This window comes from Rhizobium sp. YTUHZ044 (assembly GCF_051123975.1).
In the GTDB taxonomy this organism is placed as follows: Bacteria; Pseudomonadota; Alphaproteobacteria; order Rhizobiales; family Rhizobiaceae; genus Rhizobium.
Genome location: NZ_CP101426.1, coordinates 3,108,777 through 3,164,675 on the forward strand (window position 1 = coordinate 3,108,777; position 55,899 = coordinate 3,164,675).

56 protein-coding genes and 2 pseudogenes (1 of these 58 cut by a window edge) are annotated in these 55,899 nt (G+C 59.5%); 29 read left to right on the forward strand and 29 right to left on the reverse strand.

Annotated features, from left to right (window positions below):
- On the forward strand, positions 1-27 hold the end of the coding sequence (locus NL154_RS15495; RefSeq protein WP_210630236.1) for a glucuronosyltransferase. The gene continues 435 nt to the left of window position 1, outside the view; the window shows 27 of its 462 coding nt (coding positions 436-462); its start codon lies beyond the left edge, outside the window; the stop codon is at positions 25-27.
- The gene (locus NL154_RS15500; RefSeq protein ID WP_210630234.1) at positions 24-500 is read left to right on the forward strand and encodes a glycosyltransferase; all 477 of its coding nucleotides are present in this window, start codon (positions 24-26) and stop codon (positions 498-500) included. Before NL154_RS15495 ends, NL154_RS15500 begins: the two co-directional genes overlap by 4 nt.
- Before the next feature lie 40 nt (positions 501-540).
- Here the strand turns inward: NL154_RS15500 and NL154_RS15505 are convergent, their stop codons facing one another.
- From NL154_RS15505 to NL154_RS15520, 4 genes are all read right to left on the reverse strand, one after another.
- Positions 541-1,236, reverse strand: a complete 696-nt coding sequence (locus NL154_RS15505) for an SGNH/GDSL hydrolase family protein (RefSeq protein ID WP_210630232.1) — start codon at positions 1,234-1,236, stop codon at positions 541-543.
- A 211-nt stretch (positions 1,237-1,447) separates the two neighbouring features.
- Complete coding sequence (locus NL154_RS15510; protein WP_210630230.1) at positions 1,448-2,755, reverse strand: HlyD family type I secretion periplasmic adaptor subunit; 1,308 nt, start codon at positions 2,753-2,755, stop codon at positions 1,448-1,450.
- A 15-nt stretch (positions 2,756-2,770) separates the two neighbouring features.
- Positions 2,771-4,534: a type I secretion system permease/ATPase gene (locus NL154_RS15515; RefSeq protein WP_210630229.1), complete on the reverse strand. Its 1,764-nt coding sequence runs from the start codon at positions 4,532-4,534 to the stop codon at positions 2,771-2,773.
- A 478-nt stretch (positions 4,535-5,012) separates the two neighbouring features.
- On the reverse strand, positions 5,013-6,632 hold the full coding sequence (locus NL154_RS15520; protein ID WP_210630227.1) for a right-handed parallel beta-helix repeat-containing protein: 1,620 nt from the start codon (positions 6,630-6,632) through the stop codon (positions 5,013-5,015).
- 687 nt (positions 6,633-7,319) lie between these two features.
- Here NL154_RS15520 and NL154_RS15525 point away from each other — a divergent pair.
- Positions 7,320-8,027 carry an Ig-like domain-containing protein gene (locus NL154_RS15525; protein WP_210630225.1) on the forward strand — a complete coding sequence of 236 codons (708 nt, stop codon included), beginning with the start codon at positions 7,320-7,322 and terminating at the stop codon, positions 8,025-8,027.
- Positions 8,028-8,187: 160 nt separating this feature from the next.
- Here NL154_RS15525 and NL154_RS15530 read toward each other — a convergent pair whose 3' ends face one another.
- The 5 genes from NL154_RS15530 to NL154_RS15550 form a co-directional block, all read right to left on the reverse strand.
- A complete protein-coding gene (locus NL154_RS15530; RefSeq protein ID WP_210630223.1) occupies positions 8,188-8,892 on the reverse strand; it encodes a hypothetical protein in 705 nt (234 codons plus the stop codon).
- Positions 8,892-11,168 carry a polysaccharide biosynthesis tyrosine autokinase gene (locus NL154_RS15535; RefSeq protein ID WP_210630221.1) on the reverse strand — a complete coding sequence of 759 codons (2,277 nt, stop codon included), beginning with the start codon at positions 11,166-11,168 and terminating at the stop codon, positions 8,892-8,894. Before NL154_RS15535 ends, NL154_RS15530 begins: the two co-directional genes overlap by 1 nt.
- Positions 11,169-11,219: 51 nt before the next feature.
- Positions 11,220-11,933 carry a sugar transporter gene (locus NL154_RS15540; protein ID WP_434734101.1) on the reverse strand — a complete coding sequence of 238 codons (714 nt, stop codon included), beginning with the start codon at positions 11,931-11,933 and terminating at the stop codon, positions 11,220-11,222.
- 83 nt (positions 11,934-12,016) lie between these two features.
- Positions 12,017-13,228 carry a polysaccharide biosynthesis/export family protein gene (locus NL154_RS15545; protein ID WP_210630219.1) on the reverse strand — a complete coding sequence of 404 codons (1,212 nt, stop codon included), beginning with the start codon at positions 13,226-13,228 and terminating at the stop codon, positions 12,017-12,019.
- 303 nt (positions 13,229-13,531) lie between these two features.
- A complete protein-coding gene (locus tag NL154_RS15550; protein WP_434732931.1) occupies positions 13,532-14,941 on the reverse strand; it encodes an O-antigen ligase family protein in 1,410 nt (469 codons plus the stop codon).
- Between the two features lie 303 nt (positions 14,942-15,244).
- Between NL154_RS15550 and NL154_RS15555 the strand changes: the two genes are divergently transcribed.
- The gene (locus tag NL154_RS15555; RefSeq protein WP_210630215.1) at positions 15,245-15,844 is read left to right on the forward strand and encodes a transglutaminase-like cysteine peptidase; all 600 of its coding nucleotides are present in this window, start codon (positions 15,245-15,247) and stop codon (positions 15,842-15,844) included.
- A gap of 266 nt (positions 15,845-16,110) precedes the next feature.
- The gene (locus NL154_RS15560; RefSeq protein WP_210630213.1) at positions 16,111-17,430 is read left to right on the forward strand and encodes a UDP-glucose dehydrogenase family protein; all 1,320 of its coding nucleotides are present in this window, start codon (positions 16,111-16,113) and stop codon (positions 17,428-17,430) included.
- Between the two features lie 190 nt (positions 17,431-17,620).
- Here NL154_RS15560 and NL154_RS15565 read toward each other — a convergent pair whose 3' ends face one another.
- A complete protein-coding gene (locus NL154_RS15565; protein ID WP_210630211.1) occupies positions 17,621-18,412 on the reverse strand; it encodes a metallophosphoesterase in 792 nt (263 codons plus the stop codon).
- A 656-nt stretch (positions 18,413-19,068) separates the two neighbouring features.
- Between NL154_RS15565 and NL154_RS15570 the strand changes: the two genes are divergently transcribed.
- A complete protein-coding gene (locus tag NL154_RS15570) occupies positions 19,069-19,311 on the forward strand; it encodes a KTSC domain-containing protein (protein ID WP_064804427.1) in 243 nt (80 codons plus the stop codon).
- 177 nt (positions 19,312-19,488) lie between these two features.
- Here NL154_RS15570 and NL154_RS15575 read toward each other — a convergent pair whose 3' ends face one another.
- The 3 genes from NL154_RS15575 to ung all read right to left on the reverse strand — a co-directional run bounded on the left by NL154_RS15575 (position 19,489) and on the right by ung (position 21,874).
- Positions 19,489-20,094, reverse strand: a complete 606-nt coding sequence (locus NL154_RS15575; RefSeq protein ID WP_210630209.1) for an alpha/beta hydrolase — start codon at positions 20,092-20,094, stop codon at positions 19,489-19,491.
- Positions 20,095-20,104: 10 nt separating this feature from the next.
- Positions 20,105-21,037 (reverse strand): VOC family protein, encoded by a 933-nt coding sequence (locus NL154_RS15580; protein ID WP_221123065.1) that lies wholly within the window; start codon positions 21,035-21,037, stop codon positions 20,105-20,107.
- A gap of 135 nt (positions 21,038-21,172) precedes the next feature.
- Entirely contained in the window at positions 21,173-21,874 is a 702-nt protein-coding gene (ung, locus tag NL154_RS15585) for a uracil-DNA glycosylase (RefSeq protein WP_434732932.1), read from the reverse strand.
- A gap of 230 nt (positions 21,875-22,104) precedes the next feature.
- On the opposite strand from ung, the gene NL154_RS15590 reads away from it, so the two are divergent.
- The 3 genes from NL154_RS15590 (at position 22,105) to NL154_RS15600 (ending at position 25,432) form a co-directional block, all read left to right on the forward strand.
- On the forward strand, positions 22,105-23,568 hold the full coding sequence (locus NL154_RS15590) for a phosphomannomutase (protein WP_221156478.1): 1,464 nt from the start codon (positions 22,105-22,107) through the stop codon (positions 23,566-23,568).
- Entirely contained in the window at positions 23,565-24,992 is a 1,428-nt protein-coding gene (locus NL154_RS15595) for a mannose-1-phosphate guanylyltransferase/mannose-6-phosphate isomerase (RefSeq protein WP_020922051.1), read from the forward strand. Before NL154_RS15590 ends, NL154_RS15595 begins: the two co-directional genes overlap by 4 nt.
- 134 nt (positions 24,993-25,126) lie before the next feature.
- Positions 25,127-25,432 (forward strand): hypothetical protein, encoded by a 306-nt coding sequence (locus NL154_RS15600; protein ID WP_434732933.1) that lies wholly within the window; start codon positions 25,127-25,129, stop codon positions 25,430-25,432.
- A 25-nt stretch (positions 25,433-25,457) separates the two neighbouring features.
- On the opposite strand, the gene NL154_RS15605 is transcribed toward NL154_RS15600, so the two are convergent.
- On the reverse strand, positions 25,458-26,414 hold the full coding sequence (locus NL154_RS15605; protein WP_221123068.1) for an endonuclease/exonuclease/phosphatase family protein: 957 nt from the start codon (positions 26,412-26,414) through the stop codon (positions 25,458-25,460).
- A gap of 255 nt (positions 26,415-26,669) precedes the next feature.
- Here NL154_RS15605 and NL154_RS15610 point away from each other — a divergent pair, with 255 nt between their 5' ends.
- Positions 26,670-27,686 (forward strand): NAD-dependent epimerase/dehydratase family protein, encoded by a 1,017-nt coding sequence (locus tag NL154_RS15610; protein WP_434732934.1) that lies wholly within the window; start codon positions 26,670-26,672, stop codon positions 27,684-27,686.
- Between the two features lie 11 nt (positions 27,687-27,697).
- Here NL154_RS15610 and NL154_RS15615 read toward each other — a convergent pair whose 3' ends face one another.
- Together NL154_RS15615 and NL154_RS15620 are read right to left on the reverse strand one after the other, a co-directional pair.
- Positions 27,698-28,084 carry a hypothetical protein gene (locus tag NL154_RS15615; protein WP_221146891.1) on the reverse strand — a complete coding sequence of 129 codons (387 nt, stop codon included), beginning with the start codon at positions 28,082-28,084 and terminating at the stop codon, positions 27,698-27,700.
- A 184-nt stretch (positions 28,085-28,268) separates the two neighbouring features.
- Positions 28,269-28,421, reverse strand: a complete 153-nt coding sequence (locus NL154_RS15620) for a hypothetical protein (RefSeq protein WP_009988813.1) — start codon at positions 28,419-28,421, stop codon at positions 28,269-28,271.
- A gap of 234 nt (positions 28,422-28,655) precedes the next feature.
- Between NL154_RS15620 and NL154_RS15625 the strand changes: the two genes are divergently transcribed.
- From NL154_RS15625 to NL154_RS15650, 6 genes are all read left to right on the forward strand, one after another.
- Positions 28,656-29,360, forward strand: coding sequence for a CerR family C-terminal domain-containing protein (locus tag NL154_RS15625; protein ID WP_434732935.1), 705 nt, complete (start codon positions 28,656-28,658; stop codon positions 29,358-29,360).
- Positions 29,357-30,370: a secretion protein HlyD gene (gene hlyD / locus NL154_RS15630; protein ID WP_221164978.1), complete on the forward strand. Its 1,014-nt coding sequence runs from the start codon at positions 29,357-29,359 to the stop codon at positions 30,368-30,370. Before NL154_RS15625 ends, hlyD begins: the two co-directional genes overlap by 4 nt.
- Complete coding sequence (locus tag NL154_RS15635) at positions 30,367-32,112, forward strand: ATP-binding cassette domain-containing protein (protein ID WP_434732936.1); 1,746 nt, start codon at positions 30,367-30,369, stop codon at positions 32,110-32,112. The genes hlyD and NL154_RS15635 overlap by 4 nt, the downstream gene beginning before the upstream one ends.
- Positions 32,109-33,236, forward strand: coding sequence for an ABC transporter permease (locus NL154_RS15640; RefSeq protein ID WP_210630189.1), 1,128 nt, complete (start codon positions 32,109-32,111; stop codon positions 33,234-33,236). The genes NL154_RS15635 and NL154_RS15640 overlap by 4 nt, the downstream gene beginning before the upstream one ends.
- Position 33,237: 1 nt before the next feature.
- Positions 33,238-34,350: an ABC transporter permease gene (locus tag NL154_RS15645; RefSeq protein WP_221123074.1), complete on the forward strand. Its 1,113-nt coding sequence runs from the start codon at positions 33,238-33,240 to the stop codon at positions 34,348-34,350.
- A gap of 130 nt (positions 34,351-34,480) precedes the next feature.
- Complete coding sequence (locus NL154_RS15650) at positions 34,481-34,876, forward strand: DUF1236 domain-containing protein (RefSeq protein WP_210630185.1); 396 nt, start codon at positions 34,481-34,483, stop codon at positions 34,874-34,876.
- Between the two features lie 134 nt (positions 34,877-35,010).
- Here NL154_RS15650 and NL154_RS15655 read toward each other — a convergent pair whose 3' ends face one another.
- The 4 genes from NL154_RS15655 to NL154_RS15670 form a co-directional block, all read right to left on the reverse strand.
- Entirely contained in the window at positions 35,011-36,054 is a 1,044-nt protein-coding gene (locus tag NL154_RS15655) for a Gfo/Idh/MocA family protein (RefSeq protein ID WP_210630184.1), read from the reverse strand.
- Positions 36,055-36,063: 9 nt separating this feature from the next.
- The gene (locus NL154_RS15660; protein WP_434732937.1) at positions 36,064-36,849 is read right to left on the reverse strand and encodes a ThuA domain-containing protein; all 786 of its coding nucleotides are present in this window, start codon (positions 36,847-36,849) and stop codon (positions 36,064-36,066) included.
- 187 nt (positions 36,850-37,036) lie between these two features.
- On the reverse strand, positions 37,037-37,378 hold the full coding sequence (locus tag NL154_RS15665; protein WP_064804454.1) for a DMT family transporter: 342 nt from the start codon (positions 37,376-37,378) through the stop codon (positions 37,037-37,039).
- 18 nt (positions 37,379-37,396) lie between these two features.
- Entirely contained in the window at positions 37,397-37,960 is a 564-nt protein-coding gene (locus NL154_RS15670) for a TetR/AcrR family transcriptional regulator (RefSeq protein ID WP_210630181.1), read from the reverse strand.
- A gap of 165 nt (positions 37,961-38,125) precedes the next feature.
- Here NL154_RS15670 and NL154_RS15675 point away from each other — a divergent pair, with 165 nt between their 5' ends.
- On the forward strand, positions 38,126-38,521 hold the full coding sequence (locus NL154_RS15675; RefSeq protein ID WP_434732938.1) for a group II truncated hemoglobin: 396 nt from the start codon (positions 38,126-38,128) through the stop codon (positions 38,519-38,521).
- Positions 38,518-38,889: a DUF423 domain-containing protein gene (locus NL154_RS15680; RefSeq protein WP_221123482.1), complete on the forward strand. Its 372-nt coding sequence runs from the start codon at positions 38,518-38,520 to the stop codon at positions 38,887-38,889. Before NL154_RS15675 ends, NL154_RS15680 begins: the two co-directional genes overlap by 4 nt.
- Before the next feature lie 68 nt (positions 38,890-38,957).
- Here the strand turns inward: NL154_RS15680 and NL154_RS15685 are convergent, their stop codons facing one another.
- The 5 genes from NL154_RS15685 to NL154_RS15705 all read right to left on the reverse strand — a co-directional run bounded on the left by NL154_RS15685 (position 38,958) and on the right by NL154_RS15705 (position 41,863).
- Positions 38,958-39,272 carry an antibiotic biosynthesis monooxygenase family protein gene (locus NL154_RS15685; protein ID WP_210630176.1) on the reverse strand — a complete coding sequence of 105 codons (315 nt, stop codon included), beginning with the start codon at positions 39,270-39,272 and terminating at the stop codon, positions 38,958-38,960.
- Between the two features lie 9 nt (positions 39,273-39,281).
- Entirely contained in the window at positions 39,282-39,551 is a 270-nt protein-coding gene (locus tag NL154_RS15690) for a hypothetical protein (protein WP_221123484.1), read from the reverse strand.
- The gene (locus NL154_RS15695) at positions 39,548-39,955 is read right to left on the reverse strand and encodes a DUF2325 domain-containing protein (RefSeq protein WP_210630173.1); all 408 of its coding nucleotides are present in this window, start codon (positions 39,953-39,955) and stop codon (positions 39,548-39,550) included. The genes NL154_RS15690 and NL154_RS15695 overlap by 4 nt, the downstream gene beginning before the upstream one ends.
- A gap of 108 nt (positions 39,956-40,063) precedes the next feature.
- Positions 40,064-41,386 (reverse strand): TonB family protein, encoded by a 1,323-nt coding sequence (locus tag NL154_RS15700; RefSeq protein WP_434732939.1) that lies wholly within the window; start codon positions 41,384-41,386, stop codon positions 40,064-40,066.
- A 57-nt stretch (positions 41,387-41,443) separates the two neighbouring features.
- Positions 41,444-41,863, reverse strand: coding sequence for a hypothetical protein (locus tag NL154_RS15705; RefSeq protein WP_221144723.1), 420 nt, complete (start codon positions 41,861-41,863; stop codon positions 41,444-41,446).
- Positions 41,864-42,039: 176 nt separating this feature from the next.
- Between NL154_RS15705 and NL154_RS15710 the strand changes: the two are divergent.
- The 4 genes and pseudogenes from NL154_RS15710 to NL154_RS15725 all read left to right on the forward strand — a co-directional run.
- A pseudogene (locus NL154_RS15710) lies at positions 42,040-42,138 on the forward strand (hemin uptake protein HemP); the annotation flags it as partial.
- Positions 42,138-42,592 (forward strand): annotated as a pseudogene (locus tag NL154_RS15715) (ATP-binding cassette domain-containing protein); the annotation flags it as partial. The pseudogenes NL154_RS15710 and NL154_RS15715, both read left to right, overlap by 1 nt.
- Positions 42,593-42,788: 196 nt before the next feature.
- On the forward strand, positions 42,789-43,133 hold the full coding sequence (locus NL154_RS15720; protein WP_210630167.1) for a DUF883 family protein: 345 nt from the start codon (positions 42,789-42,791) through the stop codon (positions 43,131-43,133).
- A gap of 9 nt (positions 43,134-43,142) precedes the next feature.
- Complete coding sequence (locus NL154_RS15725; RefSeq protein ID WP_221123487.1) at positions 43,143-43,541, forward strand: hypothetical protein; 399 nt, start codon at positions 43,143-43,145, stop codon at positions 43,539-43,541.
- A 213-nt stretch (positions 43,542-43,754) separates the two neighbouring features.
- On the opposite strand, the gene NL154_RS15730 is transcribed toward NL154_RS15725, so the two are convergent.
- Positions 43,755-44,312, reverse strand: coding sequence for an RNA polymerase sigma factor (locus tag NL154_RS15730; protein WP_011426507.1), 558 nt, complete (start codon positions 44,310-44,312; stop codon positions 43,755-43,757).
- Between the two features lie 9 nt (positions 44,313-44,321).
- Positions 44,322-44,528 (reverse strand): NepR family anti-sigma factor, encoded by a 207-nt coding sequence (locus NL154_RS15735; RefSeq protein ID WP_011426508.1) that lies wholly within the window; start codon positions 44,526-44,528, stop codon positions 44,322-44,324.
- Positions 44,529-44,774: 246 nt separating this feature from the next.
- On the opposite strand from NL154_RS15735, the gene NL154_RS15740 reads away from it, so the two are divergent.
- The 6 genes from NL154_RS15740 to NL154_RS15765 all read left to right on the forward strand — a co-directional run bounded on the left by NL154_RS15740 (position 44,775) and on the right by NL154_RS15765 (position 53,205).
- On the forward strand, positions 44,775-45,569 hold the full coding sequence (locus NL154_RS15740) for a response regulator (RefSeq protein ID WP_210630163.1): 795 nt from the start codon (positions 44,775-44,777) through the stop codon (positions 45,567-45,569).
- Positions 45,570-45,762: 193 nt separating this feature from the next.
- Positions 45,763-46,758, forward strand: coding sequence for a sensor histidine kinase (locus NL154_RS15745; RefSeq protein WP_434734102.1), 996 nt, complete (start codon positions 45,763-45,765; stop codon positions 46,756-46,758).
- A gap of 413 nt (positions 46,759-47,171) precedes the next feature.
- On the forward strand, positions 47,172-48,533 hold the full coding sequence (locus NL154_RS15750; RefSeq protein ID WP_210630162.1) for an NAD(P)-dependent oxidoreductase: 1,362 nt from the start codon (positions 47,172-47,174) through the stop codon (positions 48,531-48,533).
- A gap of 15 nt (positions 48,534-48,548) precedes the next feature.
- The gene (gene preA, locus NL154_RS15755; RefSeq protein ID WP_210630160.1) at positions 48,549-49,862 is read left to right on the forward strand and encodes an NAD-dependent dihydropyrimidine dehydrogenase subunit PreA; all 1,314 of its coding nucleotides are present in this window, start codon (positions 48,549-48,551) and stop codon (positions 49,860-49,862) included.
- 160 nt (positions 49,863-50,022) lie between these two features.
- Positions 50,023-52,011 (forward strand): malto-oligosyltrehalose trehalohydrolase, encoded by a 1,989-nt coding sequence (treZ, locus tag NL154_RS15760; RefSeq protein WP_434732940.1) that lies wholly within the window; start codon positions 50,023-50,025, stop codon positions 52,009-52,011.
- A gap of 45 nt (positions 52,012-52,056) precedes the next feature.
- On the forward strand, positions 52,057-53,205 hold the full coding sequence (locus tag NL154_RS15765) for an alpha-amylase family glycosyl hydrolase (protein ID WP_434732941.1): 1,149 nt from the start codon (positions 52,057-52,059) through the stop codon (positions 53,203-53,205).
- A gap of 96 nt (positions 53,206-53,301) precedes the next feature.
- Here the strand turns inward: NL154_RS15765 and ftrA are convergent, their stop codons facing one another.
- Positions 53,302-54,300 (reverse strand): transcriptional regulator FtrA, encoded by a 999-nt coding sequence (ftrA, locus tag NL154_RS15770; RefSeq protein WP_210630155.1) that lies wholly within the window; start codon positions 54,298-54,300, stop codon positions 53,302-53,304.
- Between the two features lie 69 nt (positions 54,301-54,369).
- Here ftrA and NL154_RS15775 point away from each other — a divergent pair, with 69 nt between their 5' ends.
- On the forward strand, positions 54,370-54,780 hold the full coding sequence (locus tag NL154_RS15775; protein WP_434732942.1) for a rhodanese-like domain-containing protein: 411 nt from the start codon (positions 54,370-54,372) through the stop codon (positions 54,778-54,780).
- Between the two features lie 39 nt (positions 54,781-54,819).
- Here the strand turns inward: NL154_RS15775 and NL154_RS15780 are convergent, their stop codons facing one another.
- Entirely contained in the window at positions 54,820-55,842 is a 1,023-nt protein-coding gene (locus NL154_RS15780) for a zinc-dependent alcohol dehydrogenase family protein (RefSeq protein WP_221156049.1), read from the reverse strand.
- Positions 55,843-55,899 lie beyond the last annotated feature (57 nt).

A 55,899-nucleotide genomic window follows, 5' to 3' on the forward strand; every position in this document is an offset into this window, starting at 1 on the left:
CCCCATTACGCAGGAGCTGTCCTTTGATCCTTGTCACCGTCGGAACGCAGCTGCCGTTTGATCGCCTCGTCAAGGCCGTCGATACCTTCGCCAAGGATCTGACCAGACCGGTGCTGGCTCAGATTGGCAAGGGCACCTATACTCCACAGAACATGAAATGGATCAAGAATATCGAGCCTGCGGACTTCGATAAGGTCTTTCGCGATGCGACTGTCATCGTCTCTCACGCGGGAATCGGCACGGTCCTCACGGCGAAGCGTTTCGGCAAACCGATCATTCTTGTTCCACGGAAGGCGGCTCTTGGTGAGCATCGAAACGATCACCAGCTTGCCACGGTCAGTCAGCTTGTCGGCCGGCCGGGCATCTATGTCGCCCAAAGCGATGACGAACTCAAGGACTATCTCCTGCAGGACCTGGACAGCCCCTCTCATGAAGATGTTTCCGATGCCGGCCGGACGTCGCTGGTCAAGTATTTAAAGGGTTATCTCGCGGCAGGTTGAAACCGCCAACGGGCGCAGACGCCCTCGAGACAGAGGAAATTCATTCTCTGCAATCGCGGCCGGCTATGTGCCGGGCGAGTTGGGGAACGATGATCTTAGATGCGACTTCGGGCCTCGGATGGGCGCCGTCAGGAATTGCAGCGGCCAGATCGTCAGGGGTCAGACGCTCCCAATCGGGCCGATAGTCGATAAACTCCAGGCCGCGTTTCCGTGCTTCCGCCTGATGAGCCGAGATATAGCTACCGGCAAAAGGACGGATTAGCCCCCGCAGTCCCGAAAATGGATTCATCGCCATGAGGATGATCCGCGCCCGCGGCAGGCGTTGACGAAGCTGATCGAGAATGTCGGCAATATTCCTTCGGCTTTGTGCCAGGGACACGAACCGATGCAATGTCGCGTCATTGGCGTAGAGCTCGATCAGAATAATATCCGGCTGCTCGGCAACGACCCGATCGAGCTGGGTCAAAGCCCATGTCGACGTCTCGCCGCTCTTTGCGACGCTCTCCACTCTCACGGATCTCTGCAGGCAGGCAGAAAGCCTTGTCTGGAGGCCGGGCTGCCATCCCCCGCGCGCTGTCAGCGATGTTCCGAAAGCCACAATTTTCAGCGGCGGAAGGTTCTCGGCATCACTCTTTCCAGTCATCAAAACCATTACGAGGCACGCTAAAAGCAGAACCAGAACCGATGCCAGTCGCCTCTCGGTCGGCGCCGCTCGCCAAAGCCGCAAACATATCATGACAGAACCATATCTCGGCGAGAGCTATACGTCGCCCGGCAGGAGAACCTTGTGGAACGGCTGGCAGGCCCTTGGAGCCGACCTTGCAGCAGGCTTGAGACAATATCATGAAGGACAGATTGTCACGTCCGCTTCAGTGCGCAAATCAGCCTCGCATCCAACCGGGATAGCAGCTGCCTCGACATGCCGCAACGACGCCGAGGAGCGCCAATCACTCCTCACGAAATACGTGCTGCATCTGATCGGTCAGAGGTTTTGTGAGATAAGAGATGACGGTCCGGTCGCCGATCTTGATAAAGACTTCGGCCGGCATGCCGGGATAGAGCTTTATCGATTTCAGCTTCGCGATACTTTGAGCCTCCGGCTTGACGCGCAGTGGATAGTAGCTGATCCCCGTCCGCTCATCCTTGACGATATCAGGCGCAATTGAGGTGATCACCGCCTGCACATCGGGCGTCGTGCGCTGATCAAAAGCGCTGAAACGCACATCGACGGATTGGCCGACATGGACCTGGTCGATATCGCGGGTAGCGACCTTCGCCTGGACGGTAAGATCGTCATTTTCGGGAACGACGAGCCCCAGCGTCTGACCGGCTTCGATAACGCCATTGACGGTGTGCACCGACAATTCGTGAACGCGGCCGCTGAGCGGCGCGGTGATGTCGAGACGGCGGAGTTGATCGAGCGCAGTGCCGCGGCGCTCCTCATTTTCGGCGATCTGAGCTTCGACATCGGTCAGGTCCTTTGCGATCTCCGAACGGCGATCCTCATCCAGCTGAATCGACTGTCGGTCGATTTCGATCGCCTTGCCCTCGGCCTCTGCCTTTGCAGCGATTTCCTGACCGCTGTTACCCTGGAGATCGGCGCGGGCGCGCTTGAGCGTATTCAAACGCTGAAGCGTGACCAGACCCTTCTTGTAGAGAACATCGACGGCTTCGAGCTCCTGTTCGATTAAGCCGAGGGAATCGCTTGTGGCGTTAATCTGAACGACCAAGCCCTTGATCTGCTCGCCCAGTTGATCCTTGCGCGACGCCAGCTGGCTCTTCATTCCGGTCAGCGCCGATCTGCGGCTGTCGAACAACTTTCGCTCGCCGTCGAGCAGCTGCTGCGCCGCGGTGCTGGATGTCAGATCGCTGAGGTTTTCTTCGACTTCGAACGACTCGGCGCCGATCCGCTCCGCCTTCAGGCGGGCGCGGCGCGCATAAAGCTGAGCAAGCGTGCTCTCGACAATCGACAGCTGTGCTCTTGTCGCCGTTCCATCAAGCCGTATCAAAACCTGTCCGGCCGACACATGCTCGTTTTCGGAGACCAGAAGTTCCGAGACGATGCCGCCCGTCAGATGCTGGATCTTCTTGACGTCGCCGTCGACGACAACGACGCCTTCTCCGATGACGGCGCTGGAAAGTTCCGTCGTCGCCGCCCAACCGCCAATGCCGCAAACCAACGCAATGGAGAGCGCGCCGACAACCGCCACATGGCGATTGAGGGAGCGTTTGGATTCACTAATAACTTTGCTCACGATCTTCCTTCCGGCCTATTCCGCCGCATTGCCGTCGACCACGACCTTAAGCTGAGCCACGCGCTCGGCAATCGGGGTTCGTGCTGCCTCGGTCCGGCTGACCCGCGCCAGAACTTCTTCCTTAGGACCGAATGCGATCATCCTGCCCTCCTGCATCATCAGCACGAAGTCGCACACTGCCAGAACGCCGGAGCGATGCGCGATGACAACGACGATGCCGCCACGTGCACGCACGCTCATGATCGCAGCACTCAGCGCCCGCTCGCCTTCCTCATCCAGATTGGAATTCGGTTCATCGAGCACGACGAGGAATGGTTCGCCGTAGAGCGCTCTCGCAAGCGCGATACGCTGTCTCTGGCCCGCAGAAAGCGCAGCACCGCCTTCGCCGATTTCGGTCTCGTAACCGTTCGGCAGACGCAGAATGAGGTCGTGAACGCGCGCCGCCCTCGCCGCGGTAACCACCGCTTCCGGCGACATCTCTTTAGCGAAGCGGCAGATATTCTGCGCGACGGTGCCGGAGAAGAGCTCGACATCCTGCGGAAGATAACCGATATGCCGGCCGAGTGCGTCGCCGTCCCACTGGTCAAGCGCCGCGCCATCCAGACGAATGGATCCTCTGACCGTCGGCCAGATGCCCATCATCGCCCGCGCCAGCGACGATTTGCCAGAGGCGCTGTAGCCGATGACCCCGAGAGCGCTCCCGGCTTTCAGGCCGAAGCTGATATCGGAAATAACCAGCCGCTGGCCGGCCGGCGGTCCGCTGGCGACACCTTCAACCGTGACCTGCTTGGAAGGTGCAGCCAGCGCGAGAGGGGCTTGGATCTCCGGAATTGTCTTCAGCAGGTTCGCAAGCCGCGCCCAGCTCTGCTGGGCGGAAACGAAACCGCGCCAATTTCCGATCGCCGCCTCCACAGGCGCCAGAGCGCGGGACGTCAGGATGGAACCGGCGATGATAATACCCGAAGAGGCTTGACCCTGAATGACCAGGATCGCGCCTGTTGCCAGCGTTCCCGATTGCAGGGCGATGCGGAAAATCTTCGACAGCGTCGCATATCCGTTGCCGACATCCGATGCCTGCCGGGTGATGTTCCGGTATTCGCCGTTCTTGCGGTCCCAGATCTCGGCCATGGTGCCTGCCATGCCCATGGCATGAATGACCTCGGAATTGCGGATCGAGCTCTGCGCAAATCCGTTGCGCATGTTGGCGGCTTCCGATTGCCGCTTGGAGAGCGTGCGCGTGCCCTGGTTGGTCAGGAACGTCAGAATGGCGAGAACGAGCGATCCGCCGATCGCGATATATCCAATTGCTGGATGAAAAAGGAAACAGATAACGAGATAGAAAGGAAGCCAGGGCAGATCGAACATTGCCGTCGGGCCCATGCCGGACAAGAACGTTCTTATCTGATCGAAATCCCGCAGCGGCTGAAGCCCGTCTCCGCCGATCTTGACCTTCAGCGGCGCTTTGATCAACGCCCGGAACACCCGCCCATTCACCATCTCGTCAAGCGCACCGGCAACGCGAACGAGCATTCTGCTCCTGAGAACTTCGAACGCGCCCTGGAAAACATAAAGAGTCAACGCAAGTATTGCCAAGGCGGCCAGCGTCGGTATGCTTTTGCTGGGAATGACCCGATCATACACCTCAAGCATGAAAAATGAACTTGTCAGATAAAGTATGTTGATAAGCGCGCTAGCTATACCAATGAAGATCAGTCCTCCTTTGCATTTCCGCAAGGCTTTGGACGGTTCATTGACATCAGCTGCTGAACTTTGAAACACGAAGCAATCCTCTTCTACCGCATCGCGCACCAACGAAATGCTGGTCCACAGTGCAGTTACCGGCCATCAATCCGATCATTGACATGGCTGCCTTCGGATCCCCGGCACCGTTGCCGATCCCGCTTGCGAGCCATGACGTAGAACATAAATCCCACTGAAAATGACCGAAAATACAAACTTAACACGAGCAATTTCAGCGGTCTAACTTCAACACTACGATAAGTAAACGAGCCGAAGCAAGTGAATATCGCAAGACCGCCAATAAGGGTTAAAAGCGGCGAGCATGTGGCAACTAAAATCCGGCTTTTACTGACGAACTAAACTATAAATGCAATCTGTAGTTTGATTTGGCTTTTACAGACGCGAACTTTTCCGATCAAGAGGGTGCCGTTCGCATCGCCCACCAGCGAAAACTTGGCCGCCTCGCAAATTGAATCCGCCCGCGGCTCGCGGGAATGCGCCAGACTCCGGTACAGCCTCACGCCAGGACGTGCGAGGCGTGACTGCTATGGAATGCGTCGACGTTGATCGACACGCTCAAGCTGTCGGTATCGATATGGGAAGCGCCATCGGAGATTTTGTATTGGAAGAACTCACTGACTTTGCCGCTGAGGCCTGCGAGTTTGGTGGCATCGACCGTATAACTATAATCGCCGTCGCTTTCGACGTGGATGACGCCGTATTTTCCGGTCAGCGTCAGGCCGTGCTTGTCCACCGCGCTGTCACCGAAGCGGCGAAGCAGTATTGTGCCGTTAATCGCATTGTCGTTATCAAGCAGATTTCCGTGATAGGCACTGCCGGTATCTTCCGCGATCTTCAAGCTATCGTGGACCGCAACAATTTTCGGAACGACCGCTGCAGGCGCGGTCGTGGCCGGCGTTTCCATGCTGGGCGCCGGAGAACCTACCTGAGGCGCCGGTACCTCCACATGCTCGGAAACCGGTGCGACAGGAGTCTGCTCATTGCTCGACGACGTGTCGCCGCTCGCGCTGCCCGCTGCGCTGTCAAGCTCGGCCTGCGCTTGTTCGAGCGTCTTGTTTTCACCGATGGAGAACGTGTTCTGCGCAGCGATTGCAGCGGGCATCGTCAGCGTCGACACCGAACTATCGATGACATTGTCATAGAAGGAGCCTGATGCAGACCTGTCGACCTTCAGTGCCGACGCGGTCAGGTCGTCGAAGACATTGTCGTGGACAATGATGTTCTCGCGGACATAGGCGGGATTGCCGACAGCGCTGACCAGGACGCCGTAGACGCCGTCGTGCAGGTAATTTCCGCTAATATCGTAATTTTTCGCATCGCCGGAGTCGCCAAGACCGATGCCGTACGACCAACTGTAGCCGCCATATCCAGAGATGTCGTTGTCATGGATGGCGATGTTCGTGCCCGCCTGAGCGCTCAGCCCGAAACCGCCGCCGACAAGGGTATTGCCCTCAACCACGGCATCTTGAGCCCGGATCAGCACCAGGACGCCCTTGGCGCTATTGGTTTCCGTCTGCTCGAGATGATTGTCCTTGATCAGGATATTGCTGCTGTTGTTGAGCTGAATGGCGTCAGCCACGCTCCCCTGACTGTTGGTAACGGTATTGTTGACGAGGGTGACGCCCTTGACCTTATCCATCCAAATGCCATCGGCATGCACACCGGTCAGGGTGCTATTCTCGATCGTGATGTTCTGGCTGCTTTGGAAGCTGAGCGAGCCGGCCTTTCCGGCCTGACCGGTATTCGAGACCTCGACGTTGCGGACGATCCAGTTCGATACACTCCCTGCATAGATCGCGTTGGCGCCAGTATCGGCGATCTTGATGTTCTCGACAATGATGTTCGAAGCCTTGGAACCGTGTATCCCGTTATTGCTGCTGTGAATGACCGGCGCATCACCGATGCCATAGCTGCCGATGGTGATCGGAGCGCTGACAGTGCCGGAATATTTCAGGTCGAACTGTTCGTTGAAGACGCTTCCGGCAGCAAGCAGCACGCTGTCGCCAGGATTTAGTTTTAAGGCTTCCACAGCGGACAACGTCGCAAAGGCTGAACTCTCACCGGTTCCGCTGTTATGGTCGGATCCCGTTACTGAATTCACGTAATAGACGGTCATGCTGCGATCTCCCGAGGTTATGGAAGACCTTCTAACTGCGGACATCTCTCCGGCTGCTAAAATGAAACACTAAAATGCGCGATATCTCGGAATATTCTTACATTCGGAGCATGATTATTCTAGTGTACTCAAAATATTGTACCGCGATAGGGTTGCAGAGCCACCAACGCCCATTCTACCTCGATTCGGCACACTACCGCACTGTGATCCGCAGCAAGCTGAAGCCGGCATATACCCGCTCCAGCGCAGCACAACGTTCCCAAACTGAACCTATATGCGGTAAACGGAAGGGTTATTTTCGGCGATAGACTACCAACCGATGGGAGAGGGCCCTGCGACTTTGCAAATCCGCTTAATAATCCGTCGCGATTACACAATAGCCCTACGGGGTGATACACTGTCGGACAAGATTACTACATTTGTCATGGAACAACGATTTTCTAATCGCGAAAGAACCATACAGCGAGATTACAACGGCACGGGCGATCACTAATTGTTAAAACTATAATATTTAGGACTTTCATCGACTTATGCACATTGCGCGCGTATACTTGCAGATCAATACACTCTGAAGTGCTTGTCTGTCGTTAACTACACGCTTGACTCCATGTATTAAGATACTCTTAATCATCCGGCTTGCCGAAGTCAAAAGTGACCGGCGAAGAGCAATTTCAAGGAGAGACACAGATGGCTATTCACGCAACCGACGATACTGCAACATTTCTGGAAACCGACGTCATTTCCGGGAACCTGCTCAGCAACGACACATCCGATGGCAACCTTTTCCTTCGCGCCTTCGACCACCAGAGCGTTGGTGCCAAGCAGGGCAACAATCAGATTACCGCAATCGCAGGCGACTACGGAACGTTCTACGTCAAGCCGGACGGAAGCTATACTTACGTATTGAGTGACGCTGCAAAGGTCGGCTTCACCGCCGGTGAGACGCTCCACGAACGGGTTTCCTACAAGATCTCCGATGGCGCCGGCCATACCGATTTCGGCCTATTCACGCTGAATATCCAGGGTGTCACCCAGGTAAAGCCGATTGCTGTTGACGACCATCTCAGCTTCAACGAGGGTGACGCCATCGCCGGCAATCTGCTGACCAACGACATTCCTGGCGACAATGGCCATCTTTTCCTGCGTCAGTTCGCCAACACCAGCGTAAACGGCGACCCGACCGCAACAACGAACATTGCCGGCACCTATGGGACCTTCCATGTCAAGGCGGACGGCTCGTTTACCTATGACCTAGCTTCGGATATCGCTCCAGGCGACCATATCACCGAAACAATCCAGTACTACAAGATCTCCGACGGTGAAGGCCATACGGATGTCGGCATTCTAACGCTCAACATCACGGGCACGGACGTCGTCTCCGGCGCAACCGTCTGATCATCGATAAACCATCGATGATGCAGCGCCCGCCGCTTACGCGGCGGACGTTGTTGATGTTGTATCAAGACCTGCTTTGTCCGCTCTGACAATGTTTCATCTCAGATGCGGGTTTAGGCAGCTTAAGCTTGCTACGCTCTTCAGGAATGGCGGAGAACGATTATCTGCCGCAGCGCTGTCGAAACCGCGCTGTAGCCCCCTCTCCTACGCTCGCCCAAGTTCGATCGAAGATCGGGCGGAGCTGCGGGTTGACCTTCCTTATCGCGGCATTGACCATACAGCGATCGCCAAGTTTCAGCATTGTGGTGAGATCGCTATCAAGCGCAATCTTTGCAGCGGAAAGGGTTACGCTGGTAAAATCGTTCCAGAAATAAAACCGCGATAAAATCATTCCTTGATCGTGGGGCGCGAGCACGACCGAACGCTTCATCATTTCCGCAATCGAGACTGGATCTTCTGCGATTTTCGACTGCACGGCCGCAAGTCGAAGCCAAAAGTTGCTATTTGTCGGCATGCACGAGAGGGCATGCCGCAAATATTGACGCGCATTTGACGCCGCAGCGGCCCAAGCGTCGTAGTTGACATTGACGTTCTGTCGATCGAGCTGCGTCAGAATGAGCGTGACGCCGGCGGCGACGATGTCAGATCGGCAATAGTGTCCGTCGACCACCTCGACAGCGCGCGCCGCATATCTGGCCGCGACATCGTTCGCGACAGTTTCGCCGCGTTCTATCCTCTCGGCGACAAGCGAAATGCTGGCCGTCCTTATCGAAGCATAGAGTTCTCGGCCGGCCAGCGCCGTAAAGACCACAGCGACGAGGAGGAAAACGATTCTCGTGGGCGAAACATACCGAATGCCGAGCATCAGCTTTCGGTATAGTACCGCGAATAGCGCTTATAATAATACTCGCTGGAACCGAATGTCCGGTAGAGCTTCATCTGCGCCGGATCGACCTTGGTCAATATGGCACCGACGCACTTCGTATAGAGATCCGGTTCGGACAACAGTGTCGACTGAACCACCTTCCGCGAAGTCTTGCCCCACTCGATCACGAAAACGACCGCGTCGAGCTTCGGGTTAATGGCGCGTGCATCCACCACCGGAGCCAGAGGAGGCAAGTCGACGATAATGTAATCGAAACTTTGACGCGCAAGCTCGAGAAGCTGATCCATACCGCGCGACGCGAGCAGCTCCGACGAATGCGGAACGCGATAGCGTGCCACGGTCGGCAGGAATGCGAGCTTTGTTTTGGGGTCAAGGAGAATGAGATCCTTCAGCGGGCGATTGTCGACGATTGCTTCAAGCAAGCCGGCCTCCGCGTGGCGGCCGATGGCCCGCGTCGCTCCCGGATTGCGCATATCGGCGTCGATCAGCAGGCACCGTGCCCCTTGCATGGCCAAAAGCTTGGCAAAATTGATGGCGGTCGTCGACTTGCCTTCACCGGGCAAGCTCGACACCACACCGATGACTTTGCAGCGCTGGTCGGAGGCACTGATATCGATCGCGATCTTCGCGCTTCGAAGCGTCTCGGCGAATGCCGACAGCGGATGCTCCTCGACATAAGTCGTGGTCTTGCCGCCCCTGGCGATGCTTCGCGGGTTCCCGGGATCGACGAGCGTCGGATCCTCGACGTTGTTCTCGATCAACGGCATGACGCCAAGTGATTCGACGTCGAGCATATCCTTGACATCGTCACCGGTGCGGAAGAAGCGATCGCGGAATTCACGGAAAGCGCCAATGCCGCTACCGAACGCGCATCCCAGGAACATGGCGAAAGCGATGACGAGGCTTCTTTTCGGCGCGCTCGGCTTCGTCGGCGTCTCCGCAGTCGTGATGATGCGTGCGGCGGTAATTGGGAAGCTCTGCTGCTGGATCGCTTCCTGATAGCGCGCCAGGAAGCTCTGATAGAGGTTCTTATAAGTATCCCGCGTCCGCTCGAGTTCGCGGAGCTGCACCTGCGTCTCGCCCGCCGTTGCCGCCACACCCGTTGCCTTATCAACGCTGTCGCGCAGCGATTTTTCGCGGGATTGCGCAACGGTGAGCTCGCTCTGATAGCTTTCGGCGATGCGATTCAGCTCGTCGAACATGAGCCGTTCATATTCGGCCATCTCAGCACGGAGCCGGACTGCCTGCACGTGGTCGGGACCAAGCCGCGCCTCGATCTCGGCCTCGAGCTTCGAAGCTTCCAGATATTTCTTGCGAAGGTCGTTTGAAATCGAACTGTCAAGCACATCGGTCACGATCGCATCGGTCTGCTTGGCTTCGATGATCGACTTGATGCGAGTATATTTCGCCTCGGCCTGCGCCGTTTCGGCCTGAGCCTTGATCAACTGGCTGTTCAGTTCGGAAAGCTGCTGCTCGCTGAGCAAAGTGCCCGATCCTGCCTCGACAAGTCCATGCTCGCTGCGGAACTTCTGCACTGCGAGGTCGGTGTCCAGCGCCTGCTGCCGGAGTTCTTCAATACGCTCCTGCAGCCACTCGCCGGCCCGGCGTGTCGCCTCATATTTCGAATTGAGCTTATCAACCAGATAAACATCGGCGATGGCAGCGGCGATTTCTCGCGCCAGATCCGGCGACTGCGAGGTGTAGCTGACGTCGAGGACGTAGGATTTGCCGACACGCTCGACATCGATATTTCCCGCGACGGTTTCCGCAGCCCATCGCCGTTTCATTTCCGCATCAGGAGCAACGGCCCCGTCGTCGGCAAACCAGGAGCGGAAATTGACCAGGGATTTCAGCGTTGCGACAGAAAAAAGCGAGTTCTTCTGCGCCGTGAATACAGGATCATCGACAAGTTTCAGCTTGTCGACGACCGCATAGGCGATCGTGTCGGACTTCAACAGCTCGACCTGGCTGAGGACCGTGCCCTCGTCATCGTCCAGCTGGCCGAAAGCCGCCAGTTGGTTAATCATCTGATTGTCGCTGCGGTCGATCAGCACTTTGGTCTCGGCCGTGTAGACCGGCACCGCAGTCAGCACATAGACGACACCAAGAATGGCGAAGGCGAAAGCGCACACCGCTACGATCCGCCATTGCCGGCGAACAATTGCGATCAGCTTGTCGAAATCGATGAAATCAGCTTCGTTTCCTGTATCGCGGGAGGCGTCGATACGCGGCGTAAGTTTATCTGGCGACAGCAATTTCGATCTCCAACAAAGGCGTCAAGCGCCAAGATCTACAGGCAATTCCAGCTATTGTGTGACCGGGACGCTCTGACTCGTCGACTCCGTCGTGTCAGCGGACGACTGTCCTCCTCCATTCGTGCTGACAAACGTAGTAGTAGTGTTAGTAGTGCTCGAAGACGAGTCGGAATCTGCGTTCGAAACTATCAGCGTACCGGCAGTCGTCGCAGCGCCGTCGAAAGGCGTGCCATCGTCCGACCCCGGGCCGGTTTGTCCAACCTGCCCATCATTGCCGATGCCGGGTGCTGCGGCGGCAGCACTTGCGCCAGGGCCGAGAGCCGCGGTCCCGCCTTCGGCCAGGACCTTTGCAAAGGCAGCAAGCAGCGGCGCGAGGTTCGGATCGGCGCTCGCCGCCTCGGCGACAGCCTTTTCGATAACAAGCTTGAATTGCGGATCTGTCACCTGGCAGCTGTTTGCCGCCCGCGCGAGACCGGAGCCGATGGCCGCCATCTGTGCGGCATTCGCCTTCTTGGCCTGCTCGATCACCGGGGACAGCGCGTCGTTGCTGCTTCCGACCAGCGCACGAACACGCGACGACAGAACCAACGGATCGGACATATCGAGCAGAACGGCGGGATTGGCCGTAAATCCGCCGACATCAATGGAAGTCAGGTTTGCAGGACCCAGGCAAGCAGCCGCAAAGGCGCCCGACGTCATGCCGACAAAAATTGCCGCGGCAATTCCGCTATATGCAAGTTTACCATGAACACTAAACCTTGCCATAAAAGTGGCTTCCTTCATCAAATCCGCTGTCGAAAACAGGCCGCGGCGCCGATCGTACGCGTTCGGCGCCGGCTCTTTCCCACTTAATTTCCGAGTTCTTGCACCGCATTACGGGTATCGCGTGCGTCGTCCGACACGCCGGCGACAGTGGACGATACCGAGTTTACGATGTCAAGGAACTTGACCAATTCGACAGAGTCCGAATTGGAAATATAGATAATATCCTTGTCTTCCATCTTGAATTGCTGAGCGGCAAACAGGGTTGCCGGATCACGAAGATTGGCGCGGATAATCACGGGAACCGTATCGCCCGCAAACCGCGTCGTATCTACATGCATCGCCGCAAGCGTCTTCCTCGGGAGAAGGCGATAGAGCAGAACCTGGGCCGGGTCCGCTCGGTCGTCGCGCAGGCCGCCCGCCTTCGCGATGGCCTCCCCGAGAGTCAGATCCGACTCTTCGAAATCGAACCGGCCGCTGACGCCGGCGGCGCCGAGCGCGAGATAGGTACGGCGCTCATGATCGACCGAGATCGTGTCATCCGGCGCGACATAGATATTCTCCGCCGGATTTTTCAACAGCGTATTGTAGGCGACGGTCGCCGTTCTGCCGCGGCGCTGCAGCGTCACATTCGTTTCAATGTTATTGGTCGTCAAACCACCCGCGGCGGAAATGACGTCGAGGATGCGCTCACCGGCCGGGCTGATCTGAACGCGTTGCGGATTGTTGACGTCACCAAGCACGGCCACCTGACTGGAGCGGTTGGTTGTCGTGGTGATAACCACCTGCGGCTCGATTGCGCGGCTGGCCAGACGATCTTCGACATCCTGCTCGACGGTCTCCTTCAGGCGACCCGCAGCCGGAACGCGACCCGCATAGGGGATCGTGATCGTTCCGTTTCTATCGATGGTCTGCGCCGGCAGAGAGATATAATTGCCGGGCCGGCTACCGGCGTCGGAGGGAATGAAGAGACCGCCGGACTGAGCTTCGAAGATCGCAACCTCGACGACATCGCCATAACCGAGCGGAATTTCAGGCGCTCCACCGCGCCCACCGCCAAAACCCTTGAAGGAGGTCGGTTGCGGAGAGGTGAAATAGGACAGGACGTTCTTGCTGAGGTCAACCAGGGCGTAGTCGATACCGACGCGACGCTCCTTCGTTGTTACCTTTACCGCGGCCCCTCGATCGACATCTTTGTGATCTGGACCGGATCTTGGCAAGGACGTGCAGCTTGCCAAAATACTCGTTAGCGCTACAACAATGGCGACGCGTGTACTACCGACAGGAAAACAACCCATAGAATAACCCGTGTTGACGCCCTTGAAGCTACTGCTCCGCAATCGGACAAATTACAAGACAATCCCTGATCAATAATTACCGAATGCCGTTTATCATTCTCTAACTGTGGCAGCCCGGCAACGCCGAGCCCTTCAGTAAACGAACGGCTCAGCCCGGCTCTCTGACGCCGGCAATAATCTAAAGGCTGCGTCCGCTATAAAATTTCTTGCGTTTAAGAGTCAACCCGCAGCCCCCAATCAAATCGGTATTTTCGAAAAACCTTCATAAATTCCATTCATTTAAAGCCGTTTGGCGCGGATCGATCACCCATATTGCCGATCGATTTCGCCGCGACTGCGGCCGAGGCTGATCGCAACGACGGCGCTCAGGAATGCGGAAAAAAATACCGCGAAACCAGGGATTTGCAGCGAAAAATCGACCGCGGCATGAAGGGCGACCAGAACGGTCCCCGCTATGCCGAGCAGAACATAATGTCGCAGGCGCCGCCTGTCGGAGAGCCCGCGCCGGAAGACTTTCGCAAGCACTGCAAAAACAAGAAACGTCGCAACCGGAAACATTATCCCCAGACCCAGAATGCCTTCGAGGTAGAAATTGTGCGCACGGTCAAAAATCCCGAAGATGCCGCAGGCGGGATCGCGGTAGGCTGAAAACACGGTGCGGAAGGTTCCAAGGCCGGTTCCCGTTAGCCAGTGATCCGAAATGGCACGCCATATGCCCGGCAGAATACAGAAACGATCATCATCCTCGAGCCGCCGTTCCTGCGCGCGCAAAATCGCCTGCCCTGCAAACATGCTCAGCAACAGGACGACGAAAATGACCGCCGAGAGAAACTTCAATACCGAACGCCATTTCGACACCGGTGTCAAATGTTGTCTTGAACCGTTCCAATTGAGGGCAAGCCAGGGAAAATAAATGAGCGCGGCGACAAAGGTCGCGAATATTCCGGCGCGTGATCGGCTCAGCATCAACGCGGTGAAACATGCGCATAGGAGCAGAATATAGATCCACGTTCTCAAGAGCAGAAGGTTTCGGCCTGGTTCGCCGGGCGGATGGACTGAGTAAGACCGGGCATTGTCCCTGACCAGCGTCAGCATGAGCAACGTTCCTAGCCCGAGGAAAGTCGCGGCCGTATTGCGGTTGACGAAGACGGCCGTCAGGCTGTCGAGGTAGGCGTGTTTCTCTATGACGATCAGGATGGTGGGAAACATCGAAAATTGCAGCAGGCCGAAAACAGCGATGCCCCCCGCCGCGAGCCCCAGGCTGGTCAGCACTTTCCGCGCTCGTTGATCGGTATCGCACAAGATAAGTCCGGTCAGAAAAGTCATGAAAGGCAGGGCCACCCTGAGTATCGACGCAAGCGTGTCGGCCGGCTCGACGGAGATCGCCGCATATTGGACGCCCGCCAGATCGCGCGCAGCGCCCCAGGCGGGGTTTGCCAGCCAGTTTGCCGGCAGTTCAATCGTTTGGATGAATGCCCAGCTCGCCAGCACGACGAGCAAAAGCAAGGCGATCTTGAACACCCACCTGCTTTGTATTGGCTCGGCAAACAGCAATATCGAAACGATCGCGAGAGCAAACATTCCGATTGCGGCGAAGGCGAAGGGCAAAGGTGTGACACTCCCAAAAGGAATGAGCGTCAATATCACCAGGCCGATGAAGGCAACGAGAATCGTCTCCCGCAAGACCTGCCTGTTGATGAGGTTGGATAACATTTGGGACTTCACTCACCGGCAGGGAAAACGAGGCAATCACAACCATTACGGTTAATATACTCGTACTAACATAAGTTGCATATCAAGCGCTTGCGTGTTAAAGTGCAACAGAATTCCACATCGTTAAAATTGTCGCGAACGGCTTAAGCCAATCGAGACAGGACCCGCGTATGCTCCTTCAAGCAGCAGAAACGGGACAGGCGTTCTGTGCCCAATACTTGGCAGATCACTAAATCGCCATGCCATTGACTGAGCCAAAAGGCAAGCCTGATCTCAATCGCTTGCCCTGACGGGGATTAAGAGATGAAGAAAACCTTCGTTACACTTCTGGCACTGGCTTTTACAGTAGGAAATGCCTGCTCTGCACTTGCGGCCGGCCCCGCAGGTTTCGCCCGCGGCCTGACCAGCAGTTCCGAGGTCAGCTATATCTCCGAAAAAGAAAAGATCGTTCCGCCTTTCGCCCAGGTGCTGTTCTGCGCCCAGAACCCCGCCGAATGCCGCGACAACAACGGTCTGGCGGTCATCGCACTGACGGACAAGGAAATGCTGCAGCTGAAGAATGTGAACCACACGGTCAATCGTACCATGATCGGCCGCAACGATTCCCGCAACGAACTGAACGGCGATGTCTGGAAGGTGAATGTGCGCAGCGGCGACTGCGAAGATTTTGCATTGACCAAGCGCAGCCGGCTGATAGCGATGGGCTGGTCATCGCGGGCCTTGCGGATTGCAACGGCCTATACACCTTCCGGCGAAGGGCATGCCGTCCTCGTGGTCAGAACCGACAAGGGCGACCTGGTCCTCGACAACAGGCAAAGCAGCATCAAGAACTGGCGCGATACAGATCTGCGCTGGGACAAGATCCAATCGGGAACGGACCCGTACGTCTGGTACCGGCTGTAGCAGCCGAGCAGCCGATAGAGCAGTTCGCCTCATTCCCGGATTGAAATAGAGCCGGCTCTCACGAACGCTCGACTTGTCATATCGCCCACATAAACCTATGTTTTTGCTGTCGAGCGGGTGGCCGGCAACGAACAGCGGCACCCTCGACACGACTTCCGATGTGGGTATTAAGCGATCTTCGATATTGTCTTTTGGCCCAGATTCAGTATGACGAACGCCATGCTGCGACGCAGCATGACGTTCTACTCTAATGATTTGAGGGAAATATGCGCATCACGATGATTGGATCAGGCTATGTCGGCCTCGTTTCAGGCGTTTGCTTTGCGGATTTCGGCCACGACGTCATCTGCGTCGACAAGGATCTGAGTAAGATCGAGGCCCTTCGCGAGGGCCGCATTCCGATCTACGAGCCGGGTCTCGATCAACTGGTTGCTGAAAACACCAGCACCGGCCGCCTGTCGTTTTCGACGGATGTCGGCGAAAGCGTTCGTGGCGCCGACGTTGTGTTCATCGCGGTCGGAACGCCGTCTCGTCGCGGCGACGGCCATGCCGATCTCTCCTACGTCTACGCGGCTGCGCGCGAGATTGCCACCTATGTGGAAGGCTTCACAGTCATCGTCACCAAGTCGACGGTGCCGGTCGGCACTGGAGACGAGGTCGAGCGCATCGTGCGGGAAACCAATCCTTCAGCTGACGTCGCCGTCGTCTCCAATCCCGAATTCCTGCGTGAAGGCGCGGCGATCGAGGATTTCAAGCGTCCTGATCGGATCGTCGTCGGACTGAACGACGACCGGGCACGCGAGACCATGACCGAAGTCTATCGTCCGCTTTACCTCAACCAGGCTCCCCTGGTCTTCACGAGCCGCCGCACCTCCGAGCTCATCAAATATGCGGCTAACGCCTTCCTGGCCATGAAGATCACCTTCATCAACGAGATCGCCGATCTCTGCGAAAGGGTCGACGCAAACGTCCAGGACGTTTCGCGCGGCATCGGCCTTGACGGCCGTATCGGCTCCAAGTTCCTGCATGCCGGTCCGGGTTACGGCGGTTCGTGCTTCCCCAAGGATACGCTTGCCCTTGCCAAGACGGCGCAGGATTACGACGCACCGGTCCGTCTGATCGAAACGACGATCTCGATCAACGACAACCGCAAGCGGGCAATGGGCCGCAAGGTCATTTCGGCGGTCGGCGGAGACATTCGCGGCAAGAAAGTCGCCATCCTCGGACTGACCTTCAAACCGAACACCGACGACATGCGCGACAGCCCGGCCATCGCCATCATTCAGACGCTGCAGGACGCCGGCGCCCAGGTCGTCGGCTATGATCCAGAGGGTATGGACAATGCCCGCAAGGTCATCGAGAACATCGAATATGCGAACGGCCCTTACGAAGCCGCGGCCGACGCCGATGCCATCGTCATCGTCACCGAATGGAACCAGTTCCGCGCACTCGATTTCAATCGCCTGAAGCAGTCGATGCGCGCTCCGGTCCTGGTCGATCTGCGCAACATCTATCGCAGCGACGAAATCCGCAAACACGGCTTTACCTATACCGGTATCGGCACCAATCTTTACCAGGACGCCTGACGGAGCCTGGCAGCCATGTGAACCTTCTGACGCCGCGGCACAATCCCGCGGCGTTTGTTTTTGGAGCGTGCGCCACGCTCTCTTCGCCGAGCGCATCGGCACGAAGATCAGAAATGACTCTTGGAAAAATACGATGCGCAAATCCAGAGTGCGGAGAGCGCGTCCTTCGTCTGAAAAATCGCACGGCGCGCTAAAGCAGCCCTACCCTCGTCCCCTTGATCGTCAGTACGGTCAGCCGGCCCGTCGCCGACACCGCGGTGTCGATGCCGATGCGTTGCGGACCGAATGTCGGGGCTCGCCCCGGAGTATGTCCGTGGATCACGAGGACAGGAAGCTGCGGTCCTTCGTCCAGGAAGGGCTGCCGGATCCACATCAGGTCGTTGTCTTTTTGTTTCTCGAGATCGATGCCGGGTCTGACGCCCGCATGCACAAAAACCACCCTGCCTAGGCGCACCATGATCGGCAGCGATTCCAGGAACTGGATATGTCGCTCGGGTATCATATTGCGAATGACGCGGGTGATCGTTTCATTTCCCGCCGCCGACTGCAGGAGATGCTCGATATCGATGCCGTATGAGTGCAGCGTCTCCGTCCCGGCGAAACCCAGCCATTCGAGAATACCAGCCGGTTTGCGATAGAGCTTCACCAGTTCAGCATCGTGATTGCCGCAAAGAACCAGGCGCTGAAATCCTGGCGGCGGGTTCTTGCTCAGGAACTCCAGAACCGCGCTCGAATCGGGTCCACGATCGACATAATCGCCGAGCATGACGATGAGTTTCGGCCCCTGAATGCGTGCTGCATCCTCCTCGATGCGGCGATGCACCTCGACGAGCTCGTTGTAACATCCGTGAACATCGCTCATGGCGTAGACCGCAGCGAAGTCGCCTTCGGCAAAGCTCAACCGAGCGCGCTTCTTACGATTGCCGGCCAGTATCGGTATCTGTTGTCGCCACCGTCCTAGATAATTAGACATGTAACCCATTTATGAGACCCGACCGATTGGCGGGTTGATCGATTTCCCATCCATCGCTGCAATGGCACGCAACTCAGTGTTCATAAGAAGTTGGCCTGATCGCGGCGTTGACAATGTAGCCGCAACTTATTGCCACATTCAAAACGACCTGATCTTTCGCCGCTTGCTGAATCGCCTTCACCAGCCTCGTCTGGGGTCGCGACAGAACGCTGCGCGTCCAACACATCAAACAATGCGGATTGTCCATCCCTGTAGCTCCCAGGTGAAAGCGCAAGGGTCTCCTGCGTGAATCCTGGGTGCGAAGCGAGGCAAGCTCGCCAACGATAGCTAAACGGCTGCCACGGACAACGGCGTTTCTGTACTTATGTTTTCGTTGAGAAGATATCATCATTAATATCAAGTTGTATTTTAGGACATGATGATTAATCGCCGGTTAATCTTCTGTCTACTGGATCGATTCTTTCATATTCGGCTGTGCCACCCAAAGTCTCCAGACCGGGGAGAACTCGAAACCGACGGCTTTCCACAGGCGAGGCCTCCGGAAAAGCTGCATAAATCAACTACAGCGAGAGGCATCCGGAAAAAATGAACGTTAAAGCAGATCACGCTTGACGACCCTGCGACGCCGCTTAAAGATGGTGCGCTGCGAGCGTGAATGACGATTATTGATCAGGAATCTGAGATCCAAAACTGCGGGGTGCAAAGTGGAAACTGCGGTTGATTCGAAACTTATCGAGGCGATCAGCTACGACGAAGACAGCCGGCATCTACGGGTCTATCTGACCAACGGCCAGAGACGAGAATATGAAGGTGTCCCCAAAGGCGTCGTCGTCGGTTTGACGATGGCAGAATCGCCGGGGAATTTTTACATGAAGGCAATAAGGGGCAAATATCCTCATCGCCCCTGAGCATGTCGCGCAAAACTGTGCTGCGGTTTTGCAGCAACGCCATGCCTAATCAGCGACCTAAAGCGCAAGGAGCGAATCTGGAAGATCGCGACGCGCTTCAGATAATTGGTCGATCAGCGACGATGCGGGGCCGGCATTCGCCGGCCCCGTTCGCAGTCTTGGCCACTGTGGCAAAGGTCAATAGCCGCCGAGGAAGTCGCTAACCGCATTGATCTCCGATGGCGCGATCTCGTGCCCACCGGCATGCCAGACCGTCCTGACTTCCGCGCCCCGGCCCTCCAGGTGCGCAGACAGCGCCTGGGTCACCGCGGCCGGAGCGATGGGATCCCGCTGCCCGGCTGTCACCAGAACCTTTCTTCCGGTGAGCGTCGAGCGAGCCTGGGGCTGAAACGGAATGAGCGGATGCATCAAAACCGCCGCATCGAAGATGCCTTTTTCGATCAGCACGTTAGCAAGAATATTCGCCCCATTCGAAAAACCCAGGCCGAGAATGTGGGAAGCCCGATATTCGTCGGCAAACGCCTTGACATAGGCCGCCATCTTCTCCGTCGCGCGTGAAAGGTCGGACATGTCGTAGACCCCTTCGCCGGTGCGGCGAAAGAACCGCGCCGCGCCGTATTCGGAAACATCGCCACGCGGCGAAAGAATCGTTGCTTCGGGCAACAGCCGTCGGCCGAAGTCGAAAAACTGGTTTTCGTCGCCGCCGGTGCCGTGCAGCACGAGCAGAATAGGTTTGTCAGGTGCACCGGCACGCAGCCGGTGCACATATCCGGTTTCGGTCATCTTGCCCTCCCTAAGCTTCGAGCGGCTGCAGATGCTGCTCGAGCAAGGCACGAAGATGAGCGTGCTGCTGCGGCAGCTTCAGCGCTTCGCCGAGATGAGCCGTGTCTTCGTCACGGTCGAAGCCGGGCTCATTGGTCGCGACCTCGAACAAAACACCGCCCGGCGTGCGGAAATAAATCGCCCAGAAATAATCACGGTCGATCACAGGCGTCACCTGATAGCCCGTATCCATCAGGGCCTTGCGCACTTCGAGCTGCTTTTCGCGATTCTCGACGGCAAAGGCGACATGGTGGACGGAGCCGGCGCCGGGAAGCGCGCGGGCAATGTTCGGCATCGTCTCAAGGTCGATGAGGTGCGCGCCGTTGCCGTCAGACTTGATCAGCCGCTTGATGCCGTCCCGCTCCTCAGCCACTTGATAACCCATGAACTTCAAGAGTTCGGCCGTCGCGCCCTCGTCTCTCAGCCGCATAGCGACGGAGTGGAAGCCGCGAATGGCGTGGTCTTCGCTGATGCCGCCATGCGTCCAGGGCTGGCGGGCATCATCCTTGACCTCGACAAGCGCGAAGCCGTCACCGTCCGGGCCGGAGAAGTTCAGGCGCTTTTCGCCGAAGCTTTCCTCAGCCTTCAGACCGCCGAGACCAAGCGTGGCGAAGCGGTCGCTCCAGAAGCCGAGCGAGCCTTGCGGGACAGAAAATACCGTCGTGCCGACTTCCCCGGTCCCGGGCCGGCCCTGCGCCATCTTCGGGAACGGGAAATAGGTCATGATCGTGCCGGGCGCACCGGTCTCATCACCATAGTAGAGATGGTAGACATCAGGCGCATCGAAATTGACAGTCTTCTTGACGCGCCGCAGGCCGAGCGCATGGGTGAAAAACTGATTGTTGGTGCGGGCGTCCTCCGCCATCGACGTGACGTGGTGCAGACCCTTGATCTGATCGAGCATGTGAGACCCCTTTCTTGCCCGCAGTCCGCGGGCTTTTGATGGATCATAAATGCGCCTCAGCCGGCCTCCGGAATAGACCCAGAGACCAAAACGCATTGTCTATTATTAGTGAACGAAGATCGAGCCGCGTTCACATCAGGCGCCGTAAGGATCTGCCGGCAATTGCCAGTCGATCGGCGCCCGTCCGCGGGACTGAAGGAAGGCATTCGCCTTGGAAAAATGTTTGCAGCCAAAGAAGCCGTTATGGGCCGAAAGCGGCGAGGGATGCGGCGCCTTGAGCACCAGATGCCGCGTGGTATCGACAAATGCGGCCTTGCGCTGGGCATAGGAGCCCCAGAGCATGAAGACGACAGATTCGCATTCGTCATTGACTTTGCCGATAATGGCATCGGTGAAGCGCTCCCACCCCTTGCCCTGATGGGCGGCCGCTTGCCCTTCCTCGACTGTCAGCACGCTGTTCAGCAGGAGCACGCCCTGCTTTGCCCAATGTTCGAGAAAACCATGGCGCGCTGGCGCTATGCCGAGATCCTTCTCCATCTCCTTGTAGATATTGACGAGCGAGGGCGGTATGCGCACGCCGGGTCGGACGCTGAAGCATAGTCCATGAGCCTGCCCAAGCCCGTGATAGGGATCCTGTCCGAGGATGACGGCCTTGACGTTGACAATCGGCGTCAGATCAAGAGCGCGGAAATATTCGCTGCCCTTCGGGAAGATCCGCTTGCCCACTCGTTTCTGCGCGACGAGAAAGGATTTGAGTTGTTGCATATAGGGGCTTGAAAACTCCCCCGCCAGCGCGGCCTTCCAGCCCTCATCGAGACTGACGGATGTATCGCTCATCAGGAACCCTTCAGCATAGGACGAAACAATGGACACACGGTTCTAACAAAATCGATCTACGCTGCAATGCCTGTCGGCAATGGGTCTACGTCTTTAGGATCGGCGGGAGAAGACTGCGAGAGGCTGTCCGAGGCATCGTCGTTCGTGTTTAACTATATGACGGCTTCGGTATTTACGCCGGCAGGCGGCCTGAGTAGAACCTTGATTGTAAACTGGAGGCACCTCTTCAAATGAAATTCGGCACGAGCGGCCTTCGCGGACTTTCAGTGGATCTCAAGGGTCGTGCCTCGGCTCTCTACGCGATGGCGTTCGGCAAATATCTGCTGAAAAGCGGCAAGGCACAGACCGGCGACGTCATTTTGATCGGCCGCGACTTTCGCGATTCCAGCCCTGAAATCTCGGGCAATTGCGCTGGCGCGCTTGCCGCGCTCGGCTTCCGCATTTTCGACTGCGGCAATGTCCCGACGCCAGCCCTTGCTCTTTATGGTCTTGAAAGCAAGGCCGCATGCCTGATGATAACCGGCTCTCATATTCCGGCGGACCGCAACGGCATCAAGTTCTACCGTCCGGACGGCGAGATCGACAAATCGGACGAGGCTGCGATTACCGCCTTGGCCGCCGAAATCGAGAAAAGCGGCGAAGCGGTCATGCAGGCGCCAGCGGCGATGGAAGATCGTGAGGCGATCTGTCGACAGCTCTTTTTCGAACGCAATACGGCCCTGCTTCCGCAAGGCGCGCTGTCCGGCCTGAAGATCGGCGTCTACCAGCACAGCACCGTAGCCCGTGATCTCCTGGTCGACGTTCTTGCCCATTATGGCGCTGAGGTCACCGTTCTCGGGCGTTCGGAAAGCTTCATTCCGGTCGATACAGAAGCCGTTTCCGAGGAGACTATCACGCTGATGAAGCGCTGGGTCTCCGATCACAGCTTCGATACAATCGTCTCGACGGATGGCGATGGCGACCGCCCGCTGGTCGCCGACGAAACCGGCACGCCACTGCGCGGCGATCTTCTCGGCCTGGTGGCAGCCAATTTCCTTGGAGCCGGCACGGTGGTGACACCGGTGACCTCCAATTCCGGCATCGAGGCAGCAGGCTCCTTTACCGTCACGCGCACCCGCGTCGGCTCGCCCTTCGTCATAACAGGCATGGAAGAAGCCGTCGCCGCTGGGCGAGATCACGTAATGGGCTTCGAGGCCAATGGCGGGCTGCTGACCGCAACCCCCTTCGTTATTAACGGCAGAGCCGTGCGCGCCCTGCCGACACGCGATTGCTTCGTCCCGATGCTGGCGATCCTGTCGCTCGCCGCCAAACGCCGGCAGCCGCTCTCTGTTATCGCTGCCTCCTATCGCCTGCCCTTTGCCGCCGCCGACCGCCTGGAGAATTTCGCGGTCGAGACCAGTGCGGCGCTGATGGGATATCTGCGCGCCTCGGATGAAAATCTCTCCGCTTTCCTGCTGCCGATCGGCGAGGTGGCGGCGAAATCCGACATAGACGGCCTTCGAGTGACGCTCGGAGATGGCGGGATCATCCATTTCCGCCCGTCCGGCAACGCGCCGGAAATGCGCTGCTACGTCGAGGCCGGAAGCGAAACTGCAGCTCTGGCCCTGCTGCAGGCAGGGCTCAATCGAATTAGAGACTGGGCAGGCGCCCGACAATCATGCGACGAAAACGTATTTCAAGGAACCCGCCTATGACGCAGAAAATCGTTCCCGTGATCATGGCCGGCGGTAAAGGCACCCGGCTCTGGCCGCTTTCCCGTGCCACCGCGCCGAAACAATTCATTCAGTTCGTCGGCAACAAGACGCTGTTCCAGGACACCCTCGAACGTGTTTCCGATCCCGCGCTCTATGAAGCCCCGATCGTTGTCACCAACGAGGAATTCCGCTTCCTGGTCGCCGAGCAGGCCCGCGCGCTTGCCATTCCGCTCGCCGCCGTGCTGCTCGAGCCCGTTGCCCGCAACACCGCCGCAGCGGTGGCCGCCGCCGCGACGCTCGCCGCCGAGCTCTTCGGCAAGGACACGATCATCCAGATGCTCGCTTCGGATCACGAGATCCTTGCCGACAAGAGCTATTTCGATTGCATCCGCATCGCCCGCGATGCGGCCGCTGCTGGCAAGCTCGTCACCTTCGGCATTAACCCCACTGAGCCCGCGACCGGGTACGGCTATATCGAAATCGGCGAAGCGCTCGGAAACGGCGCCCACAAGGTCAGCCGCTTCGTGGAAAAGCCGGCCTTGGACAAGGCCGAGCAGATGCTGGCCGATGGCGGCTTCTATTGGAACTCGGGCATCTTCATGTTCCCGGTGACAGAGCTGATTGCCGAACTTCAGGAATATGCGCCCGACGTACTGAAGGCGGCAGGCAAGGCCGTTTCCAAGGCAAGCCGCGATCTCGACTTCACCCGCCTCGATGCCGATCATTTCGCAAAGAGCCCTGATATCTCCATCGACTATGCGATCATGGAGAAGACCTCGAAGGCCGCCGTCGTCCCCTCGCCCTTCAAGTGGTCCGATATGGGAAGCTGGGATGCGGTCTGGAAATCAGGCGTCCGCGACGACAACGGCAATGTCGCCGCCGCAAACACGACCGTCGTCAACACCCGCAACTCGCTCGTCATGACCCACGGCGTGCACCTTGCCGTCCAGGGCATGGACGACGTCGCCGTCATCGCCAGCGAGGACGCGGTCTATGTCGGTCCGCTCAAGGACAGCCAGAATGTCGGGCAGTTGGTCAAGATGCTGGCCTCCGCTTCCGCCACGGCGAAATTCACCGAAACCCATCCGACGTCCTATCGCCCCTGGGGCGGCTATACCTCGATCTTCAACGGCGACCGCTTCCAGGTGAAGCGCATCTTCGTCACGCCGGGCAAGAAGCTTTCGCTGCAAAAACACCACCATCGCTCCGAGCACTGGGTCGTCGTAAAGGGAACGGCCGAGGTGACGATCGGCGACAACGTGCAGATGCTGCGCGAGAACGAAAGCGTCTATATCCCGCTCGGAGAAGTCCACCGTCTCGCCAATCCCGGCAAGATCGTTCTCGAGCTCATCGAGGTTCAGACGGGCTCCTATCTCGGCGAGGACGATATCATCCGCATCGTTGACGAATTCGGAAGAACTTAAGCCAAGTGCCGGAACGACAGGCAGGCCAGATCAGCCCGCCGGCGCTTCCGGCATGACCACCATCCCTGTTGAATTCCCCTCCGGGATTCTCGTAGAATGAATGAGCCGACAGACCTGACAGGAGATGTCCTCTGATGCGTACCCTGCCCGCCCTCCCCGGATTTCTTTCAGTCCTGCTGCCGGCAATGGCCTTTGCCCAAACGGCGAACATGCGCGCCGCAAGCGAGGCGGAAATCCGCCAGCATCTGCCCGGCACGTCGGAGCTGAAAGAAAGCAGCAACGGCTATGAATATCGCGAAGGCAGCAAGAATGGCTACAAGATCAACAATGGCGAGGTCTGTGTCCGGTTTCCCGACAAGTCGACCGACTGCGTCAACGTGAAGACTGACGGCAAGAATTTTCAGATGATCGACCGCAAGGGCGGCCGAACCAGATTCTGATTTCAGCCCGGCTTATCTTGCCTGTTTATTGTGCCGGCGCCGTCTCGCCGCTCCTATCGACAATGAATTCGGCGATCAGGCCGGAATGGTTGGAGCCGAGATTGTCGTCGAGGCGTTTCAATGACGTCAGATGAAGCGGCGCGCGCGCGAATATGTGATCGATGGCGATGCCGTATCGATCGGCCGCGATCGGCCATGTCGCCGGTTCGGGCGCCATAGTCTTGAGCTTCTGCTTGCGCAGGAGAGCCTGAATGCTAGGGGCGATCGACGACGAATTGAAATCGCCGGACAGCACCAGCGGACCTGAGATCGCATCAAGCGCTTTGCTGAGATCTCCCAACTCTTCCATCTGGTAATCGTCGTAATAGGGTTTGGTCAGATGGGCCGATACGAGATTGACGGTTTGCCCGCCGAAATCGACGCTCGCTGCGACCAGCCTGTCTTTTCGCAAGCTGCCGATGCTCGCGACCTGGCGGGTCACGAACGGGCGCTTGGACAGCACCAGTGTATCGCAGCTGTCTTTGCCGTTGTCGCAACCGATATGATACGGATAGACCTTGAACAATCGCTGCAGATGGAACGTCAGCGGCTTGGCTTCGAGCAGATTGACGACATCGGCGTTCGAAGCGATCACCATATCCGCGATGGCGGTCGAATTTTTCCAGTTATCGATCGCAACGTTGAACGACATCAGACGGAAAAGCGGCGCCGTTCCCGTTCCCCTGTCGTCCTCCGCAAATTCACGTAGCATGATAACGCCGTGCGCCGTGAGGAGCAGCGAGACAAGCAGAAGGGCAACGCCGTAAGCATGTCTTCTGACAGCCAGGATGACGAGGCTGGCGGCGGCGTATGTGAGGCCGAGATGGATCTGAAAACTGTAGATGAAGGAGAGCAGCCAGAAATTCGTGAGATAGCGCAGCGACACAACCGCAATGGCCAGGGTCAGAAACGCAGAGAGAATCCAATAAACTATGTTTCTCATCAATCCCTGGTTCCGCCTGAACAGGATGTCGCCCGAAAACCGCTTTTCGGCATCATGCGCGAGACGACCCGTCGCCCATAACATGCAAGCCCCTATGGTGCAATGCAGCATAATGTCCGGAAACGACGACAGCAGAGCCGCGTCGGGTGCTATCTTTCAAAGGCCTATCGACTCGGCCTCTTTTTATCCTGTAAGTGGGTGCCATTTTACGGAACCGGCTTTTGCCGTCGGCAGGGAGCCGAGAAAAAGGTGGGAATGCGCTACTTCATTACAGGCACTGCCGGCTTTATCGGTTTTCATCTGGCCAGGCGCCTGTTGCAGGAAGGGCATGAGGTGACGGGTTTCGACGGCCTCACGCCTTATTACAACGTCAAGCTCAAAGAGATGCGTCACGCCGCACTCTCTCAGTTTCCGGCCTTCCGGCCTGTCATATCAATGCTTGAGGACCGGCCGGCGCTGGAGGGGGCAGTCTCCGCGGCCGCGCCTGACATCCTGATCCATCTCGCCGCGCAAGCCGGCGTCCGCTACAGCCTGGAAAATCCCGAAGCCTATATACATTCGAATGTCGAAGGCTCCTGGAATATCATGGAAATCGCCCGGCGGGTTGAAGTTCGCCACCTGATGCTGGCCTCGACATCATCGATCTATGGCGCCAACGCGACGGTCCCCTTCCGCGAGACCGATCGCGCCGACGAGCCGCTGACCATCTATGCGGCGACGAAGAAATCGATGGAATTGATGGCGCACAGCTATGCCCATCTCCACAAGATCCCGACGACGGCCTTCCGTTTCTTCACCGTCTATGGCCCATGGGGCCGGCCCGATATGGCGCTGTTCAAATTCGCCAAGAACATGCTCGAAGGCCAGCCAATCGAGATCTACGGCGAAGGCAATATGAGCCGCGACTTCACCTATATCGACGACCTCATCGAAGCGATCGTCAGGTTGTCGGCAATTGCCCCGAGCGAGGAAAATCGCCTCGGTGACGCTGGGATCGAAACACTTTCGCACCAGGCGCCCTTCCGCGTCGTCAATATCGGCGGCGGTCAGCCCGTCAGCCTGATGGATTTCGTCGAGACGGTGGAAAAAGCGCTCCGCCGCCCTGCCATCCGCAAGATGCTGGCAATGCAAAAGGGCGACGTGCCGCGCACCTTCGCTGCCCCCGATCTTCTCGTGGCACTGACGGGATACAAACCCGACACGACACTGGACGTCGGCGTCAAGGCCTTCGTCGACTGGTATATCGACGTACGTCGAGAACTGGATGCCTGAAGCGGGTTGCTTTAGCGGAGGAACGTGACCGCCTCCACAGCGCCGACCGCCGTCGAGAATACATATTCGATGGCAACGCTCAGGCTCCGCGAATAGGCCTTGAACTGATACCCCCTGGCCTCGACCACAGCTGGGCCGCGCAGAACGAGGGGAGCGCTCGGCCGCACGAAACCGGCGCGTGTCGTCAAGGGAATTTCAGGCGAACGGCCGATGGCGGAAGTGTAGATCAGGTCGCGGGCGAGGCTCGCAGGCCCGATGGCGAAGGCCGGACCGGCCCCCGCGGCAATGCTCAAGGTCAGGGCGATGGCGGCAAGAGTTTTCTGCATGTCGAAGTCCCCGTTTTCGGATCGGCGGGCTTTCGTTTCACCCGGCTCCAAGCGATCGACGCGTCTGTCCACGCTTCGGCCGCCTTCATGAGAACACTCTACAGGTCAGTATTTGCAGGGCTTTTAAGCAGATCGATCAAATTTTACGAAATTTGACTTTCTATACGGAAGGGCTCGAGACAGGCATGAAAACGCCTTGGCCGGCGGCTGGACGGCGGCATCGGCAAAACGTCCATGATTGGACGCTGATCGCAGTCTAGAGAATGCGATCCAGCTTCTTGTTGATATGCAGGTTCGGCATCAATCCCGCACTTTGGGCGGCATGATAGGATTCTCGCGCCGCATCGAACGAGATCGACCACATAATGGCGCTCAACAGCAGCGCGATAATATAGATCTGAATACGCATCGATCTGCCGATACGGAAAGAGCAAGGCAGTTTTGTGTCAGAAAATGAGCGTATAACGCGAAACAATATGCTTTCAGAGCCGCCGAGAATGGCACCTGGCATATTGGGGCCCGTGCGTGGAATTCATCCTGATCCAAGGCAGGGAAAGTCGCAGCTTGCGTCCTCACCCGAAAGTGGTTGCCGCGATATAATCAATCGATTGACTTATTTCACTAGCGACGCTATAAAAATGTCATGACCGGAGAACGCGACAAGCCAAACCCGCCAGCTTCAGCCCGCGCCGAGATCGCGCGCCAGAAGATGCTCACCGCCGCTCTCGACGTCTTCGGGCGCTACGGTTTCGATGGCGCCTCGACACGCCAGCTGACCGAAGCCGCCGGCGTCAACCTGCAGGCGATTCCCTATTATTTCGGCAGTAAGGAAGGCCTCTATATCGCCACCGCCGAATATCTGATGATGCAGATCGACGCTCATGTCAGCGGCATGCGGGCGCGCATTGGCGCGCATCTGATGGCGCTCGACGCAGCCGGCGAGCCGCTCGGGGAAGCCGACGCCCGACTCTTCCTGACCGAGGTTCTGCAGACCATGGTGACGCTCTTCGTCGCCAAGGAATCCGAACCCTGGGCCCGTTTCCTCATCCGCGAGCAGATGGAGCCGACCGAAGCTTTCAAGCGGGTTTATCAAGGCATCATGCGGCCGATGATCGAAATGGGCCGGCGTCTGGTCGGCGCCATTCTCGGCGAGGATCCGGCGTCCGAACATGTGCGCCTTCGCACTTTCAACCTCGTCGGCAGCATCCTCATCTTCCGCTTCGCCCATGCCTCCGTACTCGCCCAGATGGAATGGGACGCCTTCGGCCCGGAACAGGTGGAAATCCTCCGGGGCCTTGCTGCCGAACTGGCCGATGTCATCGGCCCGCCGAAAGGAGGCGCAGCATGAAACGCATCCTCCCCCTCGCGATCCTTCTCTTGGTTGCGGCAGGTGCCGCCGCCTGGTGGTACGGCCTGCCCGAGCGGTTCGGCTGGCTGCCCGAGGCGCGGCGCGAGTTCGTCCTTTACGGCAATGTCGATATCCGTCAGGTCTCGCTCGGCTTCCGCGTCAGCGGCCGCCTCTCCGAACTGCGCGTCGACGAGGGCGATGTCGTCAGGAGCGGCACGGTCCTGGCGAAGCTCGACGCCGCACCCTATGAATTCGCCGTTCGCTCCGGCGAGGCCAATGCCGCTGCCCTTCGCGCGACGCTCGACAAGCTGAAGGCCGGCCCGCGGCCGACCGAGATCGCCCAAGCGCGAGCTGCCTACGACGAAAGCCTCGCGGATCTGCAGAATGCCAACCTCGCCTATGACCGCGCCCGCCAGCTTCGCCCGCAGGGCACGATTTCCGAAGCGAACCTCGACCAGGCGACCGCCGCAAAGGCGATGGCCGCCGCCCGCTCGCAATCCGCCAGCGAGGCACTGAAGCTGCTGCAGGAAGGCTCACGCGTCGAGGATATCGCCGCCGCCGACGCCCAGCTGAAGGCCGCCGAGGCCACACTCGCCTCGGCCCGAACCTCGCTCGCAGACACCGAATTGCGTGCTCCGAACGACGGCGTCATCCTCTCGCGGGTGCGGGAAAATGGCGCGATCGTCTCGCCGGCCGATACCGTCTTCGTGCTTTCACTCACCGAACCTGTCTGGGTGCGCAGCTACGTCGCCGAGCCCGATCTCGGCCGCATCCACCCCGGGATGAAAGTATCCGTCGCCTCCGATACCCTGCCGGATAGACCCTATGAAGGCACCATCGGCTTCATCTCGCCGGTCGCCGAGTTCACGCCGAAGTCGGTGGAAACGCCTGAACTGAGGACCGATCTCGTCTATCGCCTGAGGATCGTCATCGACAAACCCGGCCCCGACCTGCGGCAGGGGATGCCGGTCACGGTGCGGCTGTCCGCGCCACCGGCAGGCGGACAATGACTGCCCCCGAACCCGGTCGAGACGCCAGGCCGCTCGTTCGGATCGACGGCGTCACCAAGCGCATTGGGGGTGCGCCTGCAGCCCTCGACGCCGTCTCCGGCGTCATCGGCGGCGGCGCGATCACCGGCCTCGTTGGCCCCGACGGCGCCGGCAAGACGACGCTGATCCGGCTGATGACCGGCCTGATGCTGCCCGATACCGGAACGATGGAGGTTCTGGGCTTCGACACCAGAAAGAACGCCGCCGGCATTCAGGCGGCGACCGGCTACATGCCGCAGCGCTTCGGTCTTTATGAGGATCTCTCGGTCCAGGAAAACCTCGATCTCTATGCCGATTTGCGCGGCCTGCCGAAGAGCGAACGCGCCGGCGCCTTCGACGAACTGTTGACCTTCACCGACCTCAAGCGTTTCACCGGCCGGCTCGCCGGAAAGCTCTCCGGCGGCATGAAACAGAAGCTCGGCCTTGCCTGCGCGCTTCTGAAAAAGCCGCGCCTGCTGCTGCTCGACGAACCGGGCGTCGGCGTCGATCCGATCTCGCGCCGCGACCTCTGGAAGATGGTTGAGAACCTGACGAAGGAAGGCATCGGCGTGGTCTGGTCGACCGCTTACCTTGACGAGGCTGAAGCCTGCGACCACGTACTGCTCTTGAACCAGGGAAAACTGCTCTTCTCGGGAAAACCGAACGAAATGACCGAGCGCGTCAAAGACCGCGTCTTCCGGGTCTCCGACGTCACGGGGCGCCGTCGACAGGTTCTCGCCGAACTCCTGCAGGCCGATGGGGTCATCGACGGCGTGATCCAGGGCGAGGCGATCCGCCTCGTCGCAGCCAGCGGCAAGACGCCCGATATCGGCAAGGCCGGTAACGGCGCATCGCTTTCCCCAGCCCCGGCCCGTTTCGAGGATGCCTTCGTCGATATGCTCGGCGGCGGCCCCGGCGGCCGCTCCCGGCTTGCCGAAGCGCAAGAGCCGCTGAAGGCCGAGGGCGACCGGCCGGTGATCGAGGCCAAGGGCCTGACCAAGCGCTTCGGCGATTTCACCGCCGCCGACGACATCAGCTTCGATATCCGCCGCGGCGAGATCTTCGGCCTGCTTGGGCCAAACGGCGCCGGCAAGTCCACCACCTTCAAGATGCTCTGCGGCCTGCTGAAACCGACCGGCGGCGAAGGCCGCGTTGCGGGTTTCGATCTTCGCCGCGACGCTGCGGAAGCGCGCAATCAGCTCGGCTATATGGCACAGAAATTCTCGCTCTACGGCGATCTTACCGTCATGCAGAACCTGGAATTCTTCGCCGGTGTCTATGGCCTTCGTCGGCAGCGCAGGCGCGAGCGCATCGCGCTAATGGCCGATATTTTCGATTTCGGCCGCCACGCCCGCGAACCCGCCAAGGATCTGCCGCTCGGGCTCAAGCAACGGCTGGCGCTTGCCTGCGCCGTCATGCACGAACCGCGCGCCCTCTTCCTCGATGAACCGACCTCCGGCGTCGATCCGATCACTCGCCGCGAGTTCTGGACGCATATCAACGGCTTGGTCGAAAAAGGCGTCACCGTGCTCGTCACCACCCATTTCATGGACGAGGCGGAATATTGCGACCGCATATCGCTGATCTACCGCGGCCGTTCGATCGCGCTCGGTTCTCCCGATGAGTTGAAGGCACGTGTCGCGACAAGGGATGCGCCGGACCCGACGATGGAGGACGCCTTCATCGCGCTGGTGCAGCAATCGGAAGCGGAGGATGCATCATGAGCATTTCCTCCGGCCGGCTCCGGCGTCTTGCAGCTCTGGTGCGCAAGGAAAGCTTCCAGGCGATCCGCGACCCGAGCAGCATCCTCATCGCCTTTGTACTGCCGCTGATCCTGCTCTTCCTCTTCGGCTACGGCGTCTCGCTCGATACAACGCGCACCCGCATTGGCCTCGTGACCGAAGAGATGACGCCGCTGACGCAGGACCTCGCGGCCAGCTTTCGGGCCTCGCGCTATTTCGACGTGGTGATCGGCCGTGACCGCCGCCTGTTCGAAGAAGATCTCGTGATCGGAAAGGTGCGCGGCATCGTCGTCATCCCGGCCGATTTCACCACCCGTTATACCGCCGGCAACCGCCCGGAGGTCCAGGTGATTGTCGACGGCTCCGATCCGAACACGGCGAATTTCGTCCAGAACTATGCGCAGGGCGCCGTTGCCAACTGGGAACAGCAGAGGCAGGCGGACGTCGCCTCCCACAGTCCCGCCATCGCAGTTGAGCAGCGCTTCTGGTTCAATCCGGAGCTGACCAGTCGCAACTTCCTCGTGCCGGGCTCGATAGCCATTGTCATGACGCTTGTCGGTACACTGCTGACCTCGCTCGTTGTCGCCCGCGAATGGGAGCGCGGCACGATGGAAGCAATGATGGCGACGCCGGCGACGGCCGTCGAACTGCTCGCCGGCAAGATCCTGCCCTATTTTCTGCTCGGTCTCACCTCGATGACGCTCTGCGTGCTGCTTGCGGTCTTTCTCTTCGGCGTGCCGTTCCGCGGTTCGGTCGCCGGGCTTTATGCCCTGTCGGCCGCCTTCCTGATCCCGGCGCTGGGGCAAGGCCTGTTGATCTCGACGGCAACCAAGAACCAGTTCCTCGCCTCGCAGCTGGCGCTGATCTCCGCCTTCCTGCCGGCCTTCCTGCTCTCGGGCTTCCTGTTCGAGATCAACTCTATGCCCAGGATCATCCAGTGGATCACCTTCATCGTGCCGGCCCGCTACCTGATCCCCAGCCTGCAGACAGTGTTTCTCGCCGGCGACATCTGGCCAATGTTCGGTCGAGCAATCTCGGTCATGCTGACGATCGGCGGCGTCATGTTCGTGCTGGCCGCACGCAGCACCAGAAAGAGGATTGGCTGAGATGGGGTGGACAAGGCTTTACGCCCTCATCGTCAAGGAGTTGCTCGCCGTGCTGCGCGACCCCAAGGGCCGCGCCATCCTGATCGGCCCACCGATCGTCCAGCTTCTCGTCTTTTCCTATGCGGCGACGCTCGAAGTGCGCAATGTCGACGTCATGATCCTCAACCGCGATAGCGGCCATTGGGGCCAGGAGCTGATCGAGCGCATCGATGGCTCGCCGACCTTCCGCAATATCGAGATCGCCGCCGAGCAGGCGGAGGTCCAGGTGGCGATCGACAATCAGACGGTCATCGCCGCGGTCGAAATCGGCCCGGATTTTTCCCGCAATATCGAAGCGGGAACGCCGAGCGACCTGCAGGTGGTGCTCGACGGCCGCCGCTCCAACGCCTCGCAGATCGTTGCGGGCTACCTTTCGCAGATCGGCGCGGCGCTTGCCGCCGATACCACGGCCGGCAAACGCGCCGGCGCCAGCATCGTCTCATCCGTGCCGCGCAACTGGTTCAACCCGAACCTCACCTATCAATGGTTCATGGTGCCGAACCTGATCGCCAGCATCGCGCTCCTCATCGGCCTGATCGTCACGGCGCTGTCGATCGCCCGCGAGCGCGAGCTCGGCACCTTCGATCAGCTGATGGTCTCACCGTTGCGCCTGCACGAGATCCTGATCGGCAAGCTCATCCCGCCGATGTTGATCGGCCTCTTCCACATCACCGTCTATATCCTCGCCGCCGTCTTTCTCTTCGAGGTGCCGCTGCGCGGCTCGCTCTTCCTGCTTTACGGCAGCGCGATCTTCTATCTCGGCTCGGTCGCCGGCCTCGGCCTCTTCATCTCGGCGCTGTCGATGACGCAGCAGCAGGCGATCCTCGGCGCCTTCCTGTTCATGGTCCCGGCCATGCTGCTCTCGGGCTTCGCGACCCCCATCGAAAACATGCCGGGCTGGCTGCAGCCGATAACCTACGTCAATCCGCTGCGCTATTTCCTGGTGATCGTCAAAGGCGTTTTCCTCAAGGATATCCCGTTGAGCGAGGTGGTGAACCAGACCATCCCGCTGGCGCTGATCGCCACGGTGACGCTCAGCGCCGCCGCCTGGCTATTCCGCCGGCGCCTGGAATAATCCAATCCGGTGGATGCCTCAGCCGCCTCACAGAATATGAACCGGCCTTCCAAAGCGTGACTCTTTGCTGCGGGAACCTCGATTTGGCGTCGTCGTTACCCAAACGCAACCCCAGCAAAGGAGAAGCAAAATGTACAAGATCCTACTTGTCTCCGGCGCCCTTGCGCTGTCGTCGCTTGCTACCAACGCTCTGGCTGACGGAGCCGTGACCGGCGCTGCCGGCGGCGCCATCACCGGCGCGATCGTCGGTGGCCCCGTAGGCGCTGCCGTGGGCGGCATAGCCGGCGGCGTTGCCGGTGCCGTGGTCGATCCGCCGCCGCGTGAGGTCGTCACCTACGTTCAGCAGCAGCCGGCCCCGACCTCCCGCGTGGTCGTCGAGCAGCCGATCGTCGTCGGCAAGCCGCTTCCGGCCGATGTCGTCGTCACTCCGGTGCCCGACAACCCGAAATATGCTTATACGGTCATCAATGACCGCCGCGTGATCGTCGAACCCCGCACCCATCGCGTCGTGCAGGTCATCGAATAATCAAACCGCCGAGGCCGCATGCTGCGGCCCGGCCACCTCCGGCCCCGCCTCGGCGGGGCCTTTTTCGTGCGCATGCACCAGCGGCTGGCCAGCTGGTTGACCGACCGTTTGGTTTCGTTATTTCGAGGCGCTGATCAGACCTTCAGTTCGCGCCGCTCGCGCTCCGTCTCCATGGCGAGGTCGAGCACCTTCTGCAGATTGGCGGCGTGGCGGAAGTTAGGGTCGGGCTGGATGCCGCTTGCCACCGCCTCGGCGAAGCGCTGGTAGTTGGTCGGCACCGGCGCCACCTCGATGTCCTTCCAGGTGGCGGTCTCGGCATCGTCTCCAAGGCAGCCGCGCAGTTCCGATCCGGCCGGCCGGTGGATGACCTCGAGGCTGCCCTTTTCGCCGTAGATGCGCAGTTTCAGCTCATTCAGGTGGCCCGTCGCCCAGCGGCTGGCATGGATCACGCCGAGCGCGCCGTTGGCGAAATCGACCGACATGGTGAAACTGTCATTGGCGTCGAGCATATATTCGCCAATCTGGCCGCCCGGCGCCTTGTTGAAGGTCTTCAGCCGCGCAAAGACATGGTCGATGTCGGTGGCGGCGCCATAGGCGGCGAAATCAAGGATGTGGATGCCGACATCGCCGAGCACGCCGTTCGAGCCGTGGCCGGTGGAAAGCCGCCACAGCCAGGTCGATTCGGTGCGCCAGTCGCCCCAGGCGCGCGATACGAGCCAGCTCTGGAGATAGGACGCCTCCACATGTTTGATCGTGCCGAGTTCGCCTGATAGCACCATCTCGCGGGCGCGCTGCAGCGGCGCGACGTTGCGATAGGTAAGGTTCACCATGTTGATGACGCCGGCCTTCTCGGCCGCTTCCGTCATCTCCAGCGCCTTCGGATAGTTTTCCGCAAGCGGCTTCTCGCAGAGCACATGTTTGCCGGCCGCAATCAGCGCCATGGTTGTCGGGTGATGGATGCGATCGGGTGTGATGTTCGTCGCCGCCTCGAACTCGCCCCAGGCGATCGCCTCATCCAAGGAATGGAACCGCTTTTCGATATTGAACTTGTCGGCAAAGGCGGAAAGCCGGTCGGGGTCGGTGTCGACAGCGCCAACCACCGTCACCCCGTCGATTTTGCTGAAGTGGGTGAGCTGGTTTTTCGCCATCACGCCCGTGCCAAGAACGAGTAGTCGCATGAATGCTCCTCAGCGGTAACCGGCTTCGCCGGCCTGGTGCAGTTTCGGGCCGCGTTCGACGATCGGCTCCAATGCCTTTTCCACGGGCACATTTGGAGCGTCGGTAATGCCAGTCAACGCGCCTTCAGGGTTGTAGGCCCACTTGACGCCGTTGATCAGCACCTTCTGCACCGTGGCGTCGTGATAGGTCGGATAGGTCTCGTGGCCCGGGCGGAAATAGAAGATGTTGCCGGCGCCGCGGCGCCAGGTCAGGCCCGAGCGGAACACTTCCCCGCCCTGGAACCAGGAGATGAACACCGTTTCAAGCGGCTCCGGCACCGAGAATTGCTCGCCATACATTTCCTCGTTCTCGAGCTCGAAATGCTCGCCGATGCCGGCGGCGATCGGATGGCGCGGGTTGATCGTCCACAGCCGCTCGCGCTCGCTCGCCTCGCGCCATTTCAGCGCGCAGGGGGTACCCATCAGCCGCTTGAAGATCTTGGAGAAATGGCCGGAATGCAGCACGAGAAGGCCCATGCCCTCCCAGACGCGCCTGGCGACACGTTCGACGACGACGTCTGAGACCGCACCGTGATCCTTGTGGCCCCACCAGGTCAAGACATCGGTTTCGGCAAGCCGGGCCTCGCTCAGCCCGTGTTCCGGCTCCTGCAGCGTCGCCGTGGTCGCCGAGATGCCGGCATCGGTATTCAGCGCATTGGCGATCGTCGTATGCATGCCTTCAGGGTAGATGCCCCGGACGATCGCATTGGTATTCTCGTGGATGTTTTCACCCCAGACGACGGTGCGTATGGTCATGATGTGCTCCTCTGGAAGCCGGAAGTATCGACAGGCGGGAAATTCAAAGCGCTTTGGAAAAAGGCGCTTGGGTGCGCCTCGATCTCCTCCACGTCCGAGCAACACATATCGCTTTGTCAGGGGTTTGACAAAGGGGAAAATTTCTTCCGTGAGACTCCAGAGGACTTTCTGAAATATAGCAATGAAATCAATGAGAAACGGATTTAGAGAACAGATTGACGACGATGACGCCCGATATGATCAGCCCGAGGCCGACAATGGCCGGCAGGTCGAGGCGCTGCTTGAAGAAGATCAGGCCAACCGAAGAAATCAGCACGATTCCCAAAGCGCTCCAAATTGCATAGGCGATGCCGACGGGAATGCTCTTCAGCGTCAAGGATAGGCAATAGAAGGCCGCGGCATAACAGGCGACGACAAGCGCCGTCGGCCCGATGCGCGTAAACTGTTGCGACAATTGCAGCGCCGTAGTGCCGATGACTTCGAGCACGATGGCTGCAAAGAGCAGCCCGTAGATGGCGGCCTGGCTCATGACGAATTCCTTTTCGCATTACTTTCCCGTGAGCTCGACAAGACGGCTGATGAGATTCAGCCTCAAAGCACTGCTGATGTCATGGCTCTCCAACGTATCGGCGAACCACAGCCCGTCAGCGGCGAAGCGCACGATCTGTGCATCGAGCGAGGAGTCGGTGCCGACATATTCCTCGGCCCGCGCCTGAACCCATTGGCGCCAGCGAAGGCGCAGCCGGGGTTCGGCGAGAAGCGCGATCGTCACCTGCGTCCAACTCCTGGAATCGTCGGGACGATCCTTGAGACCGGACACCGCATTGAGATAGGCGCGGGTGAAGCGGCCCTGCGGCACGGGATCGCCGCGCATCAGTTCCTCGATATCGGCATCGAACCTTTCGAGCAGGCTCTCGAACAGCGCGTCGAGCAGCGCATTCTTTGTCGGGAAGTGATGCAGCAAGCCGCCCTTGCTGACGCTGGAGGCAGCGGAAACCGCATCGAGCGTCACGGCCGCCATGCCTTCGCTGGCAGCAAGACGCGCGGCGACCTCCAGCAACTGCTGGCGCACGATAGCGGGTTGCTTCTTGCGATGATGAGCGTTTGACATGCGAAATAAAGATACCGTCCGGACGGTTTTGTCAAGAAGAATCGGCGTAAGCCCATGCCCCACAGGCACTATGCGCGAAATGCCGCGGCACCTTGATGACAGTTGCGATCGTTTTCCATCGGGTGCATGAAGAGCCGGGGATGAGAATATACCGGGGATGGTTCCGTGACGGAGAAGGTCACCACTCTATATGAAGCGATCGGCGGCGATCCCACCGTGCGGGCGCTGACGCATCGCTTCTACGCGCTGATGGATACGCTGCCGCAGGCAAGCAACGTGCGCGCCGCGCACCCGCCGAGCCTCGAAGGCAGCGAAGAAAAATTCTACGAATACATGAGCGGCTATCTTGGCGGCCCGTCGCTCTATACCGACAAGCGCGGCCATCCGCGCCTGCGCAGCCGCCATTTCGTTGCCGAGATCGGGCCGGTGGAGCGCGACGAATGGCTGCTCTGCTTCCGCCGCGCGCTCGACGAGACGATATCAAGCCAGGCACTGCGCGATCTCATCTGGGCGCCGGTCGAACGCCTCGCCCATCACATGCAAAACAAGGAAGAGTCATGAGCCTCAACGCGCGCCTGGAGCCGGCGCTCTATCTCTTTGCCGGCCTGTTCGGCGCAGCCGGCGTGGCGCTCGCCGCCCTTGCCGCCCATGGCGGGGGCGAGGCAAACCTTGCGGCTTCTGCATCCGCCATGTGCCTTGCGCACGCCCCGGCCCTGCTGGCGTTGGCGCTCGGCATCGCCAGGCTCAAAACCGCCGGGCTGGCCGGTTTTCTGATGATCGTGGGAACACTGTTCTTTGCCGGCGATCTCGTCTCGCTCCGCTTCTCCGGCGCTGGCCTCTTCCCCTATGCCGCGCCGACCGGTGGATGGGCGATGATGCTCGGCTGGCTGGCCGTGGCGGCGGGTGCTGTGTTTCGGGTCAGAGCGTAGAGTCACCCCTTCTCCCCAGCGGGGAGAAGAGGGAGGAGGCGGCACCGGCATTCCGTAAGGGCCAAGCCTTAAATCCCGTCGACCACATTAAAACCCTCAAAAACCGGCGGCCCCTTGTACATCGTCTTGCGGTCCCCGGCATTGCGGTGCGCCGCGCGAAAGTTCTCAGACTTCGTCCAGTTCTGAAAATCGTCTTCGCTCTTCCAGACCGTGTGCGAGGAATAGAGCGTGTAGCCCTCTTCTTCGTTGGCCTTGCCGCGCAGCAGGCGGAATTCGACGAAACCGGGGACCTCGGCGAGGCTGGAATCCCGATTGCGCCAGACCGTCTCGAAATCGCCCTCGGTCCCGGTTACGACCTTGAAGCGGTTCATTGCGATATACATGAAATCTCCTTACGCCTTCTTGGCCGCCTTCGCAGCAGGCGAGGGAAAGGCGAGAACATTATTGCCGTTTGCCGCAGCCGCGCCAAGCGGTCTCGTGGCCGCCTCCCCAGGCATGCGCGCCTCCCAGGTAGGGAACAGTGTCACATTCTGATGGAGCTGCTGGCGTGCGGTGTGCTGCTGGAACAGTTCGTGGAGTTCGGGCACGAGGCCGTCGCCGCTCTGCGCGGCGAGCTTGTGCAGGCCGATCATGGTGAAGCCGTCGGGGCGCTGGTCGTTCATCGGGAAGTGTCTCGTTCGTTCATCGTCTGCAGCGCACGTTCCAGGCTGGACTTGCTGCCGTTTCGAAGCGGGATGAAGGCCTTGCTGAACTTCTTGCAGCCGGTCTTCACGCGCAGGCAGGCATCGTGGCTGATACAGTCGATAGGGCAGAACACGCAGTCGACGGAGGGAAGCAGCGTGTCGATGCGGGAGACCGCCTCGCGCAGGCCGCCATCGTGATGAATGAGCTCGGCGCCGAAATTGCTGGCGATCTGGCGCAGATGCGCCACCTGGCAGTCACGCCCGCCGACATAAAGAAAACTGCGGCCACCCAGTTTGGATCGTCCGTTGGATGCCTGTCCGGCCTCCTCGCCCGCGGTCTCGCGGACCTCCCGGTTCGATCCCTTCTTGCCCTTGCGAGCCATATGCCACCCGTTCGCTGGTTGATCGTCACACGATTCCTGCGTGTGCGGACGGACCTTATTAAACTTGATTTTTGGAGTAAAGTATAAAGTTGATTGTATTTATCATATTTATCGCGGAGTGACCTCAACCGGAAAGGTGTATGTGCGCTGGGATGCCGTCAGGTCATCGGGCATAGCCGGAAGATTGCAGGAAGCTACCCTGGCAAGTGCGGCACGATCCACATCTGGCAAGCTTGACCCGCGGACGATGCCCGACGCTGTGATATCGCCGCCGCGGCTGACGGTGATGCGAACAGTTAAGCTGGCGCGAGCCCTCCGATACCGCGCCTCCATCCGATCGACGCAACGGAACAATCGTGCAACGAGCTTGCCCTTATAGTTGGCTTCCGACGCGGCGCCGGCTCCATTCCCACCGCCCGATGTCCGTGAATTGTTATCGGAATTGGCGTCTGCCTGCCCATCTGCCACACCTCTGCGCGCTTCTTGTTTGGCATCGCCCTCCGAGCCCTGCGCTTTCTTCGGCGGCTGTTTTCTTTCCACCGGCTTCTTTTCCACTGGCTTTTCAAGCTTGGGTCTCGGCGCTGGCGTAACGATTTCTGCCGGCTGTTCCGGCTCGGGAGAGATGGCGGCCGTCTCGACAGGCTTGATCTCTTCCTGCTCGGGCTGCACCGCGGCCGCCACAGGTGGCTCGACAGACATCACCGGAGTGTCCACCGGTTGTTCAGGCACCACCGTTGACATCGGCTGTACGACTGAAGTTTCCGCAGGGGTTTCCGATACAAGAACTTCCGGCTCCGCAGCCGTCACCGTCTCCGCTGACTGACGTGTAATCTCCTGCGCCGGTTGAACAGCTTCGACAGGCTCCGCATCGGTCGGCTGGACGGCCTCCGGCTGCACCTCTGCTGTCTCTACCGGTTTGATCTCATCGGGTTCGACAGCTTCTGGAACGATTTCTTGCTGGATCGTGACATCGGTCTCGCCGGCTGCGCTTTGATCCGCATCAGAACTGCCGAGCATAATGACGCTGATCGCTTCGCCTGCTTCCACCAGTGTCTCGTCAGAAGGCTTGGGCATAACGACAAGCAGCGCCACGGCCAGCGCGACATGAAAGAAGAACGAACCGACACACGTCAGCGCCACCCGCCGCCGCACCGGCTTCTGATCGTCTTCCTGCTTCTCCACCGCCGCATCCATCGGCGGCGCGGAAACGTGAGCGACCGGTTCGGCTTCCGGATGGCCGGGAAAGGAAGAGATATGTGCTAAATGCGTATAGTGGATCACCGTTTCGCTGGCCGGCTGCCGCTGCGCGTTTCGCAGTTCGGGAAGCTCGTGGCCGGGGTGCATGCCGGGCGTGTTGTCGTTCAGGCTGGTGTCGGCACTCTCCTCCCCGATGAGCACGTGTTCCGATCCGGATTTCGCTGAAATCGCCATTCTTTACGCCTCGGACAGCCGGAAACATGTCCGCCGGGGTTCATCCCCGGCGTCTTCTCATCCTTCGAAAGGAACGGAGATCTGCGAGCGGGTGACGAGACCCTTCATGCATTCGCCGGCGACCGGCCCGTCGCAGACCGGCGTGTCGTTGATGAGGATGCGGGTCACGCTCTCGCATTTGACATTCGGCATGTCGAACTGGCGCACGCGCTTCTTGCCCTGCGGCAGATCGCGGAAGTCGAGAACGGTGATGCGGTCGACGGCATTCTTGTCATTGAAGAAGGCGAGCTCGAAGGAAACCTTGTTGATGGCGGAGGACAGCTTGTTGAGCGCCACGAAGGTCATCATGCAGCCCTTCTGCGAAGGCGCCAGCGCGTTCAGTTCGACATCGAGAGAGGTTGCGGGCGCCGCCTCCTGCGCCTGGACCACGGTTGCAACCACCAAGCCGGCCATTACGGCCGCAACCCCACCCGTCATAATCTTCTCCGCATTGTCGCGAGCCGTCAGCGGACGGCTTCGTATCAGCAATCTCAAAAACTTGACTGCTTTAGTCTCCTATTGCGTCTTTAAAAAAGTATGAGTAAGCAAGTCAAGTTAATTGTAAACACAACCGGAGGCCTTCAGATCCCGGTACCACGGAATTGCCTGCCGAAATGATGGTTGAAAAGCCAGACACCTTTAAGCATGTGCCACTGCCCTTAGAGTCTGCGGCGCAGCACCGGATCGTCGAAAGCGCGGATCTTGCCTGCGGCAGCTTGCCGCCGTTGACGGCGTGCTGCCGCAGGCAAGCACCATTTCCTTTCCCTTCACCCTGCGCGAGATCGTCCGCATGGGCCTCACCTTGGGCCTGAACCTGCGCCCCGACAAATCAGATCAGACGGCCGCCGCCGCTCTCGCTTCCGTCGGCCATGTCGGCTTCGAAGGCCGCTTTTACCAAGAGCTTTCGGGCGGCGAACAGCAGCGCGTGCAGCTTGCCCGCGTGCTCTGCCAGATTTCCGGACCGTCGTCGACGGCAAGCCCTGCTGGCTGCTGCTCGACGAGCCGGTCTCCGGTCTGGATATCAGCCACCAGCTGACCATCGTGACGCTCGCCGGCAATTTCTGCGAACGCGGCGGCGTCATCGCAGTCATGCACGACCTCAACCTGACAGCGCTCGTTGCCGACCGGATCGTGCTGATGAAATCCGGCCGGCTCGCCGCCGCCGGCTGACTGCACGCCTTTCGTGCTTGCCCACAGCGCCCGCTCCTGTCCCTGAGCCTGCGCGGGCGGAACTTTTGCCCTGTCAAAACGTTGTCGGCAATGATCTGGGTCAATGCCGGGCGACATCATTCATGCAACGGACGGTGGTGACCCTCGTGCGAAACAGGCGGGCTCGCGCGCGCCCCAGCCAATGGAGACAGCCATGAGCTATTCTATTTTCCAGTCCGGCCGCAGCCGCCGCAACGGCACCTTCCACCATCTCGAATCCGGTATCGAAGAACAGATCGAGGCATTGCGCGACGAGCTCGCCGAATTGACGCGCCTCGTCGGCAAGAACTCGCGCCACCAGAGCGAGAAGATTCGCAGCCAGGCCAACGCTGGCTATGAGGAACTGCTCAGCCGCAGCGAGGATCTGCTGCGCGAACTGCAGCACGGCTATGAGCGCGGAGCCACCGAAATGCGCGAGACGGTGCGCAAACATCCGCTGGCAACTATCGGCGCCGCTGCCGCTTTCGGCTTGGCCATCGCCTTCCTCGCCCGTCGCTGAGGAAGCACGATGCTCTCGATCCTCAGCCTGCTGATGGGCGCAAGCGTGCATCGGACCGTCGCGCGCGTCAAACGCAACAGCATCTTCATCGCGCTTGCCGCGCTCTTCCTCCTCACGGCCTATGCGCTGGCGGTGGCCGCCGGCGCCATTTGGCTCGCCGGCATCTACGGTCCGCTCGCCGCCGTCTTCTTCCTGGCCGTCGGCGCGATGCTGATCGCAATCATCGTGCTGGTGGTGATGTCTATCATCAACGCCCGCGAGGCTCGCCGCGCCCGCGATCGCCGTGCGGCGCTGGAATCTCTGGCGACGGTGGGACTGGGCCTCGTCCGCGCCCAACCGCTGCTCACTGCCGGCGTCCTGGCCGCCATCGTCGCGGCCAATCTTATGGGTTCGAAGCGGGAGGATTAGGGAAGGGCCACAAAGCTTGGCGTGCGATTATCGATAGCGGCACCACGCTAACCTCCTTCATTCCTGTCCTCGGGCTTTGACCCGAAGGCAGGAATGAAGGTGGAGAGTTGGTGCCTCGCACAAGCAACCGTTACGCGGATGCGCCGTTTCCCGGCCCCACCGAGGCAAAAGCCGGTGCCCCGAAGAGCAGATCGGCTCCACATGCAACACCTCTCAGAACGCAAAAGCCTTCGAGGTCAGCGGCGCCGAAGTGGCGTCGGGGCCGAAATCGGCCTCGCCTGAAATCTGCAGCAGTTCCTGCAGGCGCTGCCGCGCGCGGTTGACGCGGCTTTTGATAGTGCCGACGGCGCAGCCGCAGATCTCGGCGGCCTCTTCGTACGAAAATCCCGAGGCGCCGACGAGGATGATCGCCTCGCGCTGGTCCGGCGGCAGCTGATCGAGCGCCTTCTTGAAATCCTGCAGATCGAGTGCGCCATACTGGGAGGGATGCATTGCCATCGATTCCGTGAACAGCCCGTCGCTGTCCTGCACCTCGCGGCCGCTCTTGCGCATCTGGCTGTAGAGTTCGTTGCGCAGGATCGTGAAGAGCCAGGCCTTCATATTGGTGCCCATCTCGAAATGGTCCTGCTTGGCCCAGGCCTTCATGATGGTATCCTGGACGAGATCGTCGGCGCGATCGTGCCGTCCGATCAGCGAAATGGCGAAAGCGCGAAGGCTAGGGAGGGCCGCCAGCAATTCCCGCTTGAAGCTGGGTTGCAGTTTCTCTTCCATGCGACGATCCTATTCGGCCATCTTGGCAGAAGCCATCATTTCAGCATGGTCGAGCTTTTCGAGAAGGTCGAGAAAACGATCGGGGATCGCCTCTTCCTGTGCCGCGGCATAGAGCGACCGCAGCTTGACGCCGATCTGGTTGTTCGGGTCCAGAATATCGCTTGCCCGCAGCTCCAGCTTCCGCTGATCCGCCGCCTCTTTATTGCGTGTAGTCATCAACTCGTCTTCTCACCGTTATCTGTTCCAGAGGCGTGCAATCAAGAAATCAACCACCGACACCGACCGTTCCACTATCGATATCGCTGACATTTGCCGCGGCATGGATCAAATGCTACGCCCTTTCTTCGTCGGGTGGGATAATGCGGCGCGACAAAAAAAGTTCCTGCCGTTCCGGAACTTTTTTACCAAGGAAGCGTTAACCGCCCATTGAACCTACGACCGGCCTGCATACGGGAGCCCTTGATGACACTTTCTACTCGAATTGCGCCGCACCTTCCTTATCTGCGTCGCTATTCCCGCGCCCTTACCGGCACTCAGACTTCAGGTGACGCTTACGTCGCCGCCGTTCTCGAAGCCATTATAGCCGACCTGTCGATCTTTCCGGATACCCCAAATGACCGGGTCGCGCTTTACAAACTGTTCACGCAACTGTTTGGTTCCACTGCGGTCCAGATTCCAGAGCCGACCTCCCCTTATGCATGGGAACAGCGCGCCACGCTCAACCTGTCCAAGGTTTCGCCGGGCGCTCGTCAGGCCTTCCTGCTCGCTTCAGTGGAGAATTTCCGCGTTGCAGAAATCGCGGAAATCCTCGAACTCGATGAACAGGATGTCATGCAGTTGCTCGACAAGGCCTCGCAGGAAATCTCCCGTCAGGTCGCAACCGACATCATGATCATCGAGGATGAACCGCTGATCGCCATGGATATAGAGCAAATGGTCGAAAGCCTCGGCCATCGCGTCACCGGCATTGCCCGCACGCATGCCGAAGCCGTAGCGCTCTACAACAAGACGAAGCCGAGCATGGTGCTCGCCGACATCCAGCTTGCCGACGGCAGTTCCGGCATCGACGCGGTCAACGACATCCTCAAGACGTCGAGCGTGCCGGTGATCTTCATCACCGCGTTCCCGGAACGGCTTCTGACGGGTGAGCGCCCCGAACCCACTTTCCTCGTGACCAAACCGTTCAACCCCGACATGGTCAAGGCCCTGATCAGCCAAGCGCTTTTCTTCAATGAATCGACCAAGGTAGCCGCCTGAGACGCAATTTTCCGGTTCTCGGAACCAAACCGCCGAGACAGGCGTTCCGGTACTACCGGGGTGCCCCGATGACTTTAACGGTTTTTGCAGCGCTTTATTCTAGAGTTGGCAGGCGGTTTCTGGCGGGGCGTTCCGTTCAGCAACGCTCCGAGATGTCACAAGGAAAGGCGGCCGAGTGAATACGACTGAACCATTGTCGGGCACGCCTTTCACCTTCGAAGGCAAAGCCGCAATGATGGAGCGGGCGCTCGGCAGCGCCGGGATTTCGATCCTCTGCCAGGACGCCCGGCTTTCAATCTTCTACGCCGAAAATCTGCCGCCGCATTTCGCAGCGCTTTTGATGCCCGGCGGCAGTGATGCCGCCCTTTTCGGCGATGTCCATGGGCAATATCTGACGGCGCTGAAACGCAAGGTGCTGGAGACCGGCATTCCCAACAATGCCGAGGTCGAAATCGATGTCGACGGCGAAATGCGTACCTATGAATTGAAGATCCAACGCACTGGCGACCGCAGCACGCTTGGACTTCTGTCCGTGATGACGGAGGTCACTGACAGCCGGCATCGCGAAAAAGTGCTGAAATCGCTGCTGCGTGAGCTATCGCACCGTTCGAAGAACCTTCTCGCCATCATTCAGGGCATTGCGACCCAAACAGCGCGCAACACGCTCTCGCTAGACAGCTTCCTCCTCAAGTTCCGCGGCAGGCTGCAATCGCTTTCCAATTCCCAGGACCTCGTCACGGATTCAAGCTGGCGGGGCGCCTATCTCTTCGAGCTCGCTGAAAAACAGTTCGCTCCCTACTGGCCGGAGACATCAGGCTCCATGCCGATCTACGGCATCAATGCCCATCTGACGCCGAATGCCGCCGTGCATCTCGGCCTCGCCCTCCACGAGCTCATTGTCAACTCCGCTTCCTACGGGGCAATATCAGGCGGCGCCGCCTCAATCACGTTGAACTGCCGCGAGGCGATGATCAACGACAGGAAGGCAATCGAGATCGCCTGGGCCGAAGTGCTGCAGGATCAGTCGGAGGTCCATGAATTCAGCGACAACAGCTTCGGCCGCACCGTGCTGGAGCGTGTCGTGCCCTCGTCTGTCAACGGCAAAGCGGAATTGAGCCTTGTGCCCGGCCGCATCGAATATCGGCTGACCATTCCGGAAACCGAATTCGAGATCTTCAAGCGTGTGTGATAGCCGGAAACGACAGGCCTGTCAGCAACAGAAAAACAGCCGGTGCGAGGGCGGCGCACCGGCTGTCTTCACTCACCGGGAGGGGACCGTGAGTACGTCCGGATAGTGGGTTGGGGGCGCGCATGTTGGGTCGATGCGATCACCATCCGGATATCGCAATAACGGCGAAGCCAGGATTTGGTTCCCTCGCATTAGAAAAAAATCGTCCTTTTTTAATCTTTTTTCTGATGCTCTTCCCTCGCCGCATCTTCAGATAAATCATCGGTCAAAACTGAAGAAATTAAACGTTAAAAAACAGCGATTTACCGGCACCCTCTCCAGGAGGATCCGTCAAAATTTTACCGTTTGATAAATTTTTAAACCTGAGTTACGCTTTCCCTCACAGGCCGTTTACCAATAATGAGGGAACTTCAATGGAACGACTGGAAACCGGGATTCATGCTGGCCGGCTTTCGCCCGCCGAGTATGACGCTAATTTTTCCGATCTGCATCCGCGCCTCGACAATCATGAGGCGCTGGTCGCCGCCGACCGCTGTTATTTCTGTTATGACGCGCCGTGTATGACGGCCTGTCCCACCTCGATCGACATTCCGCTCTTCATTCGCCAGATTTCGACCGGCAATGCGCTCGGCTCGGCAAAGACGATCTTCGACCAGAACATCCTCGGCGGCATGTGCGCCCGCGTCTGTCCCACCGAAGAGTTGTGCGAGCAGGCCTGCGTGCGCAATACGGCCGAGGAACGGCCCGTCGAAATCGGCCGCCTGCAGCGTTATGCGACCGATGCCGCCATGCAGGCCGGCAAACAGTTTTATATCAGGGCAGAGGCGAGCGGCAAAAGGATTGCCGTCGTCGGCGCCGGCCCGGCAGGCCTTGCCGCCGCACATCGCCTGGCCGTGAAGGGTCATTCCGTCACGATTTACGACGGCAGGGAAAAATCCGGCGGCCTCAACGAATACGGCATCGCCACCTATAAAACAGTAGACGATTTCGCCCAGCGGGAAGTCGATTACATCATGTCGATCGGCGGCATCGAGGTTAAGCAAGGCGCCCTCCTCGGCCGCGATTTTTCGCTTTCCGATCTGCAGGCGCAATATGACGCCGTCTTCCTCGGCATCGGCCTTGCCGGCGTCAACGCCCTGCGCATTGAGGGCGAAAACCTAGCCGGCGTCGACGACGCCGTCGATTTCATCGCCGCCCTTCGCCAGGCTGACGACAAGAGCGACATTGCCATCGGCCGCCGGGTCGTCGTGCTCGGCGGCGGGATGACGGCGATCGACGCTGCCGTGCAGGCAAAGCTGCTCGGCGCCGAGGAAGTGACGATCTGTTATCGCCGTGGCAAGGAGCACATGAACGCCTCGGAATACGAGCAGGATCTGGCCAGTTCCAAGGGCGTCATCATCCGCCACTGGCTGGCGCCGAAATCGATCCTGTCGCAGGACGGCAAAGTTGCCGCGATCGAAGTGGAATATACCAAAATCCTCGAAGGCCGCCTCGTCGGCACCGGCGAGACCGGTGTGATTGCCGCCGACCAGATCTTCAAGGCGATCGGCCAGACCTTTGATGCCGCGGGCCTCGGTTCGCTGCGCATGGAGTCCGGCCGCATTGCCGTCGACGCCGAAGGCCGCACCTCGCTCGACGGCGTCTGGGCCGGCGGCGACTGCGTCTTTGGCGGCGAGGATCTCACGGTTTCCGCCGTCGCCCACGGCCGCGACGCGGCTGAATCCATCCATCGCGCCCTCTCCGCAACAGCCGTTCCGGCTGTCGCGGTTGCTTGAAGGGGAGAATGAACAATGGCTGATCTCCGCAACAATTTCGTCGGCATCAAATCCCCGAACCCGTTCTGGCTGGCCTCCGCGCCGCCGACCGACAAGGCCTATAACGTCGAGCGCGCCTTCAAGGCCGGTTGGGGCGGCGTGGTCTGGAAGACGCTCGGCGAGGAAGGCCCGCCCGTCGTCAACGTCAACGGCCCCCGCTATGGCGCGATCTTTGGCGCCGACCGCCGCCTGCTGGGACTCAACAATATCGAGCTCATCACCGACCGCGACCTCTACACCAACCTGCGTGAGATGAAGCAGGTGAAGATGAACTGGCCGGATCGGGCGCTGATCGCCTCGATCATGGTGCCCTGCGAGGAACAGGCCTGGAAGGCGATCCTGCCGCTGGTCGAAGAGACCGGTGCCGACGGTATCGAACTCAATTTCGGCTGTCCGCACGGCATGTCGGAGCGCGGCATGGGCTCGGCCGTCGGCCAGGTGCCGGAATATATCGAGATGGTCGTGCGCTGGTGCAAGCAGTACACCCGCATGCCCGTCATCACCAAACTGACGCCCAATATCACCGATATCCGCCGTCCCGCCCGCGCCGCCAAGGCCGGCGGCACCGACGCCGTTTCGCTGATCAATACGATCAACTCGATTGTGTCAGTCGATCTCGACAACTTCGCCCCCAACCCGACGGTCGGTGGCAAGGGCAGCCATGGCGGTTATTGCGGCCCGGCGGTCAAGCCGATCGCCCTCAACATGGTGGCCGAGATCGCCCGTGATCCGGAAACCTATGGCCTGCCCATCTCCGGCATCGGCGGCATCACTACCTGGCGGGACGCAGCCGAATTCCTCGTTCTCGGCGCCGGCAACGTCCAGGTCTGCACCGCGGCGATGACCTATGGCTTCAAGATCGTGCAGGAGATGATAACGGGTCTCTCCGACTGGATGGACGAAAAGGGCCATCGTAGCCTCGACGACATTACCGGCCGCGCCGTGCCCAACGTCACCGATTGGCAATATCTGAACCTCAACTATGTCGCCAAGGCGAAGATCGACCAGGACGCCTGCATCAAATGCGGCCGCTGCCATATCGCCTGCGAGGACACCTCGCACCAGGCAATTACCAATGTCGTCAACGGTCTGCGTCATTTCGAGGTGATCGAAGAGGAATGCGTCGGGTGCAATCTCTGCGTCAACGTCTGCCCGGTCGAGAACTGCATCACCATGGAACCGCTTGCTGCCGGTACCCTCGACAAGCGCACCGGCCGCGTCGTCGATCCGAACTACGCCAATTGGACGACCCACCCGAATAATCCGATGGCCCGCCAAGCGGCGGAGTGACTGCTTCGCGACGCCGCGGACAAGTTCGGTCCGCGGCGTTGCGCTGTATTGCAAATGCGGATTTCGGGCCTGATGGGCGGCCCCGAAAGGTGGCGGAAAGCAATTCTGGGAACATCATGAGGCTGCCGAAGTTAGCGCAGGCGATCTCCACGAGAGAGCCATGCACGACCACTCAAACAGCGAAAAGTCGAAACCGGTGTCTCCCAGTTCGAGCCGACGCCTCCCGATCGGAGCGGAGGTTGATGCTGGCGGCGTTTCGTTCCGACTATGGGCCCCTGCCAGAGAACGCTGTTTCGCCGTCATCGAGGAAAATTCCGAATACGAGATGCCGGCGGAGGACGACGGCTACTTCTGCCTCTATCTGCCCGGCCTGGCTGCAGGGTCGCGATACCGGTTTCACTTTGGGGATGCAGGTGATCTTCTTGCCGATCCTGCCTCGCGTTTTCAGCCGAAGGGTCCATCCGGGCCGTCAGTTGTCGTGGATCCGGCGCAGTATCAGTGGAATGACCACGATTGGCAGGGAATCCGCGCCTCCGGAGCTGCTCTCTATGAGATGCACATCGGCACCTTCACAAGGGACGGCACCTTTGCGGCAGCCCGGGAAAAACTGGCAAGACTTCGGTCGATTGGCATCAACTGCCTGGAAGTAATGCCGATCAACGAGTTTGAAGGCGAGTTCGGCTGGGGTTACGACGGCACGTTGCTCTATGCTCCCACCCGGCTCTATGGACCACCGGATGATGTGCGCGCCTTCGTCGACGAAGCCCACCGGATCGGCATGGGGGTGATCCTCGACGTGGTCTACAATCACTTCGGTAAAGGCGAGCGTTTTTGCGAATTCACACCAGACTATTTCACCGAGCGTTACTCGAACGAATGGGGCAAGTCGATCAACTTCGATGGTGCGAACAGCCGTGGCGTTCGCGAATTTGTCGCAAAGAACGCGGCCTATTGGATCGACGAATTTCATTTTGATGGATTGCGCATCGATGCAACGCAGGCCTTGTTCGACTCAAGCCGCGAACACATCGTCACGGTCATCGCCAGGGAAGCTCGCGCAGCAGCGAGACAGCGTCAAATCTATCTCGTCAGCGAAAATGAGCCGCAACAAACCAATATGGTGCGGCCGGCTGAGGTGGGAGGGCATGGGCTGGACGCCTTGTGGAATGAGGATTTCCACCGCTCCGCGACAGTGGCGCTGACGGGCCGCAATGAAGCCTATTATCATGATCATCGCGGTACGGCTCAGGAACTCGTTTCTGCCGCCAAGTATGGCTGCCTGTTTCAGGGACAAAGATATGATTGGGAGGATCGGCCGCGGGGAGCCGCCGGGCTCGACCTCAAACCGTGGAATTTCGTACATTTTCTCCAAAATCACGATCAGGTCGCCAACTCCGGCATAGGAGCCAGAATCGGCCACATAACGTCGCCGGCACGACTTCGAGCCCTGACGGCGCTCCAGTTGCTGGGGCCGCAGACGCCCATGCTCTTTCAGGGACAGGAGTTTGGTTCCTCTTCTCCGTTCTATTATTTCGCCGATCACGACGGAGAAATTGCCGACATCGTACGGCAGGGACGGCGTAGTTTTATCAGCCAATTCCCGAACCTGAGGGATGAAGAACTCATTAGACACATGGCTGATCCATGTGCTCGCGCGACGTTCGACAAGGTGAAGCTTGATTGGGCCGAATGGGAGAGGAACGCGGCGATCGTTCAGCTTCATCGCGACCTGCTGAATCTGCGTCAGACAGATAAGGCATTTTCTCGCCAGGCGTGCGCCCGTGACGGCCAGTTGGACGGCAGTCTCTTGTCCAGCACCGCCTTCCTCCTGAGGTTCTTCGCGGAAAAACCGTCTGATGAGAGATTATTGCTGATCAACTTCGGCAATGATCTCGTGGTCGACAGTCTGCCGGATCCGCTTTTTGCTTCACCGCAAGGTCATCAATGGTGTCTCTCGTGGTCGAGTGAAGATCCCTCATATGGTGGCAGCGGACGCCGGCCCTATGATTTCCAGAAGCGTTGGGTCTTGAACGGAGATATCGCTTTGGTCCTCGCACCTGTAAAAGTCGGGAACCGGCGAAACGCCTCAGGAGTACCCGTGAAGGGCTGGCAAGCCGGCATTTCGCGAGCAGAAGACGCCGGCCTCTGATCCGCATGGACGCTCGATCCCGCCACCGGCGAATACTACCTGCACATGTTTTCCCGCCGCCAGCCGGACCTCAATTGGGAGAACGAGAGGGTACGGGCGGAAATCTATGACATGATGAACTGGTGGCTCGAGCGCGGCATTGCCGGCTTCCGCATGGATGTCATCGACTATATCGGCAAGCAGGTGGATCAGGAACTCGTCAAGGACGGACCACATCTGCACGATTATCTGCAGGAGATGAATGCCAGGACCTTCGGCAACAGCGATATCCTGACCGTCGGCGAAGCCTGGAGCGCCACGCCCGGCGCGGCCCTTCTCTATTCCGGGCGTGAACGCCGGGAACTGTCGATGATCTTCCAGTTCGAGCACGTCACCCAGCAATGGGACGCGGTCTATGGCAAATGGCGCCCGAAGCCGTTCGACCTCGTGAATCTCAAGACCGTGCTCAGCAAGTGGCAGCTTGCTCTATCCGAAGATGGGTGGAATTCGCTCTTCTGGGGCAATCACGATTTGCCGCGCGCCGTTTCGCGCTACGGCAATGTCAGCGGCTATCACGTCGAGTCGGCGAAGATGCTGGCGACCGTGTTGCATCTCCTGAAAGGCACGCCTTTCGTCTATCAGGGCGAGGAGATCGGCATGACGAACGTCCCCTTCACCTCGATCGAACAGTATCGCGATATCGAAACCATCAACGTGCACAGGCTGCACGTGGAGGCCGGCCTTTCACCGGAGGAATTCATCCGCGGAGCAAACGAGAACGGCCGCGATAACGCCCGCACACCGATGCAATGGAGTGCTGCCCCCTATGGCGGCTTTTCCACAGGCGCCCCCTGGATCGAGGTCAATCCCAATTACCCGAAGGTCAACGCCGAAGCCGCCATCAAGGACGAAAAGTCGATCTGGAACCATTATCGCAAGCTGATCGCTCTCCGGAAAACCCACCCTGCCATTGTCTATGGGGAGTACCGGTCCTGGCTCGACCAACACCCCGATGTCTTCGTGTATACCCGCACGCTCGACAGGAGCTGGATCATTGTCGTCGCCAATTTCACGCCGCGGGAAATTGCGGTAAGTCTGCCGACAGAGCTGGCGATCCATGGAGAATGCCTGATCTGCAATTATGAACCGGTGCACACGATCGGCGAAACCGTTGAGCTCAAGCCGTACGAAACCTTCGCGATAGAATGTAAGTGAAGCTCTCGGACCAGCCTGTTAAACAACCGACGGGTTGACGGCTTTCGGCGATATCGAACGCGTTGAAAAGTTGGACCCTATGTCGGCATAACGCGCTCAGCCGCCAAATGACTTCCGATAGGCATTCGGGCTCGTGCCCAGCCGCTTGCGGAAGTGGTGCCGCATCGTCGCCAAGGTGCCGAAGCCGCTGGATATCGCGATGTCGTCGAGCGATACGGCAAGCTCTCTTTCAAGAAGGTCGCGCGCATGGCGCAGCCGCTCCTTCAGCAGCCATTCGCCGACGCTGAGACCTGTCGTCGCTTCGAAGCGGCGCTGGAAAGTGCGTACGCTCATGCCAGCCCTTTTGGCGAGCAGACTGATCGGCTGCTCCACGGCAAGGCTTTGACGCATCCATTCGATCAGCGGGCTGAGGCGTATGCCCTCACGTTCCTGCGGAATCGGCGCGCCGATGAACTGTGCCTGCCCACCTTCGCGGTGCGGCGGCACGATGAGGCGGCGGGCGACGCTGTTTGCCGCCTCCGAGCCGAAATCGCCGCGCACGACATGCAGGCAGAGATCGATGCCGGCCGCGCTGCCGGCCGCTGTCAGCAGGCTGCCCTCATCGATGTAGAGTACATCCGCGTCGAGCGTGATGTCAGGATAACGCGCTGCGATCGTGGCGACATAGCGCCAATGCGTTGTAGCCCTGCGGTTGGCAAGCAACCCGGACGCGGCAAGAACCGCAACTCCGGAACAGAGCGACATGATGCGCGCGCCGCGCTGGTGCGCTGCCTTGAGAGCGGCGGAAAGCGGTTCCGGCACCGGCGCATCGATTGACCGCCAGCCGGGCACGACGATCAGGTCCGCCGCATCGAGCACTTCCAGCCCCTTGTCGACCGCGACCGTCAATCCGCCGGCGGCGCGAAGCGGCCCCGGCTCGATACCGCAGACGGAGAAGCGATACCACCCCTCGCCCATCTCGGGACGCGGCAGGCCGAAGACCTCATAGGCTATCCCGAATTCGAAGGTGCAGAGCCCGTCATAGGCAAGTACGGCGACCAGCGGTCCGTTCCGCCGCGGAGATGTGTTTGGCATGATCTTTACGCTGACAGTCATGTTGGCCAATTTCGCAAATCTCTAGCATCGGCGATACCAAGCGGCAATTCCAACTAGAAGGAAAAACAAATGCCGAGTTCCGTCTCCGAAATCCCCACTGCCGCACCCGATCTTGCTGTCGCCCACTATGCCGCCAAGCTCGCCTTCGAAACCGACTGCTCGGATGTCCGCGCTGCCTTTACCGCCGGCAAGGTCGATTTCGTTCTCCTCGACGTGCGCTCGCCGGCGCTGTTTGCGCAGTCGCATGTGCCTGGCGCGGTTAACCTGCCGCACGGCAAGATGACCGCCCACCGCATGTCGGGATGGGCCAGCGATACGCTCTTCGTCGTCTATTGCGCCGGTCCTCACTGCAACGGCGCCGACAAGGCCGCTTTCCGCCTCGCCAAGCTCGGCCTCCGGGCCAAGCTGATGATCGGCGGTATGACCGGCTGGGCCGACGAGGGCTTCGCCTTCGAAAGCCAAGCCGCCGCTGCCGAATAGGGTATCGCTCCCCTTCGCGATGCGAGGGGAGCGCATCTCTCAAAACTTAATGACGATCTTGCCGAAGGGGCCTCGATAGAGATGATCGAGCGCCTGCGGCAGCTCCTCGAAGCCATAATGCCTGTCGATAACAGGCTTCAGCCTGATCTGGTCGACGGCGCGCACCAGATCCTCCAGCGCCCTGCGGTGGCCGACCGTAATTCCCTGCATGACGGGCGCCTTGAGAAGCAGCGGCGCCACCGGCGCCGAGATCTCGAACCCCTCGAAGACGCCGATCACCGAAATGCGTCCGTTAACCGCCACAGCCTTCAGCGCCTGGCCGAGATGCGGTCCGCCGACGATTTCGAGCACGTGGTCGGCGCCGTAATCGCCGGTCAGTTGATGGAACTGCTCCACCCAGTCGCGCTCATGCCGGTTGATCAGGTGATCGGCGCCAAGCGCCAGCGCCCGGTCGAGCTTTTCGCTGCTGCCCGATGTGATGAAGACCTCGGCGCCATGTGCCTTGGCAATCTGCAGGCCGAAGAGCGCCACGCCGCCGGTTCCCTGTACCAGCACTTTGTCGCCGGCCTTGAGCTTGCCGCATTCGATCAGCGCGAACCATGCCGTCAACCCGGCGCAGGGCAGCGTGCTCGCTTCGGCGGCATCGAGCGTTTTCGGCGCAAGTGTGAACCACTCTTCGGAAAACACGGTGTGTTCGCTCAGCACGCCGGGATAGAAGCCGCCGCGCGTCTGGTAAGGCGGATTGCGCGCAGTGCCCGGCCCGCGTCCGTCGATCCAATCCGGGGAAAAGGTGGAGATAACTCGATCGCCGGGTTTGAAGCGTGTGACATCCGGGCCGACGGCCTCGACCTCGCCTGCCATGTCCGAGGCCGGTACGAAGGGAAACTGCAGCGGCAGTCCCATGCCGCTCTCGAGCACCAGCCTGTCGCGGAAATTGAGGGAGACCGCCTGCGTCCGCACCCGGATCATCGTGCCGGACACGTCGGGAATTCTCGCTTCACCAATCTTCAGATTGGCCTCCGCCCCAATGGCGTCGGTTTGCCACTGCCTTGTCGTCTGCATCTTTCTGCTCCTTCTCGATTGGAGGAGTAGCAGATATATCGTTGAATATTGATCGCC

What these genes read in the sequence shown, in the direction of transcription:
- NL154_RS15680 (WP_221123482.1), top strand. Translation starts at nt 38,518, where the DNA reads ATGAGCCTCAACGCGCGCCTGGAGCCGGCGCTCTATCTCTTTGCCGGC.
- NL154_RS15530 (WP_210630223.1), bottom strand. Translation starts at nt 8,892, where the DNA reads ATGCTCGGCATTCGGTATGTTTCGCCCACGAGAATCGTTTTCCTCCTC.
- NL154_RS15520 (WP_210630227.1), bottom strand. Translation starts at nt 6,632, where the DNA reads ATGACCGTCTATTACGTGAATTCAGTAACGGGATCCGACCATAACAGC.
- NL154_RS15695 (WP_210630173.1), bottom strand. Translation starts at nt 39,955, where the DNA reads ATGGCTCGCAAGGGCAAGAAGGGATCGAACCGGGAGGTCCGCGAGACC.
- NL154_RS15705 (WP_221144723.1), bottom strand. Translation starts at nt 41,863, where the DNA reads ATGACGGGTGGGGTTGCGGCCGTAATGGCCGGCTTGGTGGTTGCAACC.
- NL154_RS15670 (WP_210630181.1), bottom strand. Translation starts at nt 37,960, where the DNA reads ATGTCAAACGCTCATCATCGCAAGAAGCAACCCGCTATCGTGCGCCAG.
- NL154_RS15750 (WP_210630162.1), top strand. Translation starts at nt 47,172, where the DNA reads ATGGAACGACTGGAAACCGGGATTCATGCTGGCCGGCTTTCGCCCGCC.
- NL154_RS15580 (WP_221123065.1), bottom strand. Translation starts at nt 21,037, where the DNA reads ATGCTCGATCAGATCAAGGGTCTGCACCACGTCACGTCGATGGCGGAG.
- NL154_RS15560 (WP_210630213.1), top strand. Translation starts at nt 16,111, where the DNA reads ATGCGCATCACGATGATTGGATCAGGCTATGTCGGCCTCGTTTCAGGC.
- NL154_RS15540 (WP_434734101.1), bottom strand. Translation starts at nt 11,933, where the DNA reads ATGGCAAGGTTTAGTGTTCATGGTAAACTTGCATATAGCGGAATTGCC.
- NL154_RS15665 (WP_064804454.1), bottom strand. Translation starts at nt 37,378, where the DNA reads ATGAGCCAGGCCGCCATCTACGGGCTGCTCTTTGCAGCCATCGTGCTC.
- NL154_RS15620 (WP_009988813.1), bottom strand. Translation starts at nt 28,421, where the DNA reads ATGCGTATTCAGATCTATATTATCGCGCTGCTGTTGAGCGCCATTATG.
- NL154_RS15655 (WP_210630184.1), bottom strand. Translation starts at nt 36,054, where the DNA reads ATGCGACTACTCGTTCTTGGCACGGGCGTGATGGCGAAAAACCAGCTC.
- NL154_RS15550 (WP_434732931.1), bottom strand. Translation starts at nt 14,941, where the DNA reads ATGTTATCCAACCTCATCAACAGGCAGGTCTTGCGGGAGACGATTCTC.
- NL154_RS15725 (WP_221123487.1), top strand. Translation starts at nt 43,143, where the DNA reads ATGCTCTCGATCCTCAGCCTGCTGATGGGCGCAAGCGTGCATCGGACC.
- NL154_RS15525 (WP_210630225.1), top strand. Translation starts at nt 7,320, where the DNA reads ATGGCTATTCACGCAACCGACGATACTGCAACATTTCTGGAAACCGAC.
- NL154_RS15650 (WP_210630185.1), top strand. Translation starts at nt 34,481, where the DNA reads ATGTACAAGATCCTACTTGTCTCCGGCGCCCTTGCGCTGTCGTCGCTT.
- NL154_RS15645 (WP_221123074.1), top strand. Translation starts at nt 33,238, where the DNA reads ATGGGGTGGACAAGGCTTTACGCCCTCATCGTCAAGGAGTTGCTCGCC.
- NL154_RS15660 (WP_434732937.1), bottom strand. Translation starts at nt 36,849, where the DNA reads ATGACCATACGCACCGTCGTCTGGGGTGAAAACATCCACGAGAATACC.
- NL154_RS15640 (WP_210630189.1), top strand. Translation starts at nt 32,109, where the DNA reads ATGAGCATTTCCTCCGGCCGGCTCCGGCGTCTTGCAGCTCTGGTGCGC.
- treZ (WP_434732940.1), top strand. Translation starts at nt 50,023, where the DNA reads ATGCACGACCACTCAAACAGCGAAAAGTCGAAACCGGTGTCTCCCAGT.
- NL154_RS15700 (WP_434732939.1), bottom strand. Translation starts at nt 41,386, where the DNA reads ATGGCGATTTCAGCGAAATCCGGATCGGAACACGTGCTCATCGGGGAG.
- ftrA (WP_210630155.1), bottom strand. Translation starts at nt 54,300, where the DNA reads ATGACTGTCAGCGTAAAGATCATGCCAAACACATCTCCGCGGCGGAAC.
- NL154_RS15780 (WP_221156049.1), bottom strand. Translation starts at nt 55,842, where the DNA reads ATGCAGACGACAAGGCAGTGGCAAACCGACGCCATTGGGGCGGAGGCC.
- NL154_RS15610 (WP_434732934.1), top strand. Translation starts at nt 26,670, where the DNA reads ATGCGCTACTTCATTACAGGCACTGCCGGCTTTATCGGTTTTCATCTG.
- NL154_RS15595 (WP_020922051.1), top strand. Translation starts at nt 23,565, where the DNA reads ATGACGCAGAAAATCGTTCCCGTGATCATGGCCGGCGGTAAAGGCACC.
- NL154_RS15765 (WP_434732941.1), top strand. Translation starts at nt 52,057, where the DNA reads ATGTTTTCCCGCCGCCAGCCGGACCTCAATTGGGAGAACGAGAGGGTA.
- NL154_RS15565 (WP_210630211.1), bottom strand. Translation starts at nt 18,412, where the DNA reads ATGGGTTACATGTCTAATTATCTAGGACGGTGGCGACAACAGATACCG.
- NL154_RS15690 (WP_221123484.1), bottom strand. Translation starts at nt 39,551, where the DNA reads ATGAACGACCAGCGCCCCGACGGCTTCACCATGATCGGCCTGCACAAG.
- NL154_RS15740 (WP_210630163.1), top strand. Translation starts at nt 44,775, where the DNA reads ATGACACTTTCTACTCGAATTGCGCCGCACCTTCCTTATCTGCGTCGC.
- NL154_RS15775 (WP_434732942.1), top strand. Translation starts at nt 54,370, where the DNA reads ATGCCGAGTTCCGTCTCCGAAATCCCCACTGCCGCACCCGATCTTGCT.
- NL154_RS15590 (WP_221156478.1), top strand. Translation starts at nt 22,105, where the DNA reads ATGAAATTCGGCACGAGCGGCCTTCGCGGACTTTCAGTGGATCTCAAG.
- NL154_RS15505 (WP_210630232.1), bottom strand. Translation starts at nt 1,236, where the DNA reads ATGATATGTTTGCGGCTTTGGCGAGCGGCGCCGACCGAGAGGCGACTG.
- NL154_RS15625 (WP_434732935.1), top strand. Translation starts at nt 28,656, where the DNA reads ATGACCGGAGAACGCGACAAGCCAAACCCGCCAGCTTCAGCCCGCGCC.
- NL154_RS15605 (WP_221123068.1), bottom strand. Translation starts at nt 26,414, where the DNA reads ATGAGAAACATAGTTTATTGGATTCTCTCTGCGTTTCTGACCCTGGCC.
- NL154_RS15545 (WP_210630219.1), bottom strand. Translation starts at nt 13,228, where the DNA reads ATGGGTTGTTTTCCTGTCGGTAGTACACGCGTCGCCATTGTTGTAGCG.
- NL154_RS15735 (WP_011426508.1), bottom strand. Translation starts at nt 44,528, where the DNA reads ATGACTACACGCAATAAAGAGGCGGCGGATCAGCGGAAGCTGGAGCTG.
- NL154_RS15720 (WP_210630167.1), top strand. Translation starts at nt 42,789, where the DNA reads ATGAGCTATTCTATTTTCCAGTCCGGCCGCAGCCGCCGCAACGGCACC.
- NL154_RS15600 (WP_434732933.1), top strand. Translation starts at nt 25,127, where the DNA reads ATGCGTACCCTGCCCGCCCTCCCCGGATTTCTTTCAGTCCTGCTGCCG.
- preA (WP_210630160.1), top strand. Translation starts at nt 48,549, where the DNA reads ATGGCTGATCTCCGCAACAATTTCGTCGGCATCAAATCCCCGAACCCG.
- NL154_RS15685 (WP_210630176.1), bottom strand. Translation starts at nt 39,272, where the DNA reads ATGTATATCGCAATGAACCGCTTCAAGGTCGTAACCGGGACCGAGGGC.
- ung (WP_434732932.1), bottom strand. Translation starts at nt 21,874, where the DNA reads ATGAGCGATACATCCGTCAGTCTCGATGAGGGCTGGAAGGCCGCGCTG.
- NL154_RS15635 (WP_434732936.1), top strand. Translation starts at nt 30,367, where the DNA reads ATGACTGCCCCCGAACCCGGTCGAGACGCCAGGCCGCTCGTTCGGATC.
- NL154_RS15730 (WP_011426507.1), bottom strand. Translation starts at nt 44,312, where the DNA reads ATGGAAGAGAAACTGCAACCCAGCTTCAAGCGGGAATTGCTGGCGGCC.
- NL154_RS15575 (WP_210630209.1), bottom strand. Translation starts at nt 20,094, where the DNA reads ATGACCGAAACCGGATATGTGCACCGGCTGCGTGCCGGTGCACCTGAC.
- NL154_RS15555 (WP_210630215.1), top strand. Translation starts at nt 15,245, where the DNA reads ATGAAGAAAACCTTCGTTACACTTCTGGCACTGGCTTTTACAGTAGGA.
- hlyD (WP_221164978.1), top strand. Translation starts at nt 29,357, where the DNA reads ATGAAACGCATCCTCCCCCTCGCGATCCTTCTCTTGGTTGCGGCAGGT.